The sequence below is a fragment of the Citrobacter sp. CK199 genome, from assembly GCF_030333285.1.
GTDB lineage: Bacteria > Pseudomonadota > Gammaproteobacteria > Enterobacterales > Enterobacteriaceae > Citrobacter_B > Citrobacter_B koseri.
The window spans coordinates 287,543-345,213 of sequence record NZ_JAOWGF010000026.1; the positions used below are offsets into that span (position 1 = coordinate 287,543).

The window sequence follows — 57,671 nt, forward strand, 5'->3', positions numbered from 1 at the left end:
GGGATATCAAGCTGGCTGTGAGCCAGCGAGCCGAGTTTGAGCATTTCGCCGTCGATATATTCCCAGTCAGGATTATCGTCTTTCAGCGCGCAGGCCAGTTTGTCTTCCGGCAGATTTTCCAGCAGGTGCGAAATCCAGATATCCGGATCACGTAAGTTCATAGTGTTACTCTCCTGCCCAGTGGCAGGCGTCGCGCAGCGGCGCGATGGTTTTCGCCAGCCCGTCAATGTTAAAGGTCAGTTTCCCGGCGGCGCTTTCCGTACCGGTGTCGATAGTCAGGGTCTTTGCGCCGAAAAGCTGTTTGATTTCGTCAATGCCGGATAAGCCCCGGCTGGACTCCAGCAGCGTGCCGTTCTCGCGGATAAACCAGTGCGACTGAAAACGTCCGGCGTCGGTGCTCAGCGTGACGGCGATGTCGTCAGGCGTCATGGTATGCGTCAGCGCCACCTGCATCCGGGTGATGTTGTCCACGCAACTGAACATCAGCACCGGACGCGGCGGCACGTTGCCGATGGCGGGCGTGGTGATAATTACCGTTGGCCGCTCTCCACCGCTGCTCTGCGTCATCATCAGTGTGGTGGAATTGTCCGGACGCTGCTTTTCCTGAGTGAAGGCCCGCTTCCAGGCTTCACCTTCATAACGGGCCTTTACCAGCGCGCCATCAAAACCGGATTGCTCCGGTGCCAAGATATGGTCATAGCAGTCGAGACGCTCCAGCGCAGCAGGCTCCCGGCGACAGGCCATCATGGCCCTGAGCGTTGTCTGTGCGTAGGTTTCCGGCACCACAATCCCCGGCAGTACGGCAACCGCCTGTTTCGCAGGTGTTTCCGCCTGTACTGCGCCGGGGAATAATCCCGGCAGCAGCAGCATGATCAAGAGCGTCTGCATTCTGCTCATAGAACGGTTTCGTCCTCTGTTTCCGGTTCTGACTGCATGTTTTCTACAAGGCTGTCATCCGGCGCATCTTCAACGTCAGCGGTAAACGCGCCGTTCGTCACGCCCAGCACGATACGGACAATGGCGACGTTCGCCGCCATTTTCTGCAACAGCAGCAGGGACAGTGGCGGGAGCATCTCGCCATCGATAACCGATTCCAGCATCCGCGCGCCGTTTTCGGCGCGGGTGACACGCTGCATGATTTCGTCGGTCACTTCCGGCTCAATCACCACCTCCGCACTGAAGCGGGTGCGTAGTACGTTGTCCAGCCGCGCCAGCTTCCCGGCAATAATGACGGAGAGCGTTTCACGCGACAGCGGTAGATACGGCACCACTTCCATGCGAGCCAGCAGCGCAGGTTTGAAGAAATCCGCCAGCACCGGGTACAGCGCGTCATGCATGGTTTCCGGGTTATCCGCATGTTCGACAATCACCTGATAACCAAGGTTGGAGGTGAGGAAAAAGACGATGTTTTTACAGTCAATTAGGCGGCCTTCGCCATCGGCCATCTCGCCCTTGTCAAACGCCTGGTAGAACAGGTTGAGTACGTCCGGGTGGGCTTTTTCCACTTCGTCGAGCAGCACCACGGAATACGGTTTCTGACGAATCGCTTCGGTCAGCACGCCCCCCTCCCCGTAGCCAACATAGCCCGGCGGCGAACCAATCAGTCGCGAAACGGTGTGTTTCTCCTGGAACTCCGACATATTGATGGTGGTGAGGTACTGACGACCACCGTAGAGCAGCTCAGCCAATTGCAGCACGGTTTCGGTTTTGCCCACACCGCTGGGACCGGCCAGCAGGAACGCGCCGAGCGGCCGCCCCGGACGGCGCAGATCGGCGCGGGCGGTAAGCAGGTGTTTGTGCAGGTGCCCGATCGCCAGATCCTGGCCCTTGATGGTATCGCCCAGCCACTGAGGTAAGTCAGTAATCACTGACATTTCGTTCTGCGACAGGCGATTAAGCGGCACGCCTGTCCATTCGGCAATGACGGCGGCGATTTGCTTTTTATCAACGTGCGGAGAAACCAGCAGTTGCGTATGGTGCAGAATCTCCAGTTCAGCAGTTAGCTGTGCGAGACGGATGGCAGGAGGAATGCCAGGTGTCGCATCCGTCGGTTCTGCGACGGGTTCATCCGTTGATGCGGCGTTATCGTCAGAGTTCGGTAGCGTGATATCTTCACTACTGCTGGCTTCCGTTTCGTCCAGTAGCTCCTTACGCAGCGCAATAATTTCCTGAACCAGCGCCTGCTGCTGATGCCAGGCAGTGTCCAGTTCATCCAGTTCGCTCAGCGTGTAGTCGTACTGTGCAGTCACCTCAGTCAGCCGTGAGGCGTCTGACCGCAGGCCGATGCGAATCTCGCGCTCAAGCTGGCGCATCTCCGCTTCGCACTGCTGGCACAGGGTAGTCAGCGCGGAAATCTGTTTCGGCGGAGAGGAAAGGTTAATCGCCACCCGCGCGCAGGCGGTATCCAGCACATCGATGGCTTTATCCGGCAACTGACGACCAGAGAGGTAACGTTCGCTCAACGTCGCCGCGGCCTGTAACGCGTCATCGTCAATCAGCACGCCGTGGGACTGCTCATATACCGCCGACAGGCCTCGCAGGATAATGGTCGCCTCCGCCGCAGTCGGCTCACTCACCTTCACAAGCTGGAAACGGCGTGACAGTGCGGCGTCTTTCTCGAAGTATTTTTTGTACTCGCGCCAGGTGGTGGCGGCGATAGTTTTCAGCTCGCCGCGCGCAAGTGCCGGTTTCAGCAGGCCGGAGATATCCAGTCCGCCCTGCTGGTTACCCGCGCCAATCAGGGTGTGCGCCTCATCGATAAACAGAATGATCGGTTTCGGTGACTGACTCACTTCTGCCATCAGCCCCTTAAAGCGTTTTTCAAACTCGCCCTTCACCGATGCCCCTGCCTGCAATGCGCCGAGATCGAGCGTCATAATGTCGGTGTCGCGCAGTTTGTCCGGCACCTGGCCTGCGACAATGCGCAACGCCAGTCCTTCAATTAGCGCACTCTTACCGACACCCGCTTCGCCGACCACGACCGGGTTGTTTTTGCGGCGGCGACAGAGAATGTCGATCATCAGATCAATTTCATGGTCGCGGCACAGCACCGGATCAAGTTTGCCGTTGCAGGCGTCTGCAGTCATGTTTTTGGCATAACGACCAAGCAGACTGTCGCCGGTATCGGCTGTGGTGCCGACGGTCTGCCCGCTAGCGTCCGGTACGACTGACTCCGCCGACTCGCGCGTCCACTCGCCGAAGTCCTGTTGCAGGCGATCGCGGTTGATACCGGTGAGCAACCTGGCGGCGGCAGACGGGACATAGCGCAGCGGCGAATGCAGCAGAGCCAGCAGCAGTGTTCCACCGCGCAGCTCGCTATGCTGCATCTCGGCAGATGCCAGCAGCCAGCCCTCTTTCAGCCACTCGACCAGCATCGGCGAAAATGCCGGATAACTGTCTGTCGCTCGCGCCGTCACGTAATTTTCTACCGTCAGCGCCCGGCGAAGCGCATTTGTGTCGATTTCTGCCCGCTCAGCAATCACCCCCACGTCACTGCGCACCGCTGCCAGCATCTGCAATAGCACATGCGCCACGGTGATTTCCGTTGCCTGCTGGCTCATACACTCTGCCGCCGCCGCCTCCAGCGCCTGCCGGGAAAACGGGTTAAGATGCTTAACCAGAGAGGTCAGATTAATCTGGATCATATGTCGTGTCCTTACCTGGCAAGCAGCCGGTTCAGTTGATGCAGAATATCCTGCGTCTGGCTGTCCAACCGCAGTAGATAAAAGAAATAAAACAGCGCCAGCACGACGATACCGCCAGACAGAACATGCCGGATGGTCAGTCGTTTGATAAGCTGATAGCGTCCACCCTGTGTTTTTTTATCCTGATGCAGCAGTGGAAAAGGCGCATCGCCACGCAGGGTATGCAGAACATGGTGCAGACGGCGGTATATCTGTTCAAATTCACCCTGATCCTGCGCAGCCACCCTGTAGCGTCCGCGAAATCCCAGCGAAAAGCACAGAAATAAAAACTCAAGCAGATCCTGATAGCGCTTTGGCTCGCGGATCAGGCGCTCCAGCAGTATGAATACCTTTTCGCCACCCCAGGCTTCGTTATGGAAATGCACCAGTAACGACTGTTTGATCCATTCGTTTTTGTTCGACCAACCGTTACCCAGCGCGGCCTCATCAATAAAGGTGCAGAGAACATAGCGGAACGAAACAATCACGCCCGGCTCGTAGCCCTGCTCCTGCAATAGTTGCTCCACGGCCTGAACGTCCGTCACCACCTGCGCAAAAAGGTGTTCCGGCATACTCTGACTGTTCATCCCGTCCACGCGCATCACCATCCCCAGCAGTGGCGTGGCAGCGTCAATCATCGGGTTTATGCTGTTACCACGCAGGGCCAGCCGGTACTGGCGACCGGAAAGGTTTTCGTTCGCGACCTGAGGCGCAGTATTGACCTGTCCCGGCGAGTTCCCTGTGGTCAGACAGTCAATGGGCGAAACGAACGGCTCGCTCATGGTATTAACCCCTTATCGCCCACAACTGTATCCCCAGATCCGGGAAGGTGCCGGAGATATGCAGCGCCAGCGCCCCGGCTTTTATCACGTCCTGCCAGGCCGCCGCGCCTTTATCCAGCTCGAAGTAAACAAAGCCATCATGGTACGGTAGCTGGCGCGGAGCGGCGGTTCGCGGCGTCAGCGGTACGCCCGGCACCTGCACGCTAACCATATCGCGGATTTTGTTGGTGGCCGCGATTTTTGACTGCTGGGTAAACTGGTGGATAAGCTGACTGTGCGGCATCCGCGCGCGTACCGCCAGAATGAAGGTGCCGGAACGCAACAGGGTCGGATCGTTAACCGTGGCGACATAAAACCCGTCAGAGAAGAGAAGCGGCAGATTTTGCGCACGCGGCATCAGTACGGTATTGAGCGCCCGGCGCAGTTCCGGGATCACGGTATCAAACGACTGCGTAAGATTGCGGTGGTCGTAAGATTCCACCGGACAGGGCAGACGACTGTCTTCCGTAAAGGTCATCAGCTCACCCAGCAACCGGACCAGATCCAGATAAAACGTTTCCGGGTGCAGAGTGCGCAGGTGAGTACGATGAGTGAAGTGCATCTGGCTGCGGTTAAGCAGCTGTAACATCATAAACTCAGCCACATCCGCAATACCACTCTGTTCCGGCGAACCGATACGCTTTGCCAGATCGCTGGCGCGGTTGCTGAGAAGCCCCTGTACATCACCGGCAAACCCGTTCAGCACCGGGCTGACGCGGATGGCCTGACAGGTCGGGATAAAGCAGTCATCCAGCACCAGCGCGCCACCAGACTGCTGGCTGAGAATACGGCACAGCGGCAGTGTGACCATCGCGCTGAGATCGTCCGCGCCGCTGACGATTTTCGGTGCCAGTTGTCCCAGCGCGATGGGCTGCACGTCACCGTCATCGGAGTGCAAATCGCGAATATCGGCCTGCGTCAGGCGGTAACGCTCCGTTCCCTGTCCCGCGCTCCGGCGTCCTTCGATTTCACAGGTGATATCGCTGATAACAGGCAGCGCCAGGTAAATATCGTTACTGCCGGACCGGGAGAGGTCGAACGGCTGATACGGCAGAGGGAGTTGATCCTGCTCCGGGATGCTGAACACCGTGCCATCCGGCATACAGCCCGTCGCGTAGTCCAGCATCAGTTTCCCCTGGGCAAGCAGCTCGGTATTGATCGACAGCGAGGTGAACCCCCAAGCAAAATCATCCTGCGCACTCATACGCTGGTTCAGCAAATATTCCTGATTACGCTGCTGCTGCTGGAAGTGCTGTGGCAGGGCAAACAGACCTTCCTGCCAGATCACCCTGTTTTTCATGGTCGCCATTATCAGTTGTCCTCTTTCTTCATTTCGATACTGCCCTGTCGTACATGTACCAGCAGGCGGTAGTGATGACCCGTCCCTTCTACCGGTTCGATTTGCTTCCACTCAGTAGCCTGGTCGTCGGAGAAGTACGCCACGACTCCAATAAACTGTGTTTTTTCGTCCAGCCTCACTGGCGGCAACGTTTTTATGGTGTCCGGTAGCAGGTTAAAGTCCTGGTGGTCGATATAATTTTTCCCCAACACTTCCGGCAGCGGCGTGCTGGCAACCGTGTCGTAGTCAGCCGCCTGCAACTTCGAGTCATCGCTCATATAAATAAGCTGCACATCGACCGCTGCCGCCTCACCGTTCGCATTGATATTCGTGTCAGGCTCGGTCAGCAACGTGACCGTCACCTCCGATGACTGATCTGCCAGTTTCCCGACCTGAACATCCGGGTTCTTAATCACCTGGCCGAGCTTTTTCACCGTTTCGCAGCCTGTCAGGGTGAGACTGAAAAGCACAACCACCATGCAGGAACGAAAAAAACGTCCTGTCATGCTTCCGGCTCCCGCTGTTTCTCGCGCAGTACCCGGTCATACACCTGGGCATAAACTTCGTTAAACAGCATTTCAAATCCCTGCTGGCGGCTGGAGGCCAGTTCGTCGTAGTAATCGCAGTACATCTGCCAGGCACCGGCATCATCCAGCGGCTTTCGCAGTTCATGGCTGCGCCGGTACTGTACAAAGCGGCGCATCAGGCTCTGTGGAGAGAAGGCATCCAGCAGCACCCGCAGCGATTCAACAATCGCGGCCCGGTTCGCTTCCTCGTGATGCCGGACGTTACGCAAACTCTCGCCAACGGCAGCGGGTGCCGCCAGGTGTACCGGACTTTTACCTTCGGCAAACATCACGTCCAGCGCGGTGGTGTAGTCCATATTCAAGCGCAGCGGATTATCTTCCAGCGGACGTAAATGCTTGTCCGACAGGCTGTTACGACGCAGCTGTAGTTCAAGCAGCCCTTTTATCGCCGCCTGCAACGTCCGCCCCGCTTCCTCCAGAAAATCGTCGGCATCCTGTGAGTTACGTACGGCAAGCGAGCCGCCCAGCCCGCGCAACAGCGGGGTCACCGCAAGATGAAGCTGTGCGGTGTCTGCCAGGGACGCCGCCGCATCCTGTCCGACCAGGGGATCGGGATACAGTGGCGGCAGATCCATAAACGGAGTGTCGATCACACCATCCCTGTCAGGAACAGAAGATCGCGCAGAGACGATCCCTGAAAGCGGATCGCCCGCCACGGTCAGGCTTTCTGTCCGCAGCGCCTGGAGCGGATCGGCTGAAAAACTGTTGACCACGGTATCTGCAAGCTGGTGCATCCTGGGCATTCCCGGATACGCAGGCTGGCCGTCCGTCGTCAGTAGCGCGTCTGCCAGACGGTCACGGTTGGTGACGATGGTTTCCGGTGCCGCCATCTGCTCGCCGTAGCTGACCAGCTTTCCATTGTGGATAAATACCTTCAGCGCCAGCGACCCCAGAACGACTTCATCGCCCTGACGCAGGCGTACCAGCCCGGTATCCGTGGACACCGGTGCCAGATTAATCATCAGCCCCGGCACCAGGCTTTTCAGACAAAATGTGCCATCATGCATCACCACCTGGCAGGCACGATCGGCGACGGAGCCGGCCCTGTCCTGTACCGGCCAGTGGCAGGCGGGCGCGTGGCCGATATCCCCGCCATCGGCGGTAAACAGACATTTTGCGGCGCGTCCGCTCTCCAGCTCATTGCCGTTCATCACCTGTAGCGTCAGTGAGAGTACGGGAGTGTGCGTTTTTTCCTCAGCCATTTGCGGTTCCATAAAATTAATCCCTGATGTGGAGGGTGACGGATGGCGGCATTTTCGGCTGGCCGATAAACGCCGTGCGTCCGATGCAGGATCGGAAACGATCGCCCAGCCGCATTCCCTTCGCCTGATCCGGCGCAAGATCAAGCTGCAAATCCCAGGCGAACTGATCGCGTAACAGGAAGGAGATAAACATCGTCAGCGCCTGGTGGTTTTCCCCATCCGGTAAAAAAGAGAGGTAGCGGGCCATTGAGAGGTTGCCGAGCCGTAGCAGAAATTTGCCACTGCGATCCGGCACTCTGGCACCGAGGGTAAAATTAACGCCAATCACCGAGCGGCCTGGCACATACCCGGCTGTTTTCCGTTTCGGGTTACGCACGCCCAGCCGGTTCTGCTGTGCAGGATCAAGGGGCACTTTACGCAACTGCCAGTTTTCGATGCTGACATCCGGCAAATCGAAGCAGTGACTGATCAGGTTGCATACCACATCCGGCGAGCGCCCGGGTGTTGCCAGTATCCCGGCGTAGGCCAGCATCTTGCTGTGGTTGATAGCGAGTCTGTCGCGCACGCTCGGGTTACCTAAGCCCACCAGAGCATACATCCGCTGTGAAAAAGTGTCGGTTCCGCCGTTGCGAAAACAGATGTAATAGCGGTACTTGCGCCAGGCGTGATAGGCAAACTGCGTCCAGCGGTGGCTGAACAGATCGAGGAACCCTTTCAGCCCCTCCTCATTCTGCGCGGATTCCCGCGCCATTCGATCCAGGTAGTAGCCGGGCAGCGGTGACTGGCTGCCGGAAAAACCCAGGAATCTTGTCGTCAGGATAAACTGCCCGCTTTCACTGCGTTCAAGCGTGCTCAGGTCGCTACCCGGAAAGGCAATACTGGCATCGGATTTGAACAGCGCCACTTCCTGCTCCGGTTCGGTACGCAGGGATGGCTCGCGATCAGGCTCACCATACCGGCGGTACAGTGACTCCATCAGCACATAAAAATTCGTCCCGCGCACATCCGGGAGCGGTGTCGTTCCCCCTACATCAGGGCGTGCTGACCTGTATGTTGCCATTCCCAGGACTCCTGACTTTCCGTGTTAATAATTTTGAGGCAGTGAAATGAGTTGATGCTGGCGTACAGCGCAAAAAAGTATGACAGCACGGTACCCAGCAGGTAGATCTCGCCTTCACAGACAAAGGGGGCGGGATTAATCCACAGCGTGGTGGACAGACCGCGAACCGGCACCCCCTTAAACAGACGGTCAACCGGGCGGGATTCCATTTTTTCGATGGCATCGAGCTTCTGTGAGGAAAGCCGCGCCTGCTGTGGATGGTGGATACCCGGCATATCGAAGGTACGCAACACCTGGATCAGCGCCTCCCGGTCCAGCAACGAGAGGTAGTTCAGATTCATGCAGGAAATCAGCGACCAGTGCATATCGCCATCCGTCACCGGATACAGCGGACGGGTCGGGCGCGTCACGTTGCTGAACGACGCCACCGCCGGATTTTTGTTAACAGGAACGCAGATATCACCGGTATGCAGTGATGCAGGCAACATCCGGTTAGTGCAGACCAGCGAGGCAGTGAACACTTCACCGCTAAGCCGGGAAGAGTCAGGCTGGCTGCCATCCGCGTGGACAAAGGCAATGGCGTGCTCCAGACCACGATGAAACAGGGAGCTTCTGGTGCGGTGGTGCCAGTAGACGACTTCACGCTGCCGACTGTATTCAATCTGATGCTGAAACCCTTCAAATTCGGGCCAGATATGTATTATTTCACCAGGCTCAGGAGTATCATCCGACGCTGCAACCTTACTGGAAACCGTCTTCACCTGGAAAACATCATAGTGCTCCGGGTTCTGTTGACTGGCCCGTAATGCATATTGCGGTGAACTGTCGTCCGGCCTGACAGGCTCAGAATGGTGGGCGAACAAATTCACCACCGGCGTACAGTACAGGCGCAATGAATCTTTGCGAAGCTTGATATCCACAGGCAATGGCAAATTAAAATGCAAACGCAGTGTAAACGCGCCGACCGGGAAATCTGCCGGTAGCGACGTGCCCCCCTGCAAATGAAAGAAGAAAAAGCTCTCCGGGTAGCAAAAATACTCCTGAAGCACGCGGTAACCGCTATGGACGTTTTTCGGCCACGGCAACAACGCATCTTCCCGTTCAAACCCGGCGGCATTCAGCCACAAATCCGGTAGTGGAATACGCCGCTCTCCAGCCACCAGTTCCGCATCCATTAACCGCTCACTGAACCATAAATAGAGTTGCTGGCGGGTATAGTCATCTCCGTTTCCCAGCCAGAAAGTGAGCTTATTCAGATCCAGTGTGTCGGGAGAGACGCTACCTTCGGTGAAAAAATCAATGTCAATGTATCCTTTTTTCAGCGTGCTGGTGTTACGCACATCGCGAATATGTAACGGTTGCAGCCAAGTATCACGTGCCAGGGTAAAATGGCAGACAGGAGACGGGGTAACATCATCCCCGGCCAGGATCTTACGTCCCGATGACGTCACGCGAATCGGGCCTGAGCAAATCAGTTCATCACGACAAACCTGAACAGGCGCAGAAAACTGTGTCGCAACGGGGTTGTATTCAACCACGGCCATTGAAGGCACCGGACGCAGATAATTGGGCCACAGCATATTGATTAGCCCGTTCGTAAACTCTGGAAACTCATCCTCCAGCTTCTGCCGCAGGCCACCGGAAAGGAAAGCAAATGCCTCCATCAGGCGTTCCACATCGGGGTCGCCCTCTTTCTCAGCCAGAAAACGGGCAAGATGAGGTTTTTCACGACCAAGAAGTTTGCCCAGTTGACGCAGATAATCCAGTTCCTCGCGGTAATAACGCTCTTCGAAGGCCATCAGTCTGACTCCACGCACCAGTGCTGGTGATTATCCAGCAGAATGTCAAACTCCAGAACATCCTGTCTGTCGCTGAAATCCAGATACGCCACAATATGAAAACGCAGTTCCAGTGGCGCATGGTGATCCTCTGTGGCAGCTGTCACCACCACATCCGATATCCGGGGTTCGTAACGCAGAATACAGTTCTGAATCGCCTGAACCATCCATTCCCGGATGTTCTGGCGTTCAGGTGACTCATCGTTAAAATCAGCGATCCCCAGCTCCGGCGAACCATGACAGCTACCGGAACGGGTGTTGAGGATATTGCGCAGGTTATCGCGTACAGAATACAACAACTCCGTTTTTAGGTGCTGGCGTGAAGGCAGTTTTTCCGCCCCCCCGATACGTTCAAACAGACTGCCCCCGAACTCCCGTTCCGTGATCACAACGCTTACTCCTTGTCCAGACGACCGACCAGGGACAGCTCAAATGATGCCCCCATATACTTAAAGTGGGGTCTGACGCTCAGGGCTACCTGGTACCAGCCTGGCTCACCTTCCACATCAGAGACTTCAATCTTCGCCTGACGCAGCGGTTTACGGCTGCGCACGTCAGAAGGCGGGTTCTCCTGGTCAGCCACGTACTGGCGTATCCAGCCGTTCAGCTCACGCTCCAGATCGCCCCTTTCTTTCCATGAGCCAAGCTGTTCGCGTTGCAGCACTTTGATGTAATGGGCCAGTCTGTTGATAATGAAAAGATAAGGAAGCTGCGTACCGAGTTTGTAGTTGGTTTCGGCCTCTTTACCCTCCACAGTGTTGGGGAAAATTTTCGGTTTCTGAACCGAGTTTGCGGAGAAAAATGCTGCATTATCAGAGCCTTTACGCATTGTAAGAGTAATAAAGCCCTGCTCTGCCAGCTCATACTCCCGCCGGTCGGTAATGAGAATTTCAGTGGGAACTTTGGCCTGAAGCTGGCCCATTGCCTCATATAAATGCACCGGCAAATCTTTTACCGCACCACCGCTTTGTGGACCGACGATATTTGGACACCACCTGGTGGACATGAAACTTTCGGCCATGTTCGCCGCCAGAAGAAACGCAGTATTCCCCCACAGATAATGCTCGTGATTTTTGCTGACATCCTCATGGTAGTTAAAGCTCTTAACCGGATTCTCCTCCGGTGCATAAGGATGACGCAGCAGGAAACGCGGCGCCGTCAGGCCGAGATTGCGGGAATCTTCGGACTCGCGCAACGAACGCCATTTGGTGTAGGCCGGGCCTTCAAAAATGGCGGCAACGTCTTTAATGCCAGGAAGTTCGGTAAACGAATCCAGACCAAAGAACTCCGGCGATACGGAAGACAAAAACGGGCAGTGGCTCATCGCGCTGACGGCGCTGATATATTTCAGCAGCTTCATATCCGCGGCGGTGTTCTCAAACGCGTAGTTGCCAATCACTGCGGCAAATGGCTCACCGCCAAACTGACCAAAACCGCTGGAATAGACGTGCCGGTAGAACCCTGACTGGGTAATTTCTGCCGCAAATTCAAAGTCATCCAGCAATTCTTCCTTAGTAGCGTGCATGATGTGAATTTTAATGTTTTCACGCGGATCGGCATGATCAACCAGCAGTTTCAGCGAACGCAGGAATGACTCCAGTTCCTGAAATTCCGGGGCATGGAGGATCAGATCCATCTGGCGTCCCATACGCGTATCAATATCGGCGATCATGCCGTTGACGGCCAGAATATCGACAGACTCTGCCTCATCATCATTCTGCAACAGTGCGGTGATAAAGGCGGTCACACCCTGACGGGCGATATCGTAGCTTTCTGACGCCGGTTTAAAACGGGTCTGCGCCATGATCTCATCCAACAGGCAGGGTGTGGCGACAGGTGATGTAGAAGCGAGCGCTTCCGGTAAGGTGGTCTCTGACATACTGAAATCCTTGTACAAGTTATTTCCGACCCGCGAGGCCCAGCTCCGCAATCAGCTGTTCGCGGCTCTTTTCGTCAGCAAGCAGTGCCTGAAGCTGCGCACGGAAGGCAGGCATATTGCCCATTGGCCCCCGGAGCGCTACCAGCGCTTCGCGCAGTTCTAGCATTTTGCGCATCTCCGGCACCTGGGCGGCAATGTTGTCCGGTGACAGATCGGCCAGCGCTTTCACTTTCAGATTGACGCACATACGTGCATCAGGGGTTTCACTGAGCGCAGAGGGCACCGTAAAATCACGCCCAATACCCGCCTGGTCCAGTACGGCGTTAAAATTGTTACGATTAATAGCAACCGGCTGGCGTTCGTCCAGCGGAATATCATCCGCGCCACCGGTCAGATTGCCAGTCACCAGCAGGTTAAGCGGGAGTTCCACTTCTGCTGTCTGATTTCCCGTTTTCGGTTGAAATTTTATATTTACACGTTCTTTAGGGGCAATACTGCCACTGCTGTCATTTTTTCTGCTGCTCATAAGAATAGTCCATCAGATTGTCGTTCGTGCCATGAACACAGCATGTTTGTCACTACAAAAAAATTACTGATAATGCCGTTTCAGTGGCAGTAAAAGATAAATTTCACACTTTTCTCGCTTCGCATTTTACGCTCAATAAAAGAGATTTTAAAAGATCTTTTTCTTCGAATAAAACAGGGGTATGATTTTGTCATAAAATACGACGACATGAGACTCAACGTAAGCCAGCGGCGTCACACGCAAGGTTAGCAATACTCACGAAATAATTGTAAAATACTGATTTTAAATACATTTAAAGATAAACCATAAACAATTTATATAATAACACCATATGAATTAATTTTATAAATGAGAAAAACTGATAACTTGAGAAATATCCAACAGATTTTCCTTAAAACAAGGAAAACAAGACAAACACAATATATATTTACAATTAATCATTCCTTACCACATAGACAATGAAATACATATAAAACGAATTTACCTGATCACCCACACATATATTTAGCTTAAATTAAAAAGATATTTATAAATATTAAACGTTGCGTACCGGTTTATCCGCAAACCGGATGCAAAAGCATGATGCGACTCCCGGAGTGAGCCGCATTATTATCGGCCTGTCAGGAATTAACGGCAGACCACCGGAAATAGTTGTTAACAACACTCACAAGGAGCACCACAAATGCCAACTCCATGTTACATCTCAATAACAGGCCAGACCCAGGGCAATATCACCGCAGGCGCATTCACCGCAGATTCTGTCGGCAACATCTATGTGCAGGGCCACGAAGATGAAATGCTGGTGCAGGAATTTCTGCATAACGTGACGGTGCCAACCGATCCGCAGTCTGGTCAGCCAGCCGGTCAGCGTGCCCACAAGCCGTTCATTTTTACCGTGGCGCTGAATAAAGCGGTTCCACTGCTGTACAACGCACTGGCGTCCGGTGAAATGCTGCCAAAAGTTGAACTGCACTGGTGGCGTACTTCTGTTGAAGGTAAGCAGGAGCACTACTTCACCACCCGCCTGACAGACGCGACTATTGTGGATATGGACCTGCATATGCCGCACTGCCAGGACCCGGCACAGCGTGAGTTCACTCAGTTGCTAGCCGTTTCACTGGCGTACCGTAAGGTTGAGTGGGAACACATCAAGTCTGGCACTTCCGGTGCCGACGACTGGCGTGCGCCGCTGGAAGCATAAGGAAAGTCCACAGCATCCGGCCCTCACGGGCAGGGTGCTGTTTTTACATTACGCCGCAGGCAATCAATAAAGAAGAAGGTTGTCAGTAAGAGGTTACATTTTTACGGGAGATGGCGGACGCCGGAGACTTCGGCGGTAGCGTGCCTGAATGCAGCGTAACACTGTACTGTTACAGTCGCTGAACAGCGGGATGTCTTTTTTCTTGTCAATATTAGGGAGGTTAATATGTCGTTAAAAGGGTTGAGTTTTACACTGGAAGTGAGATAAATAGCTGTGCCGAATAGTAGAGCAATTAAAGAAAAAGCAGCCCGGATTGTACGATCTAGTTAATCGCTAACACCAACCGGACTGAGCGATGCGGATTATAACACCACTATCCCGTACCAAACGACGTCTTATACCGAAAACTGTTTAGAATACGCAGGATAAAAAATTACGCGCGCAGACCTATGGCTGTGCTGATGTTGCAGTGTGAGCGCATGAGAAGTATATTTCTCGTATAACGATATTTTTTGACGATTTACAATAAAATCAATGTGTTAATTATAGTTATAATTCCATGAGCTTTTAGTCATCAATTACATGCAAACGGTCTTAATATGGAAAACGATTATTATAAAGTAACTAAAGATTTGATTCATACAGGGCTTGATGCAATATCAAAGTCCATAAAAGAATGTGAAAAAAAAGCCAGAGTAAGGGAGTCCATATTTTCTGACTTGCAAGAAACTGGAATAGCTGTCAGAAAACGAAGCGACTGGAAAGCAAAAAAGGCCCCAGGAACTGATGGCGAAGACTGGAACTACCCCGCAATCGTGATACATCATGCTGGAAATAGTTACTCCTGTGATAACGATGGGGAAGTTAAAATGCGTCAGGCTGAAGAAACCGACATTAAAAGTTTTAATCATTTAAGTTATCATTATGCTATAGATTGCACAGGTATAATTTATGAAGCTCTGGATATAAGAGAAAAGGGTGCTCATCTAAAAGGTGCAAATACAGGAAAAATTGGCATAGTTTTTTTATCAGACTTTAGTTTACCAGGTGAAGCATCACAATATGGCCCCTCCCGATGGGGATCATTAAGTGAGTTTGCCGGGCAAGTGAAGGATAACTGGGATTCATCCGTTGATATACCAACCACTAATCAGAAAAAATCTATCGATATTTTAGTTAAGACTCTTATAAAATTTTTCCCGATCACACAATTAGGAGGACATAGAGAGTTTGCCTCTTTAAATGATTTAGGCCGAGCTTGTCCAGGAACTTATGGACTTCAGATTGCAGCTGACCTCAGAACAAAGTTCAAGTTAATGGCCCCTTAAAAACAGTGGGTTAAATGTAAAATAAATATACTTGAGAAAAATATCATATGCGTGTTTCTTCATTACGTAACTTTATTATTTACCTGTTTTTATATTTACTAATTGGAATAGATAAGCAGCCATACTATGAAGAAGGTGATATGCCTTGGGTACCAATTTTTTTCATTAAACACACTATATCATCAAAATTAATCTTTGAAATCCCCGTTTCTCCTGCTGATATATTGAGGGATACATCATTAACTCAGGCCAAATATAATGAATTATACAATTACTGCCAAGTAAGGTATAGAACCGAACTATCCGAATGTAGAAAGGAAATAAAGAAAAAACTTCTTGCCAATGGATTCTACATACCAGACTGAATGATACTACTATCTGATATAATGACCCAGAGAAATCCATAAAACATGCATTTAGACTAAAAAAACAAGCCAACCACAAGATAAGAATTGATATAAGTTGCGACATAAATATTGATGAAAGAATTAAATTTACAGAACATACTTATCCGATTTCCCACTCCTCTACTAAATAATCAAATAAAAATATTTCACCGAAAGAGCGTCATATAAAACCTTAATATATTAGTTCATATTATTGCTCTTTATTTTCAACTTTTTGATAATTTTCAAGAGAATTTGAGGTAAATCCGATGCCAACGGCTGGCTCGCTCCTCCGGGGACATAAGTTCAATTAACGGCATCCGGCCCTTACGGGCATGGGGCCTGAACGCAAGCGTAACACTGTACTGTCACAGCAGCTGACCAGCGAGCTGTTTTTTTTACTGTCACCATTAGGAAGGTAATATGTCGTTAAAAGGGCTGCGTTTCACACTGGCAGTGGGCGGACTGCCGGAAATGACCACTGCGGTGGTCAGTTTTCGACTTACTCAGCATTACTCAAAACCTTTCCAGCTAAAGGTGGATATTGCTAGCGGTCTTTCTGACCTGACAGCAACCGATTTTCTTGAAAAAAACGCCGTACTGACCATCTGGCAAGGAATGGAGCCACAACGCTATATCAGTGGTATTGTCTCTGCCGTAACCCTCAGTGAAAACAACCACTGGCAGATGGGGTACCATATAATTATCTCACCACCACTCTGGAGAAGCGGTTTACGCCAGAATTTCCGCATTTTCCAGCAGCAGGATATCAAGGCAATCTCCTCCACCCTGCTCAATGAAAATGGCATCACCGAGTGGACCCCGGTATTTTATGAGCCGCACCCGGCACGCGAGTTCTGCGTGCAGTACGGTGAGACAGACCTTGCCTTCCTGACCCGCCTGTGGTCAGAAGAAGGTATCTTTTATTTTGACTGGTGCACTCCGGAAGGGACGGAGCAAAAGCTGGTACTGTGCGATGATGTGGCGGGAGTATCGTCACTGGGAGCCATGCCATTTAATCCGAATACGACGGCAGAGGCATCTACCGAGCATATCAGCCAGTTCAGGTATCATGCGCAGATACGGCCTTCATCCGTCGAAACTCAGGACTACACCTTCAAAACGCCCGGCTGGCCGGGTTATTACAGCCGTGCCGGAGAGAATCTGAACGGCCAGCTCACGCAGTATGAAATCTTCGATTATCCCGGACGTTTCAAGGACGAATCCCACGGACAGGCGTTTGCCCGCTACCAGATTGAGGGCCGGAGACATGATGCAGAGATAGCAACAGGTTACAGTAACTCACCAAAAATGTGGCCAGGGAAGCGCTTTACCCTGACAGGACATCCATCAGTATCGCTGAACAGGGAGTGGCAGATTGTGGGTAGCGTACTGGCAGGAGATCAGCCGCAGGCACTGCATGGCAGTCAGGGAACGGGAACAACTCTCAGCAATCGTTTCGAGGTTATCCCGGCAGACAGGACATGGCGCGTTCCGCCCCAAAAGAAACCTTCCGTGGACGGCCCCCAGAGCGCCATCGTCACCGGCCCGGCGGGGGAAGAAATCTTCTGCGATGAGCATGGCCGGGTGCGGGTGCGCTTTCACTGGGACCGCTACTGTCCGGGGAATGAGGACAGCTCCTGCTGGGTACGGGTATCGCAGGCATGGGCGGGCACCGGGTTCGGTAACCTCGCCATACCGCGCGTGGGCCAGGAGGTTATCGTGGACTTCCTCAACGGCGACCCGGACCAGCCGATAATCATGGGCCGCACCTACCACCAGGATAACCGCTCACCGGGCAGTCTGCCGGGCACGAAGACGCAGATGACTATCCGCTCAAAAACCTATAAAGGCGGCGGGTTTAACGAGCTGACGTTCGATGACGCCACCGGGAAGGAGCGGGTGTATATCCATGCGCAGAAGAACATGGATACGGAGGTACTGAATAACCGGACAACGGACGTGAAGGTTGACCACACAGAAACTATCGGCAACAACCAGAAAATCACGGTGGGCGTGGGGCAGACCGTCAATGTGGGCAGTAAAAAGGCAGAGGGTCATGACCAGACGGTCACGGTGGCGAATGATCAGAAAATTACCGTTCAGAATAACCAGACACTGGATGTGACGGAAAAACGGACAAAAACGGTAGGTGGCGATCAGATATCAACTATTACAGGAGACGATATTGAAAAAGTACTAAAAACACAAATTATTGACATTGGCAAACTGTTTTCCCTAACCGCAAAAAATATGATAGTGCTGAAATGTGGTGAAAGTCTGTTCAGTATGGACGAGGGCGGAACTATTACCATCACAGGTAATCTGATTAAAATCAAAGGCAAAGAAGTTGACATTAACTGATATATCTATCGGGACAATATATGGATAAAACCTGTTCAGAATATTAAACGGATGTGTGGATGTGTTATTTTAATGAGGAACATACTATGGATTTAAGTGGAAGTAATTTTGTTTATCAGCCTGATAATTTACAGGATGTTGTCAGATACAGAGTTGAACAAGAAGTATCAATCAAACTTAACAAAATCCCGGTGAACAATACAATAGTCAAAACTGACTATACAGTAAAGCATAATCATAATGAGCCTTTATTCTATTCAGTGTATGTCGATGACCATATATCAAAAACATCACCAGATGCACATCAGACTCTGTTGGATATCGTGAAGGAAATTGACATAATAAAAAGTAATGTGGATTTATTAATTAATGCTGACACAGGCAGGCCTGAAGTACTAAAAAATCATCATGTTATTATTGATGAATGGAATATTTTCAAAGAAAACTTTTTTAAAAAAAATGAATTCATTCGTGCAAAAGAGACCCGACAGGGTATTCAGGATTTCATGTCAGTATTTGACGAACAAATCCATTCCCATGAGCAGTTGATTGCTGGCCTAGGTAGCCAAATTTTCTTTGATACATTTTTTAATTATTATCTTGTCCATACGCAGGGTTTTGAATCTGATTCTGGTATGAATTACCATTCTCAGTTATTTAAAGATATCATAACGCCTCTGGTTGTTAGTCAGAAAATCATTCAGGAAAATCCGAAAACTGTAACCATTCGCAAAACGGGTGTGCCGAAAGGTAATATAAATGTGGCAAAAATAAAAGAACAATATGATGAGAGATATAAACCAGTCATTGACTATCAATTTTCTGAGTATCAGGTTAAGTATGATGCTCAGATTGAATTTAATACAGCGAGAAATCATATAGAGTATGCTGATATCCGAATGAATGAGTGTATCAGAAACAACGTGGAAATGGATATTCACTGTCGCATCTGGAGAATACAGTAATGGCGCGTTCATTTGTCAGACAAGGTGTAAATATTATTTGCAGTAATATGACCATATCGACCCCCAGAAAGCTGGGGCTGAATCCGGCTAAAGAACCAGTTGAGACAGCGGGAATTACAATATATTCAAAAATTCCTGCACCATTGCTCAATATATCAGATAAAAAGCTGGATGCTTGTTTTGAATGTAAAATGCCGCTGAAAGTATGGGGTGGGCTTGCCATGTTTTTTGCAGGCATAGCCGCTGTGGCGGTGGCTGTTCTTGTAGTTGCCACTCTGCCAATATCCGGCCCTATTGCTGCCGCAATAACTGCTGCATCCGCGACCGCTTTAACAATTGGAACAATAGCAACAGTGGGTGAAGTGGCTGCGGCAAGTTATGGCATTTATAAAACACTGCATGAGTGTGACAGGGTTGCTGATTCTCAGTGGCAGGAATATCATAAAACCGTTTTTATTGAAAGAGAAAATGCGCTTCTGGATTCATCGTATATAAAGTGCCCGGTTGGTGGTAAGCTTAACATTATTATAGATGATGCTATTGCACAAAAAGCAGCAAGAATGATATCCGACGCTAACAGTAGTGAGATTTATGCTCATTGGACCAGTAAATTTGTTAATGGCATAATTACTTATATCGCCACGATGGGGTTACCATTTGGGGTATCCGTTCTCTCAGGGTTAGAGATTTACGGTACAGCAACTGATAGCGGTAAGTCAAACCAAGGTCGTGATATTCCAGGTGACATTAAGACAGCGGCAAAAAATCAAGGAATTGGTACCGCAGGTGATGTGGGAAACGCGGCGCTTAAGCATGGAACCACAAATGTGGTAGGTTCCTGGATTCTGGACGGGGTTATCATAGCACAGAGTAAAGGTATGCTAACGGCGGCTCATGGAGACGCAGTCCTGAACTGGCTGGTTAAATACGGGAGTCGTTTTTCCTTTAAAGAGTTTGCTACAGGCAGCCTAGTAGGACTCGGTGGCACTGTGCTGGGTTTTGCTGTGGATGAATATTCTAATGAAAAAGAAAGGAAGTATGAGCAAGAGGCAAATACTGAACTCGACTTATTCAATACAAAAGATGAATCTGAGACATCAAAAAATTCCATCGGTATAATTTCCGTAAGAAACGATTAAAAAGGGGGGGATATGGGTAAATCGCTTGGAACTCTTTTTGGCTCTCTTGTTATCGCTCCGGCCATATTTTTTATCATTAATTCACTGTGCTTTCGTGGTAATCAGGTCACGCAGGAGCAGGTAACCCAATATATCAATGACAGTAAGACCATTGAATTCTTAATTCCTTATGCATACGATGAAAGTGATGAAAAAAAGGTAAGTTTCGAAGTGTATCGCAGAGGCTTACGTGATCTTAAAACAATTCATCGGTTTGCATTCTTCTCCAAAGAATACAACAGATATTTTGTGGTAATGAACTTTGATGGTTTTGATTATAGTGGCGCATTTAACTCTGATCGTAACGGACTTGAGAGAAATCCCGTACTCCATAGAGGTGGGTACTTTATGGTACATGCAAACAATACACAATGGCATGATATAAACTATGGAGCTAAAGAAAATCCAGTACCGATTTTCGCTTTTGAAGTAAGTCCCCGCAGTTATAAAACCAGTTGGGTCCTGGAAGATAAAAAGAAAGAATTTGATGTTTCCGATGATATTAACCGTATATTTGTAGAGCAATACCTTAATTATTTTATATCAGATGAAAATTTCAAGAAATTATTTCACAAACAATAATATCTTTATCATGATAAATGATGCACATCAGACTCTTTTGGATATTGTGAAAGGAATTGACATAATAAAAATCAATTAAGATTATGCCTCCAATCCATACGTAGATTCGCAAAAGGTATCCAATAGCAATGAATTCATTTTCTCCCCGTTTTGTAAACGGGCTGATGATGTACGTAAGCATTATGCTGGATGTGTTAATTACCCGCATCAAAGGACTGGAGGCACAGTCTTATTTTCACCGGAATAAAAAACAAACAACAATTCTGTTACGCCGTAAATAAAAAGGCTGTCGGATGGTGGTGTTAAACGATTAGCTACATTTCATATAAAAAACAATGGTGCCCACACCGACAGACAACCAATAAAATGGTATCTATCCAATCAATTAAATATATCAAGGTTCCTTAAGCTTATATTTATCTTTTTTTATGTATATGCGTGTTTCATGTATCTTATGTATATACCATAATTGACAATCACCACATGTACCAATATTTAATTAATAACTAGTTTTAAATCTTTATTCATTTTGCACGTCAATTTCTATAAATATGCTTAAAACGACTCAGAGATATTATTATGAAAAAATGGTAAAATCGCCCCCCCCCAGAATCAGTAACATATGGTTTTGAATACCAGAAAGAACATTTTTGACGATGCCGTTATACATCCTCAGAGGTAACAATCTTATATTACAAAACATTACTCCCACTAGATGTAAAACCGGTTAGCATTAAACCTGAGCTAATCTCAGGAACCAATAGTTCCTATACTATTTATAGATATTATTCTTAATTCACTTAACAATTATTATTTAAAATATGAAGATAAATTTTATATTGAGAATTAACACCCCCTCCACCGACTGTTATATTAATCATTTAAGTGTATGTTTATACATATAAGTAATCAATACTAGAAATAGAGTGATCTATTTTAATTCTTACGGAGTATTTTTTTAAGTTATTAAATTCGATATACGGTAGCAAAGGGGAATTAAACACAAATCATCCGATATATTATTTTCTACTGTTTGTGCCGTCATCGCAGGTGCTGATGAGTAGCAGGAGATAGAATATTTTGGTCATGTTCATCTGTACTGGTTAAAAAGTTACGGGGATTTTGAAAATGGTATTCCGGTTCATGATACCGTTGCCAGAGTTGTATCCTGCATAAGCCCTAAAAAATTCCATGAATGTTTCATTAACTGGATGCGTGATTGTCACGCTTCAGATGATGGAGATATTATTGCTATTGACGGGAAAACACTTCGCCATTCAATACTTTTCATTCCGACCGGGAGTTATCACGCGTTTTTGCTATCCACGAACCAGCCTCTGGCTGTACTGTTTCCAAGAAGCACGCCAGTATCAGTATGTAAAACTCTTACCCGGCAGGGAAAACACCAGCAAATAGAAAACAATTCATTAGCCCAAAGGATTACACCAAGTCCGGGTACCACTTCTTCAGAGCCTATTCGTTAAGAAGTGAGATCCTTAACGGGCAAGACAAGTCCCGACCCCATATTGTGCAAAAGTGAACATCGTTCATTTTCTATCAGATCGTTCAGGGATTCAGAATCCGGATGGTGTTTATGACATCGTCCGGATTTTTTTCGTCCCTACCCTTTCCATTTCATCCCGTTACAGATCTTACCCTGCCTGCGCGCCACAGGAGCATACCTCTGCCAGGATGACCACCTGAGTCATCGCGATATAAATCCATCTCCCGTCTCGTTTAGGCTATTATCGTTAGTATATATTGTATTCAGAATGACAACTTTCAGGATGAATATGAGTAAGTTACGCACTGCAATTATCGTGGATGATCATCCCCTCGCGCGTCTGGCTATCCGTGGAGTGCTGGAGAAACAGCGCATTACTGTAATCAACGAATATGAAGACGGGACGACTGCGCTGGAAGCGTTAACAAAAACGGCTGCGGATATTGTTGTCGTGGATGTCGAGATCCCCGGAGTGAATGGCGTCGAACTGGTAGAAAAGCTCAGAGCACGGCAGTTCACCGGCGTGCTGATCGTCGTGTCCGCGAAAAACGATCGTTACTACAGCAAACGTTGCGCTCAGGTGGGCGCTAACGCTTTCATCAGTAAAAAACAGGATATGGAAAACATTCTGGCCGCCATTAACGCAGCGCAAAATGGTTATAGCTATTTTCCTTTTTTCCTTGAAGCCCCCTCAGTTGCGTTAACCGATGCACAACGCCTGGAATCCCTCTCGGCACAGGAGATGAAGGTGATGGGCTATATGCTTAATGGTCTTGATAATTCACAAATTGGCGATGCAATGCATATCAGCAGCAAAACGGTCAGCACCTATAAAACACGGTTAATGGAAAAGTTAGGCTGCAAATCATTAATTGAACTGCTCTCATTTGCCCACCAAAATAAGCTGACCTGATGATGAATAAATGGCTCATATTCGTGCTCATTGTTTTATCGATTACCGGGCGTGGCATTCATGCCCAGGATGAGCTACCCGTTGAGCTGGAGTTGTCGGGCTACAATTACATTACGCCGGTTCCTGTTTATCTGAGTGAGGATGATAAGCGCTGGCTGAAGCAGAAAAAAACGCTTAAGGTTGCGGTTTATCAACCAGAGCAATCGCCCCTCGTGCAGACCACGCTTACAGGACGTTACCGTGGGATGAATGCCGATTATCTTGCGCTGATTCAGCATTCACTCAACACCCACATCAGCGTGACGGCCTGGAAAAATCAGGTATCGGCAATTCATGCGCTGAAGGCGGGCGAAGTCGATATGGTCTTGACCGGTCTGGAGAGTCGCCCTTTCACCGAAGAAGGCATTCTGTCCTCGCAGCCGCTGGTACATTCCTGGCCAAATTTAGTGACGTCGTTAGCCAATGTCATGGTTCCCTTGCAGAGTGCGCAAAGCACCCGTGTCGCTACTGTGAATCACTATCCTGATGAGGGGTTTATTCAGCAGTCATTTCCTAACGCAGAGATCATTAATTACCCCACCTATCAGGAAGCGCTCAGCTCCGTCGCGCATGGGCAAAGCGCCTGGTTTGTTGGCGACTCACTGACAACCAGCACCTGGCTATCGCAGGAATTTAGCCTCGCGTTGACGACGGTGAAATACTGGCCTGAACCACAGAAAAAAAGCGCCTTTTTATTTTTGCCAACGCAGGAACGTCTGCTGACAATTGTGAATAACACGCTCAGCGCCATCGATGAAAATGTGCATGGGCAAATAGCCCAGTCAATGATCGATAAAGGCAATCTGTCCTTTCTGTTAGAGCCGCTTAACCTGACCAACCGAGAGAAACAGTGGCTGAAAAGTCATAACACACTGCGTGTCATCATTAACCCGTGGTTTGCGCCTTACACTATGGTCGACAGTAACCAGGAAACGCGGGGCGTGGTGGGGGATATCCTGAATCTGATCGGTCTGCAAACCGGTATGCAGTTTGAAACCATTGTCGTCAAATCGAATGAAGAAATGGTTTCTGAAATGAAGAAAAACAACTGGCATATTGTGCAGGCCGCAACCTACGATTTAAGCCGTGAAAACGCGCTCTCCTTTACCCATCCCTTTATTACCACCCAATTCGTCACCGTTGTCAGAAAAGAGAATACGCAGGAGACCACGCTACGGGCGGGGATGAGTGTGGCGATCGGCGCCGACCACGCGTTACTGGCAAAGCTTAAAGCCCAACACCCCGGCATCCAATGGAAAGAGGTGGAAAACTCCAGCGTAGCCTTGAATCTCGTGGCGACGGGAAAGGTGGACGCGGCCATTTCAAATCAGCTGACGGCCCGCTATATGAGCGAGCATTATTATCCCGATCAGCTCGCCTGGCTCCCGATTGCCGGTGAAGCGCCGGCGGCAATCAGTTTTGCCGTTCCCCGTTCCGAACCGGAACTTCGGCAGATCCTGGACAAAGCCCTGGATGATATCCCGCAAAAAGAGATTTTCCAGATCGTCAGTAAATGGATACGCCTGCCGGACGTCAAAATTGATACCTGGGAGTTGTATAACAGACCGTTTTATCTGGTGGCGATACTGGCGACGTTGCTGGTGGTGAGCAGCTTGCTGTGGGCCGTTTACCTGTCGCGGAAAGTCCGCCAAAGGAAACGTTCTCAACGCTTACTGGAGGCGGAACGAAACAAGGCACAGCAAGCCAATGAAGAGAAGCGGGAATTTCTTTCCCATATGAGCCACGAGATCCGAACGCCGGTCAGTGCAATTATGGGATTTCTGGAACTCTTGCAGCTCTCCCCCGCTCGCTTCAGCCCTGAGGATAAAGCATCGGTGGATCAGGCTGCCCAGGCCTCGCGATCATTGTTAAAACTGATTGGCGAGATCCTTGATCTGGAAAAGATTGAATCAGGACTCTTAGACACCGTTCCGCAGTGGGTAAATGTTGATGCTCTGATAAAAGAAAAAATGACGCTGTTTAGCGCACTGGCGGCCCAAAAAGGGATCGACCTGCGTTATGACTCGCAGCTGGACCCGCAAGAGGCGATGCATCTGGACCCCCAGTTACTGGGGCAGGTACTCACCAACCTCATTGGCAACGCGGTTAAATTTACGCAGCAAGGGTATGTCAGGATTTCGGCGACAAAGTCCAACGCGATGCTGGCGCTCTCGGTGAGCGACTCCGGTCCGGGTATTAGCACTGAAGAACAGAACCGTTTATTCACCGCCTTTAGTCAGGGGAAAGCGGGTAAGCATCATCGCGGTTCGGGCCTGGGGTTAGCGATCAGCCGGGCATTGATGACGCAAATGGGGGGAACCATCGCGCTGCAAAGCGAAATAAACCGTGGAACCACCCTGACGCTGAACCTGCCCGTGCAAACCTCGCGTGATATCACGCCGGTATCTATTGACGCGCCCCCGCCCCCTCCCGTTATTCAGGGGACGCTGCGGGTATTAATCGTTGACGATCATCCCTCCAGTCGACTGCTCCTGAAACGCCAGCTTGCAACGTCAGGTATTGTTGCGGATGAAGCCGAAAACGGCGAAGAGGCCTTACGACACCTTCAGCAACAGCATTATGATTTGCTTATTACCGATCTCAATATGCCCACAATGGACGGCATTGAACTTACCCGTCAGGTACGGAAATTTAATCGCGACCTCACCATCTGGGGGTTGACCGCCTCAGCGCAAGAACATGAACGCGAACGCTGTCTTGCGGCAGGCATGAATGCCTGTATTTTCAAGCCGATTACGTTATCGCAAATCTCGCACTTCCTTTCAGGAATGTGTGAGGCAGCCAATACGATGTTTGATATCGAAATGCTGGGTATGCTGGCGCAAGGCAACCGGGCGCTCATGCTTACAGCGTTAAAAGATGCACAGCAGGAGAACCGCCGTGATTTAGTCGCCGCCCGACAAGCGGCGCATACTGAAGATTATCTGACCGTGAAGCGTCATATTCATCGCATTAACGGGACTGCCCAACTGCTGGGCGTTAAGGCATTGATGAAGGTAGCGCAGTCGCTGGAAGACAAACTACCTGACGCCATTTCCGCCGCAGACCTTGCCACAGACCTTGATCGCATCGACGCCTTACTTGATGAATTAGATCAGGCTATCGCAACATTCATTCCATAACCTTCCTACACGCGTAGGCGGCGCCTGACAGAAAAATAAGGTGCCGCTGATGTTGTCCCGTTGTTAACCAGGTAAAATTAGCCTTGTTCTGACGGAATATATTTCGTTAATTAAACCTGGGATATTTCCTAAGAAAAATCCATTTTTACCGTCATTTCAAGTTTCAACTATCAAATGACATCAAACCATTAAACCACACCTATCAATAGTGATAGTGTTAAATTTCATCTTTATGGCACATAAATAGTTTTTTATTTCAATAAAGACGGCAATCAGTGGATCGTTGTTCTTTTGAAAGGGAACAAATAGAAGAAACGATCGTTTTTATGATTATATTCGAAATCCATTATTTTTGTGGTGTCATCTGATTTTATTTTCTGTAAATTTCACAAAGAAACATGAGGTGAATTTCTGGCGTTAAATAACCAAAGAGGGCATGCCAAAAAGGGAAGTTTTATGGATTTGTCAAACTCCGTTTTTTCTGATGATTATTTTTTTATCGTCGGTATCAGTACGCTGTTAACATCGGAGTTGATTGATGAAAATTACTACATAGTAGATGTTGAGACAACAAACCTCCTGCAGGTTAAAGAGCATTTTTTTGCAGACAGGAAGATTATTGCGTTTATAAGCAATGATCTTGACTACTATGCATTAAAACATCTACGGAGTATTACGTTTGTTGATAAGCGAAGCCGACTTAATGAAATTCTGTCCTGCCTGTTTGTCAATGATTCCCGATATATTTATCGGGTGAAGTACACGCTTTCAATGCGAGAAAGCGAAGTGCTCTCATGTATGCAAAAAGGGCTTGATGCGAATGAGATTGGTAAACAATTAGGTATGACGGTTAAGACATTTTATGCCCACCGGCGCAGTTTGGTTTTTAAACTTCAGGTCGGCAATCGTATATCTTTGTACCGAACTATCGCACGAGTAGAAAGTTATAAGCAGGACACCTGCGAACACAGTATTTCGTTAATCAGACAATGTCATTCGTCAGATAAGTATTTCACTGGAGGGAATTAGCACATTATTAATTAACATTTAAAGTATCAATATATTATTTCTTAAATATTAACTTAACTAACTGGATCTTATATGAAAAAGATTGCACTGATTTCCGCGATTTTATCGCTCTCTGTATTTCAGGCGGCAAATGCTGCTGACGGCGTAATTAGTTTTACTGGCAGCATCACCGGTACGGCCTGTGTGGTGGATACCTCTGCGATTGCGCAGCCTGTCAACCTGGGGACTGTCGCGACAACCGCATTCTCAGGCGGTAGCGGAGCAACGGCGGCGGCGAAGCGTTTTAATATTGTGCTGAAATCCTGCCCGGCCAGCATTTCCAACGCCAGTATTCGTTTTGATGGCATCACCGACACGATTAACCCTTCTATTTTAGCGCTGAGCAATGGGCAGACAGCGTCGAATGTTGGTGTCGCGATTTATGAGCAGGACAACTCAACGCTGATCCCTGTGGGTTCCGCATCCTCCAGCGTAGCGCTGGAAGAAGATGTTGATAACACACTGACTTACTTTGCCAAATATATGGCAACCGGCTCTGTTGGCGCGGGTACGGCAAACTCTTCAACCGCGTTTACCGTTATTTACCAGTAAAAGCAGGGCCCTTCGCGGCCCTGAGTAATTCACTCAGGATCTCTTCATGTTTCAGAAAGTCTATAAAAAGATTGCCGTTGGTCTTTTGTTTATCTCCGCAACGGCAATAAGCGGTGTGGAAATAGGCGGCACCCGGCTTATTTATAACGGCAGTGGCAATCAGGCGGCAATCAGCGTTAACAATCCAGATAACAAGCCGTATTTAATTCAGTCATGGGTAAGCAAAAGTGAAAATGGCGACGACAGTGACAATGCATTCATCACCACGCCGCCTTTGTTCAAATTAAATTCGCAGGCGCAGAATTCAGTACGCGTTATGTTATCAGGCGACACGCTCCCTACGGACAGAGAAAGTGTTTACTGGTTGAATATTAAAGCAATCCCTTCGTCATCACCGGATGCTAAAAATGAATTATTGATTGCGGTCAAAAGTAAAATGAAGCTGTTTTATCGTCCGGCAGGATTAAAAGGCGACCCTTCGCTTGCGTATCAGCAGCTAACGTTTTCAAGCGTGGGTGGAAAGTTAAGTGTGCATAACCCCTCGCCGTATAGCGTGTCGCTATACGACATCAAGGTGAATGGGAAACAACTAGCAAAACCTCCAATGGTTTTACCATTTCAAACGGTATCGCTACCTCAGTCGGCGGTAACGGGTGGTGAAGTATCGTGGCGTGCGATTAATGACTTCGGAGGCATTACGGCTGAACATAAATTTAAAATGTAGGTTACAAAGCCATGTTTCATGTCAATGCAGTTTCGGGTTTTGCTAAATTAACTCGGTTATCCACACTTATTTATCTGTGTACGCATACTCCTGCTGTACTGGCTGGCGATTATTTCTCTCCAGATTTTATTGAAACCCGTGGAAATATCCCGCGTGATATTGATATTTCTCGTTTTAATGAAACTGACGGGCAGGTGCCTGGCGTCTATCACGTTGATGTCTATGTAAATGGAAATTATCTGGCATCACAGGATATTTCATTTATTGACAGTAAGAGTGGGTTAATACCGGTGTTGACTCGTGCAGATCTGGTGCAATGGGGCGTTAAGCGCAATGCACAACCTGAATGGATGCATATGGCAGATACCGCGAACGTTGAACACCTCAGCAAACTGCTTCCCGGCAGCCAGCTTATTTTCCAGTTTGACGGGATGCGCCTGGATCTCTCCGTGCCGCAGGAGTATCTACAGCGCGATCCCCGGGGGTCGGTATCGCCTGAGCGGTGGGATGATGGACTGAATATGCTGTTCCTGAACTACAACTTCTCAGGCGCTAACACGCATGGCAGCGGCAAGTCGAGTAACGACAGCTATTTGAACCTGCGTAGCGGTATTAACGTTGGGCCCTGGCGATTGCGTCATTACGCCACTTATAACAACAACGATGGCGCTGGTCACTGGAACACCCTTGGCACATCGCTGGAGCGTGACATTAAGGCTCTGAAAAGTCAGTTCAGCATAGGCGATAGTTATACGCAGGCCGGTGTGTTCGACAGCGTGAATTTTCGCGGCGCGCAGCTTTATTCAGATGACAGCATGATGCCGGAAAGCGTCCGTGGTTTTGCTCCCGTGGTACGCGGTATTGCACAGACCAACGCGCAGGTCACCATTCGTCAGGGTGGCAACGTTATCTGGCAATCTTATGTGCCGCCAGGCCCGTTCGCGATTGACGATCTGTACCCGACCACCGCCAGCGGCGATCTGGAAGTGGCGGTACGTGAGGCGGATGGATCGGTGCATCAGTTTATTCAGCCATTTTCCGCGGTGCCGGTGATGCAACGCGAAGGTCAGTTCAAATATGCGCTGGCAGCAGGGAAATATCGCGCGGCAAACAGCAAAGATAAAGAGCCGGAATTTCTACAGGGCACGCTGAGCTACGGTTTACCCTGGGATAGCACGATATATGGCGGCACGCTGGCATCCGCAGATTATTGGGCCGGAGCACTGGGGATCGGAAAAGGGTTCGGTGAATTCGGCTCGCTCTCTTTTGACGCCACTTTCGCCCGTACGCAACTGCCCGGTAAGACAGAAGAAGGCGTGTCGCTACGCGCGCAATACGCCAAAGACTTTGCTTCGACAGGCACCTCATTCAGTTTGATGGGCTATCGCTATTCCTCATCAGGTTTTCGTGATTTCCAGGAAGCGAACGGGGACGTGAATACCTTTCGAATGGGGAGCGACACAATACGTGAAGGCAACAACTGGCGCTATGAACGGAACAAACGCAGCAAGGCGCAGGTGACGCTGAACCAGCGACTTGGCGACTGGGGAAATATAAACCTCTCCGCCTGGCAACAGGATTACTGGGGCGGCGACACCGAGCGCAGCGTTAACGTGGGTTACAACACCAGCATAAACAATATCAACTACGGCCTGAACTACAGCTATTCACGCGGCCCCTGGCACAATGAAAACGATCATATCGTCTCTCTGACGATGCAGATTCAGCTCTCACGTTTCCTGCCAGACAGCTGGATGACGGTATCCGGGAACAGCAACAAAAAAGGCGATACGACTTCGCAGGTGGGGTTATCCGGTTCAGCGCTGGAAGATAAAAACCTGAGCTGGAACGTACAGCAGGGCTACAACAGCAAAGGCTCGGATGCGATGGGAAGCGCTTCCGTCAATTACAAAGGCCGTCATGGCGAGTATCAGCTTGGTTACAACTACTCTCGCGATAACCGCCAGATGTCGGTTGGAGCGATGGGCGGCATTGTGGTTCACCCTTACGGCGTCTCGGCCACGCAGCCTCTTGGCGAAACTATGGCGCTGGTGAAAGCGGACAACGCAGCGGATGTAAAAGTGGCGAATAACAGCGGGATTTACACCGACAGCAGAGGTTTTGCCGTGGTGCCGTATGTCACGCCGTATCGGCAGAACAGTCTGTCATTGGATACCGCATCGCTGAACCCGCATACCGATGTGCTGAATGACACCTACACCGTTGTACCGACCAAAGGCGCGCTGGCGCTGGCTGATTACCCTACCGTCACCGGTTATAAGGTCATGCTTCAGTTCACCGGGAAAGAGATTCCGTTTGGCGCGACGACCCGTATTAAAAATCACGACAACATTCCAGAAGGAATGGTTGACGATCGCAAACGCGTCTGGCTCAACGGCGTACCGGAAAAAGGAAGCGTGATCGTTAACTGGGCCGAGGGAAGTTGTCAGGCAACGTATCAGATAACGCAGATCGCTGACAAACCGCAAACAGTCATCGCGCAATGCCACTGATCTGGAGAGAAAGAAAAATGTATCGAATTTTAATCAGCTTAATTTTTACCTCGCTGGGATTATTTTCACACACCGCCCTGGCGTGGAACTGCACTACGGTTACGTCAACAACAACGATCTCACCGCAGAATGTAACTATCTCGCGGGATCTCCCTGTGGGCTCAATAATAGGAACACAGGTTATTACACCGACAATTAATGCCTTTAACTGTTGGGACTCCGCTGAGGGCGTTATCTCCAGGCAGATTTTTGGTATCAGAGCCATTGGCACATTCGATTCGTCACTCAACGGGCGTCAGATATACAAAACGAACATTAGCGGCGTGGGGTATTCCCTGTCCGCCGCAACGACAAAATGTGCCGCAGGCATCGTGACCGTTACGGGAAGCAATACCATACGGGGAGACATAAATACCGCTAAGCTCTGTGAAAATATGGCGGGGATGGTGAACAGCAATTTGGATGGCGTGGTTATCGTGACGTTTTATAAGACGGCAGCCGAAACCGGGTCTGGAACCATAACGGCAAGAACCGTGGGATCGCTGGTTATGTTAAATAACGCGCTGCTGTGGCATTCACCCGAATCTTCCGTCAATATCAACGCGTTCACGGTTACCACGCCAGCCTGTAATCTACAAACGACGTTTATCCCCGTTAATATGCAGGACGTGGATAAACAAGCCTTTAATGGCAAAGGCACCACGCCGGGAGACGCACACACGCAGTCTTTCGATCTGCCGATGGTTTGTAATGCCGGAACAAAGGTCAGCGTTAAGATGGAAGGCGATATTTTTGATGCGAGCAAAGGCGTGCTGAAAACCATTGGCGGAAATAATGCCGCCACGGGCGTGGGAATCCAATTACTTTATAACAATCAGCCGATGGCGCTGGGTTCAGATGTCGCCGTTGGCACCTCATCCTCCGGCGGCGGATTCACGGTACCGCTGAAAGCGCGTTATTACCAGACCGGAGACACCATCACGACCGGTGCAGCGAATGGCGTTTTGTCATTTACCATGACATACCAATAAGACAGTGAGGGGGCGGCAAGACCGAAGCTGAACCACGTCCCCTCGCCATTTATTTTACCGGTTTTCCGTGGCGGTCGCCGGATTACGCAATTGCCCTATCAGCCGCTGCATGTTGTCCTCACAGGAAATCCCGTCAGGCCGGTTTGCAATACTGGCGATCAGACTCAGCAACTCGCTCTTGCTCTCTTCAAGCTGCTTCTGCATGAGTTCGATCTCCGCGATACGCTTCTCCAGGGATTGTATCAGCCCCTCGTGATCCCACTTTTTCTGCTCCTGCGGTAAAAAGCAGCGGATCTGCCCAAGTGAAAAACCGGCACGCTGAGCGTTATCAATAATCTTCAGCAGATTCGCCACCTCCGCCGAATAATTACGATACCCGTTGCTCTGACGCTGTGGAGGGCTGATCAGCCCTTCTGCTTCGTAAAACCGAATACGGGAGGGCGTAAGCCCCGTTACTTTTGCCAGTTCACCAATCTTCATACCGTTTACAGACCTCCCTTGACCTTAAAGTTAACTTTAAACTTATACTCTCTAAACGGTCAACAGAAGATCGTTGCCGGACGCGCGCGCAGGCCCTGACGTTTCTCCTTTTTCCGGGAGCCAACGTTCTGGCGCTACGCGCAAGACAAGTCTCTCCCTTTAACAACTTACTGAACCGGAGAAACGATATGGGTTACGTAACAACCAGCGATGGCGTTGACATTTTCTATAAGGACTGGGGGCCGAAAGAGGGAAAAGTGATCTTCTTCCACCACGGCTGGCCGCTCTCCAGCGACGACTGGGATGCTCAGATGCTGTTTTTCGTGGACAAGGGGTTCAGGGTCGTCGCGCACGACAGGCGTGGTCATGGACGTTCCAGCCAGGTGTGGGACGGTCATGACATGGATCATTATGCCGATGACGTTGCCGCAGTCGTTAAGCATTTAGGCGTCCAGGGCGCAATGCACGTCGGGCATTCAACCGGCGGTGGCGAGGTCGTGCGCTATATCGTGCGTCACGGCGAGGATAACGTCTCCAGGGCCGTGCTGATCAGCGCAGTTCCGCCATTGATGGTAAAAACCGACAGCAATCCGCAGGGTACGCCCCTGTCGGTGTTTGACGACTTCCAGGCACAGCTGGCCGCCAGTCGGGCGCAGTTCTATTACGATATCCCTGCGGGTCCTTTCTATGGCTACAACCGTCCGGGTTCCAGTCCGTCTGAGGCGGTCATCTGGAACTGGTGGCGTCAGGGAATGATGGGGGGAGCCAAAGCGCACTACGACGGTATCGTCGCGTTCTCGCAGACGGATTTCACGGAAGATCTCAAGCGCATCACTATCCCGGTTCTGGTTATCCACGGCGATGACGATCAGGTCGTTCCCTACCATGATTCCGGCGTACTTTCAGCCGGGCTGCTCAAAAACGGTACGCTGAATACGTACAAGGGAGCCCCGCACGGCATCCCCACCACGCATGCAGATCGGGTTAACGCCGATCTGCTGGCCTTTGTGAATAGCTGATATACCAACCACGACGGATGGGCTGGCAAGTCAATTAGCAAAAAAAGGAGTCGCGGGCGGCTGCATTCCAGTTTAAAACATACGAACCTATGTTGAGGAGTCTGACCATGCTGGATCACCGCCCGAACTCACAGGATGATCGCCTGCGGCAGGACACCGCATCGCTGCGCCACGAAATTACCGCAAAAGTCAGAACATATACCGAACATCAGGAACGGGTCGTCTGCCCGTTCCCCGGTCTGAGCGTTGCTGAACTCCACGGCCCAATGCCGCCGCTTTCTTATATTTACCAGCCCAGCGTGTCGCTGATCCTCCAGGGAGAAAAGCGCGTCACGTTAGGCGATACGGCCTATGTGTACAACGAATCCCGTTTTCTTCTGACGGCGGTCAATCTGCCAACCGTCGCCGAAGTGATGCAGGCCAGCGCCGAGCGTCCTTTTATATCGCTGTTGCTGGAACTGGATTTATCTGTTGCGCGCGAAGTATTGGTTGATATGGAACAGCACGGCAATGACGTGGGATTCGCAGGCGAAGGACTCTCGCTCAGCCATGCCGACCGCTTTTTGTTTGACGCCATACTGCGCTACATCACGCTCGCAGAACGCCCGCAGGATAAAGGGTATATCGGCAACCTGATTCAGCGGGAAATTCTGTATCGCATTTTAACCAGCCCGGCAGGTATGACGCTGCGGGAAACCGTACTGACGGGATCGAGCAGCCAGAGGATATCTTCCGCAATCAACTGGTTACGCACGCACTATTCCCAACCGTTAAAAATGGAGGATCTGGCCGGGATTGCAGGAATGGGCGTTTCGACGCTGCATCACCACTTTCGTCGCATGACCAACATGAGCCCGTTGCAGTATCAGAAGCAGTTACGGCTCCATGAAGCCAGACGCCTGTTGTTGTCAGATAATGTGGATGCCTCGACAGCGGCCATCAGAGTGGGTTATGAAAGCGTCAGTCAGTTTCACAGGGAGTACAAACGCCTGTTCGGCATCACGCCAATCGGCGATAAAGTGCAGTCGCTGAAAGGCGCAGAACGCGTCCGGGAAGCGGGAACGCTGACCGGGATACCGCGCTGATACACGCATATCGGACCGCAAAACAGCCGATCCGATATGCGTTGCTTACCGTCAGTTCGACAGTGAAGCCATATCAATCACAAAGCGGTATTTCACATCACCCCGCTCCATACGCTCAAAAGCCTGATTAATCTGCTGGATATCGATGATCTCACATTCCGGGTACACACCTTTACGGGCGCAGAAATCCAGCATCTCCTGCGTTTGTGCAATCCCGCCAGACGGTGAACCCGTGATGCGACGACGCCCCAAAATCAGCGGCAAGGTGCTGAACCCTTCCATATTCCCCAGATTACCGACAATAACCAGCGCCCCTTCCACATCAAGTAGCTGAACGTAGGGCGAAACATCATGGCGCGTCGGGATGGTGTCAATAATTACATCAAAAGAGGACGCCGCGTTATTCATCGCCTCTGCGGAAGTCGAGAGCAGAACGTGTTCGGCGCCCAGCTCATGCGCCTCTTTCGCTTTTGACTCACTGCGGGTGATAACCGTCACCTCTGCGCCCAAAGCGGCCGCCAGACGAACCGCAAGGTGCCCCAGGCCACCGATGCCAATCACCCCAACGCGCGAGCCGGGGCCAACGTTCCAGGTCCGCAGCGGCGAGTAAACGGTGATGCCCGCGCAGAGCAACGGCGCCGCTCTGACCGGATCAAGGCCTTCCGGCAGATTCAGGACAAACTCCTCGCGAACCACGATATGTTTCGAGTAACCGCCGTAAGTGACGTCTCCTGAGATGCGGTCACGCCCGTTATAGGTCACCGTCGGAAACTCACGGCACATTTGCTCTTCGTGCCTGCGGCACTGATCGCACTCCTGACAGCTATCGACAAGGGTTCCGACCGCCACCTGTTGCCCGACCTGATAACGCGTCACTTTACTGCCGACATCAATCACCCGGCCAATAATTTCGTGTCCGGGAATACAGGGGTAAATCGTCGCGCCCCACTCTTTCCAGTCGTCACGGGTTTGATGCAGATCGCTGTGACAGACGCCTGACCACAGGATTTCGATCGCCACATCATTGGCACGCAATGCGCGTCGTTCAAACGTAAAAGGGGCCAGTGGCGTAGTCGCGTTTAATGCAGCATAACCGATGGTTTTCATAGCAGCTCCAGTTGTTTGTTTTCCACCTGAAACTGTAGCGGTTTGATGAATGGCAGAGTGAGCCTAATTCTGCCGGATGATTGCCTGATACTCCCGACAGAACGTCTATTACGAATCCCCTGGCATTGAATGGCCAGGGCGGACGCTGGCGCATCACGCCCCAGGCTCTTTTTCAGAAGAGGCTATTCCCCTTTTTCCACAATTAACGGCTCGATATCGCTCTCTTTTTTGATAACCAGCGAATCATCACCACGCAGACACGTACCGCCATAGTTGCCGCCAACGGTGAAAGTGCAGACCTGAATATACTTCCCGGCCACGTTTGGCAGACACCACAACTGCTGATAAATGTTTTTCTGCGCGGCAAATTTCCCACTGGTTTTATCGAGTAACTCTTCCTGATGGCTCACCAGATCGATATTGCTGCCGCAGCGCCCGGCGATCGGTTTCACCGCATAACCGGTGCGCGCCAGTTCGTCATTAACCGTGAAATCGGTATCCAGCAAATAGCGGTGATGCGGGAAGAGCGACCACAGGATAGGCAAAATAGCCTTATTGCCGGGGATCACCGTCCACAGCGGTTCAAACACCAGCACTTCCGGTCGCAATAGCACATCAATCAACCGCACTTCATTTTCAGGATGGCCGGTACGAATCGGCACGGCGGCGTATTCCGTCTCGCTGACTTCACGCACCTGTTCAATTGCGGTTTCCCACGCCCAAGTTTTCCAGACGCAGTTCACCAGGCGGCCATCGCCGTCAATCAGCTGACCGGTATCGTCCCAACGCAGCGCATCCAGTCCCCGGAGAATTTTGCTTTCAAACCCGGCCTGGCGCAGCGCCTGCTGCATAAACTGGGCGTGATAGTTCTCCTCAATGTCCTTATCCTGCATGATGTGGACGAAAGGACGCGCGAGGCTGTGTTTCCATGCACCCGCCAGTTCGTTGATCAACCCTTCCGCCGGATTATGCCCCTTCCCGGTGTAGCCCTTTTCGGCCCAGCGTTCGAGGATCAGCCCCGCTTCGGTATGGCATGATGCGGAATCGGCGTTGTACTCGTACACCTTCAGGCCGCGTTCATCCATACAGAAATCCATACGACCGGTGATCATATGGTGGCGACGACGCTGCCAGGAGAGGCGCAAACGCGGCCAGAGGATTTTCGGAATGTCGAACAGCGCCAGCAGGTTATCGTCTTTCAGCACCTTGTCAGTGGCATGCAGGTACATCAGATGCAGCTCGTTGGTGGCTTTAATCAGCTCCTGCTCGGCGCTTTCCGTAATGGTGAAATACTGATGCGGGTCCTGATTAATCACATGCCCGTTCGCCAGCACATAGGCTTTTTGCAGCGGGTCCCGCTCATCCAGCCATTTGCCGTCAAACTGCCCTTTCTCTTCCAGCCGCGCGCCGCGAATCTTCAGTGAATCGTTGGCGATGTCTGGTTGAGGCAGGCTGTACTGCGTGTCCTCGGTCTGAATCATCCAGCCCAGGATCGTGGTGTCGTCAAAGGTATCGCGCAGGGTATAGCAGCCGTTTTCCACCACCATATCCAGCTCGCGGGTCCACTGTTGCCCTGGGGGCAGCGGCGTGTGGATCACATTCTGTTCGGCGATACGGATCTTATTGTCCAGCAACTGGGTAATGATCGCCACATGGCCGGTATCTTTAAACTCGCCGCCGTTTTGCCAGATAAGCAGCGCGCCAGCGACCGGCGCGCGGGGCGAACCATTGGGGAACGCCTGTAACGGCAGGATGTTGTCGTTCACCACTTCGCGCAGGAAACGCAGCGAGAAGATCTCCCACGCCATGCCGACATCCGTGAACACAACCCCATAATTGAGAAAGAGAAAGCGGCGGGCGAACTCAACGCACTGCCATTTATGGCCCATATACTCGTTGCCGATGTAGCTGCGAAACGCGGCATCATCGCTGTATTCCCGTGGGTCGAGGGAGCTGTAATCTGAAGAGTAGATTGCTACGCCACCGGGGGCGTAGCCCAATAATGTCCCGAATGGGGCATCCTGACGGGTCGTTCCTTTGCTCATGCACCTTACCTCAAAACAATACAGCCTGAGCAGTATGGCGTGAATTTTTCGCTCTGCTTGCCTGCTCAATAACACTAACCGGACAGAGGTCGATTCATCATACACCTCTACCCGGCCAGACGGCGCACAGAGACAAAAAATTCATAGCGGGAACGATGTTATGTTTTATTGATAACCACCGGTACGCTTTTATAGGCTGGCGTCAGGCTTTCGCTATCGACCGCATCCAGAGACAACAGCACATTCGCTTCCGGTAGATAGGCGCCAATCGATCCTGCCGCCATGTTGTAGATCACGACCGTCAGCCCGCGCATCGCGCGATCCTCACAAGGGCGGCCATGATCGTCCAGCGCCTGAATGGTCACCACATCGCCCTGCGTCAGCCCGCGCGCCCTGGCTTCCGCCGCATTTAAAAACACGACGTCACGGCGGCCGGTAATGCCACGATAACGGTCATTCAGGCCATAAATGGTGGTGTTGTACTGATCGTGGCTACGCAGCGTTGCCAGCACCAGCGCATCAGCGGGTTGCTGCTGACGCTCAACGGCGCGCTGCTGGCTAACGACAAAGTTGGCTTTGCCATTCCCGGTATGCCACTCACGGCGCGAGGCAGGCGTGTCCATGCGAAATCCGCCCGGCGCGGCAATGCGGGCATTGTAGTCATGAAACGCCGGAATAACGGCTTCAATAGCGTCGCGGATCAGAGCATAGTTTCCCACCATCTCTTCCCAGTTCACCGGCGAGCGCGCAAGCGTGGCGCGTGCCATTCCCGCCACAATCGCAGGTTCCGATTTCAGCCACGGCGAAGCCGGTTTCAGAGAGCCGCAGGAGGCGTGCACCATCGACATCGAATCCTCGACGGTGACGGACTGAATCCCCGTCGCCTGAAGGTCGCGCTCCGTTCTGCCCAACGCGGGCAGCAGATAGTTATGCTTCGCCAGCAGCAGGTGCGAGCGGTTCAGTTTGGTTGCCACATGCACCTGCATATCCAGCTTTTGCATCGCCGCAAACGTCCGCTGCGGCTGCGGCATCGCCACGGCCAGATTGCCGCCCATGCAGATTAACGCCTTAGCCTCGCCCCGCTCTATCGCCCGAATGCTCTCCACGCTGGCGCGGCCATGTTGACGAGGAACGGTAATGGCAAAACGCGCTTCAAGGCGTTGCAGGAAGGCGTCCGACGCCGCTTCGTTAATCCCAACCGAACGGTCGCCCTGCACATTGGAATGCCCACGCAACGGGCAGATACCCGCGCCCGGCTTTCCGATATTGCCTTTCAGCAACAGCAGGTTAACCAGCTGCTGCACATTCCCGGTGCCGTTTTTATGCTGGGTGATCCCCAGGCCGTAGCAAATGATGGTGGCGCGCGATTTATTGTAGCTGTGCGCTAAATCTTCCATCTGGCTGCGCGTCAGACCTGAATCCGCTTCCAGTTCCGCCCAGTGGCACTGGCGCAGGTCATCATACAGCGCCTGATAACCGGCGGTATGCGCAGCAATAAACTCATGATCGAGGCAAGGCTGCTGGTTTAGCAGCACCCGCGCCTCATCCATTTCAATCAGCGCCTTCATCATGCCTTTGAGCAGCGACGCATCGCCGCCCATTTTCACCTGGTAGTAGCTGCTGCTGAGTTCGGTCGCCTGGCCGGTAAGCATCTCTTTAGGGCTTTGCGGGAAGCTAAAGCGTTCAAGTCCTCGCTCCGCCAGCGGATTGATAGCGATAATTTTGGCGCCGCGCTTTGCCACATCGCGCAGCGTGGTCAGCATACGAGGATGGTTGGTTCCCGGATTATGCCCGATGCAAATCACCAGATCGCAGTGGTCAAAATCCGCCAGTTCAACGGTGCCTTTCCCCAGACCAATAGCGCGCGTCAGCCCTGCGCTGGTCGGGCCGTGGCACATATTGGAACAGTCCGGGAAGTTGTTGCTGCCGTATTCGCGGGCAAACAGCTGATACAGGAACGCCGCTTCATTCGAGGTTCTGCCGGAGGTATAAAACTCTACCTGTTCCGGGGAATCGTAGCTGCGCAGGCGTTCGCCGATTTCCTGAAACGCGATGTCCCATTCCACGGCTTGCCAGGTATCGGTTACGGCATCATATTTCATCGGGTGCGTCAGGCGGCCAATATTTTCCAGCTCGTAATCACTGTACTGCCATAAAGTGGACACCGGATGACGACGGAAAAACGCCGGTGAGGCTTTCTTGCTGGTGGTTTCCCAGGAGACCGCTTTGACGCCATTCTCACAAAGTTCCATCGGCGCCCGATGGCCAGGGTCAGGCCATGCGCAGCCAGGGCAGTCAAAGCCTTTGACCTGATTCATTTTGAACATCGCGATAATATCGCGCGTGACGGCCTTTTGGGAAAACACCGACGCAGAGACCGCTTTCACAGCTCCCCAGCCGCCCGCCGGGCCCTGATAACCGCTTACTCCTGGAACACCATTTTTCATTGTTACTGCTTATTCACTGCCAATTTTTAATGGCGAGTACGGTAACAATTTCCGTCTGATATTGATTTCCTCTTGATGGAGTACAGGCGGGCTACAATTAACGAGTTATATTGTGTTCCCCTTCCAGCGAAAAAACCGGCGCTTAATGTCCCAATCTGTTAAACCGCATGGCCTCCGACTGCTACACTGCTTCAACACACCAACCCAGAAGGCAGGTCAACATGTCAGAGAATACTTATCAACCCGCGAAAGTATGGACGTGGGATAAATCCGCAGGCGGCGGCGCATTCGCCAATATCAACCGTCCCGTTTCTGGCCCGACTCACGACAAGACGTTGCCCGTCGGCAAGCATCCGCTACAGCTCTACTCCCTGGGAACGCCAAACGGCCAGAAAGTGACCATCATGCTGGAGGAGTTGCTGGCGCAGGGCGTGACGGGCGCAGAGTATGACGCCTGGCTGATTCGCATTGGCGACGGCGATCAGTTCTCCAGCGGTTTTGTCGATGTGAACCCAAACTCAAAAATCCCGGCGCTGCGCGACCACTCGCAGAACCCGCCGCTGCGTGTCTTTGAGTCCGGCGCAATTCTGCTCTACCTGGCGGAAAAATTTGGTTATTTCCTGCCGCAGGATCTCGCTAAACGTACCGAAACCCTGAACTGGTTATTCTGGCTCCAGGGGGCGGCGCCGTTCCTCGGCGGCGGCTTTGGTCACTTCTACAACTACGCGCCGGTGAAAATAGAGTACGCGATCAACCGTTTTACGATGGAAGCCAAGCGTCTGCTGGACGTGCTGGATAAGCAGCTGGCGCGTCATCCGTATGTGGCGGGCGATGAGTACACCATTGCCGATATGGCTGTCTGGCCGTGGTTTGGCAGTGTCGTGCTCGGCAACGTGTATGACGCCGCAGAATTTCTGGATGCGGGAAGTTATAAGCACGTACAGCGCTGGGCGAAAGAGATTGCGGAACGTCCGGCGGTCAAACGCGGGCGCATTGTGAACCGCACCAACGGGCCGCTCAACGAGCAGCTTCATGAGCGTCACGACGCCAGCGACTTCGACACACAAACCGAAGATAAGCGTCAGAGCTAAACCGTGACGCCGGATGAGATTTTAACGTCGCCATCAGGCGTTATATTGCCTGATGGCGCTTCGCTTATCAGGCCCACGGGTTTGTGATAGTCGGCGTTTAATTAAACCCATGTTGCATGAGAATCAGTCCTGCCGGAGTGGAAAGCAGAAATTCGGCAAGCGGTTTTCCGCGCGCCGTCAGACAGGCAAACGCATACTCAGCGATCGGATTATACGGTTCAGGAATATCAACCACGCGCAGGGTACTGATTTGCCGCAGTCTGGGGGCATAGCTGGCATAACCAATAAAAACATCCGTGTGATCGTGGTCGATTAACCATTGCGCCGCCAGCGCTCCGGCGGGAAGCGGCAAAGAATCGCGGCCGCCGACCAGCGCCACAGCACGCGAGCGGATCGCCTCGCCGACGGCTCCCATTCGCGAAAAAAGCTGTTGCGTGTAATCACCGGAAGGATCGCAGCCCGGCGTTGATGTGCCAATTCGCAGATCCTCGCGCATCAGCAGCGATCGCCAGTCGTCGCCCTCCCGCATAGCGTCAGCACGCACGGTCAGGCAGAGGCGATTCAGCGCAAAGGACGAAACCGACAGCGCCCGCCCGCTCGCCAGCAGCGCCTGCGGATGCGCCACATTAGCCGAGGCGAAAAAGTCGCACGGCTCACCGGCTTCAATCCGTTCACGCAGCAATCCCGCCGGGCCGAAATCACAGCGGATCGTCTCTGCCTGAAAACAGGCCATTAGCGGTTGCCAGACGGCACGCAGACTGCCTGCGGCAAGGATTTTCATCAGTCAACGCCCTGATAGTCAGTGCGATAAAAACGCTGATACCAGTCATTGGCGACCTTGCGCATATCAATATCCTGGAATTTCTGCGGATAGAGTTTTTTCGCCATCCACAGCTCGCCAATGCCCATCGCTTCCGGCATCGGATAGCCCCAGGCCTTCGCGTAGTCCGGCATCAGATAGACGCGATGATTTTTCACCGCATCAATCACCTGCCACTGCGGGCTTTGCAGGATCTCATCCACCACTTTCGGATAGCGATCCTGAACAAAAATCACCTGCGGATTCCAGGCGATAACCTGCTCCATTGCGACCTGCTTAAAGCCTTTAATGGTCGATGCCGCCACATTCAACGCCCCCGCGTGCGCCATCATCAGGCCAGTATATTTACCGGAGCCGTAAGTGGTCAGTTCCGGGTTCGCCATATAGGCGCGAACGCGTTGATCTTCCGGGATGTCTTTCAGGCGATCGCTCACCATCTTGCGCCCCTTATCCGTTGCGGCAATCAGCGCTTTTGCTTCGTCAGGTTTATTGACGATATCGCCGATCAGCGTGATCCCTTCACGCAACCCTTGATCGTAAGCCTGCTCTTCATCCGTCATTGTCGGGTTCATTTTAGCCTGTTCGCCCGCCGCATCATGGCGCAGAGAAATCGCCACCACCGAAATACCCAGGCTGCTGATTTTGTCGATCATTTCCTGCGGCGCATAGTTAGTGACAAACACCACCTGTGGATGCAGCGCGACCAGTTTTTCCGCATCAACGTGGGTTAAATCACCCAACGCGGCTTTCGTTGTCAGCTCCGGCGCCAGGCGGGCATAACCGTCTCCAAGCTGTTGTTTCCAGTTCGCCATCACGCCAACAATTTTGTCGGTGGCGTTCATCTGCACCAGCAAATTCAGCGTCTGATGCTGGAGTACCACCACGCGATCCACCGTATCCGGGACGGTAACCTGGCGACCAATCTGATCGGTAAACGTACGCTCGGCCTGAGCCATAAACGGCAGGGAAAAAAGCAACGCCAGCAGGGAGAGCTGGCGTAAGGATTTAAACATGGGAGATGTCCTCACAATCGATATATATATTAGTATACAACGATTGCAAGGCCGCTTGATAGATTGCCTTCAGGGATTATCAGGCGCTGGTAACGTCATACTCCATTCGGCGTAGCGCGTCTAATGTGGCTTTGGCTTCTTCTTCATCAATGATGCTCATGGCAAATCCCACATGCACCAGCACCCACTGCCCCACCAGCGTTGCAGGGCTGTCTTCGCAGATCAGGGCAATATTCACATCACGCTTGATGCCGCACACTTCAACCTGCGCAAGCTGGTGAATATCTTCACCAACGGACAGAACCTGCCCCGGGACTCCAATACACATAGTTAACCACCTGGACGTTATTCCACTTCAATACTTTTCACTTTCAGCGAGTCGCCGGTATCCACCCGCAGGCGATCGCCCTGACAGTGTGGACACTGCGCGTCATGCTGCGTGATTTCAACCGCCTGGCTGCAATCCCAGCACCACGCCTGAGCGGGTTTATAGTCGATGTGCAACGCACACCCCTGCGCGAGCGTACCCTGGCAAACGATATCAAAGCTGAAGCGCACGGCGCTCTCTTCAACGCACGAGAGCGCGCCAATTTCCAGCCATACGCCAGTGACTCGCGTCACGCCATGCTGTTCCGCCTGCTGCTGGATAATCTCAACCGCGCTCTGGCACAGGGACAGCTCATGCATGCTCGCCGCTCCGGCGTCCAAACAGCAACGCACGACGCCCTGCCAGCTGCGGCGCATCGGGATCGCTGACCGGCAGCGACAGCAGCATCCGCGCGCAGTCGTCCGCCAGACGCATCCCCTCTTGCGTCGACATACCGTGGTTGAGCGGCGACATCAGCGAGCAGGAGAGGTATTGCGAAACCCCGTCCAGTTCGCCAACGGTAAAGGTCATCGCGCCATACGGCAGACGTAATCCGAGTTTTTCACTGACTTTGCGTACCGGCCAGAGCTGATAGGGGCCGGGGAAAATCAGCGCGCTCAGCATCCACGGCGCGATCACGCAGCCCGTCCACTGCCCTTCAAACAGGGTGAAGTCAGAGACATACACCGGCATATTCGGGTGCAAAAACGAGAGATCGTGCATTGAGCGTCGGGCAATCTCTTCAAACGCCGCCTGAACCTGCATTCTCGGGGAGGACGGGAACCCTGAAATCTCCTCAGACATGCGCAGCCTCCCGTGGAATAGCCTCAACGCCTGACTCGCGCAGCGCGGCAAGAACCTGCGCCATAGCAGGTTCAATCATCGCTTCAACCGTTGGCGTCAGGCCGATATGCGGCTCCAGCGATTCCGGGATCACGCCGATCAGCGTCAGCTTTTTCGGAAACTCGCCAGTGAAGCGCAGGGCCGACAGAACGTCGGCCAGGCCAAGCTGATGCGGTGAGATTTTGTTGGTGAACAGCGCAGGCACCTCATCATCACGCAGGATCATAAGGGTTCCCGGCGTGTTCTTTCTCGACACAATGGCGTCCGCGATGATCAGGTGATCTCTGTCCGCCATATCGCCGAGAAGCTCCATTCCCGCCGTGCCGCCATCAAGGATCTCCACGAAATCCGGCAGGATGTACCGCTGTTCTAACGCTTCAACGATACGCACCCCGATGGCTTCATCGGTCAGCAAAATATTGCCGACCCCTAACACTAAAATCCGCATTACAGAACCTTAACTGAGACGACTTCGTTCCCGTCAGCGTCCACTACGTGCACCGCGCACGCCATGCAAGGGTCGAAGGAGTGAATGGTACGCACCACTTCCAGCGGTTTTTCTGGATCGGCGATCGGCGTCCCCACCAGCGACTGCTCGTACGGCCCCACTTCATCGTTAAAGTTACGCGGACCGGAGTTCCAGGTGGACGGAACCACCGCCTGGTAGTTGCTGATAATGCCGTCTTTAATAACCATCCAGTGAGAGAGCATACCGCGCGGCGCCTCAAGGAAGCCCACCCCTTTAAACTCACCCGTCGCCGGGATATCCGGTTTGACGAACGTGGTGTGGTCGCCTTTCCCGATATTGGCGATCAGCGCGCTGTACTGGTTTTGCAGAATACCCTGCAATTCGCAGCAGTGAACGGTGCGGCCAATAATACGCCCCAGCGTGGAGTGCAGTTGCGCTACTTCCAGCGTTTTACCGGTCAGTTTCTGGTAGATCGCGATAATTTCATTCAGTTTGGCCTTCGTGGACTCGCGTCCCGCCGCCAGTTTAACCAGCATATTGGCCAGCGGCCCCACTTCAACGGTTTTGCCGTAGAAGGTCGGGGACTTAACCCACGAGTATTTACCGTCATCAGACCAACCGGTGTATTCCGGGACGGTAGTCCCTTCCCACGGTTCCTGCGGCGCTTCGTCTTTGTACCAGGCGTGCTTCGCGCTCTCCTGAATCCCTTTAATCAGGTATTCATCGGAATGCGAGGCGATCGGGCGATACGTCGACAGATCCGCATTCTGGATATAGCCGCCAGGGAACAGGAAGCTGCCGTTTTTACCGTCGGTCGGAAATTCCGGCGCGCTCAGGTAGTTAACCGCGCCTTTTCCGCGCTCCAGCCATTCTGGATAGAACGCCGCGATTACCGCCGTATCCACCTTGTAAACCTGCTCAACAAAGTCGCTCAGCTTGTCGATGAAGGACTTGATGTACATCAGGCGTTCAAGGTTCAGCACGCCGAGACCGTCGAGGTTGATCGGGTTCGCCACCCCGCCCACCGCCAGGTTCTGGATGTGCGGCGTTTTACCGCCCAGCAGCGCCACCACGCGGTTGGCGTCACGCTGGCATTCCAGCGCTTGCAGATAGTGCGCGACCGCAATCAGGTTCACTTCCGGCGGCAGTTTCATCGCCGGGTGTCCCCAGTAGCCGTTAGCGAAAATCCCTAACTGGCCGCTGGCAACGAGGTCTTTGATCTTGTTCTGCACCTTCGTGAACTCTTCCGCGCTATTCAGGTGCCAGCTCGACACGCCGTTCAACAGCGCCGACGCTTTCGCCGGATCGGCTTTCAGCGCAGAGGTGATATCCACCCAGTCCAGCGCAGAAAGCTGGTAGAAGTGCACAATATGGTCATGGGTAGTATGCGCCGCCAGAATGATGTTACGGATGTACTGCGCATTGACCGGAACGTCAATCTTCAGCGCGCTCTCCGCCGCACGAACGGAAGAGATCGCGTGGGTCGTGGTGCATACACCACAGATACGCTGCACAATCATCCAGGCATCGCGCGGATCGCGATTCTTCACGATCTCTTCCATGCCGCGCCACATGGTGCCGGATGCCCATGCTTTTGACACCACACCGTTTTCGATTTCGCAGTCGATGCGTAAATGACCCTCAATACGGGTTACCGGATCAATAGTAATTCTCTGGCTCATGCTTTGCTCGCCTCATGACGATTGTGATCGTTTTGTTTTAATGGAGGAAGTATCGGCAGTAGACGAATGAGTAAGATGTATGCACAAATCTCAATAGCCACAAAACCAATAGAAATCAGCAGTTCTTCCCAGGTGGGGAAGTAGTGGTAGCCGCCGCCGGGATTGAACGCCACCAGCGAGTAGGACATACGCCACGTTGCGCAGCCCAGCAGCATACTGAGGGCGGACAGATACAACATCCGCGAGTCGCCGCGCAGTTTCGGCAGACGGAGCACCACCAGCGGGAAGACCATCAGCAGGACTTCAACCCAGAACAGCAAGGAGTAGTAGTCACCGGCAAACGCATAAGAGAGCTTGTCGCGGTAAATCAGTTCACCAAAACGGCACACGAGGAACAGCGCGATGAAAACGCTGATAGTACCAGTCAGCTTGATAAACAAACTTTTCTCATCCGGGCCGTTGCCTTTTAAGCCGCTCTGCACCAGAGAGCCTTCAAAAATAACGATGGAAAAGCCCATGATGAAAGCGGTGAACAATGAGAACAACGGCAGCATTTCATAGCTCTGCCACAGCGGATGTACTTTAATACCGGCGGCAATCATCAACGATCCCATTGACGACTGGTGCATGGTCGGCAGCAACGCCCCGAGAGCGATAACAAAGAACATCACTTTGTTCAGACGCTTAAGCGAGACTTTCCAGCCCAGGCGTTCAAACAACGCGGGGGCAAACTCCAGCGCCATCACGCCGATGTAGATGGTCATACAGACCGCCGTTTCAAACAGCACCGAGTTCACATTGAAGTGCCCTGGGATGTAGAAATACGGCAGGTTCCAGTAACGACCAACGTCAATGGTGATCGACAGCCCGCCCAAAGAGTAACCGAACAGGCTTGCCAGCAGCGCCGGGCGCACCAGTGGATGGTATTGCCCCCGGTTGAAGACATACACCGCCCACGCCAGCGCCCAACCGCCGCACGCGAAACCGGTGCCGATCAGCAGGTCAAAAGCGATCCACACGCCCCAGGGGAAGCCGCCGTTCAGATCGGAGACCGATCCCAGCCCGAAGACCAGACGTTTCACAATGAGAAGCATGCACAGGACGACAAGCGGCCCGAAGATGATGATCGGTTTACTGATTATTTTCCCGCCCAGCGGTTTAGGATCATGACTCATGATCGTCTCCTCCGTCGTGATGCTCGTTTTTCGTATTACGACGAACCATCACGGTTAAGCCCGCCAGCACAGCCAGTGGCAGCATCATGCCTTTATACAGGGTGTGTTGAATGTGTTCAGAACGCGCGCCAGTTGACAGATCGGCCAGTTGAGGGAGATCCAGATTCTGGTAAGGAACGCCAGTCAGCACCAGCACCTGCGTGCCGCCGCCCTCTTTTTCACCGTACAGATGCGGGTAATACTTCGGTACGGTATGCAGATACGTATCGCCAGTCTGCAACGTCTGGCGCGGATAGTGGTATTCGCTGCCAGGCTTCAGCGCCAGGCGTTTTTGCGCCTCCGCCATTAGCTCTTCTCGCGTACCAAAAATCACCGCGCCCGCCGGACATACCTCAACGCACCCCGGCAGACCGCCTTTGTCCAGACGTTCAACGCCCTTCTGGTTGCACAGTTCACACTTGTGCAGCGCGCCAAACGGGTTGTTGTAGTCGTATTTCGGCACGTTGTACGGACAGGCGACCATGCAGTAGCGACAGCCGGTACAGACGTCTTTGTTGTAATGAACGATGCCGGTTTTCGGGTCTTTCTTCAGCGCGGATACCGGGCAAACGGAGACGCAGTTAGGGTCAACGCAGTGCATACACTGTTTCTTAATGTACGCGTAGCCGTTCTCTGTCTGATCTTTATTGACGCCACTTCCGCTATGCCACACCTGAATGATGTTATTGGTGTAAGGCGACAGCTTGTCGTTATTCGACCAGGTTTGCGCCCCTTCCGGGTTACGCGCCGGGAAGTTGATATCCTGGCATTTGGTCACACACGCCTGACAGCCCACGCACAGCGTCGAGTCATACAGCATCCCCAGGGAACCCGGGATAGGCGGGCGGTTTTCCGCAGCCGCATGGCTGATGGACGGCGACGCGCCCAGCAGCAATGCCCCGCCAGAGGCTGCTTTAATAAAGTTACGTCTGTTCACGGTTATTCTCCCCGTGAGTCAGCGTTATCTTTCTTCTGCTGACGCCCCAGTTCACGTACCGCCATCACGCTGACACCGGCAACCAGCCCAACCACGCCGCCAAGCAGCCCAACGGCGCCTGTGGAAATGTGGCCGCCCTCTTTCAGGTTGACATCCGGCTTCTCGGAACGCGGGGTTTGATTTTCCACATGGGCGAGTTGGTGGATGCCTTTATGAAAGCCAACGCCTTCCTCGTTACAGCCGTAGCAGGGGTGCCCAATCGCCACCGGCCACACGCCGCCGACATCGCAGAACTGCAACGTCGAACAGTTGCCGTAGGTTTCAGGCCCTTTACAGCCCAGATGGTAGAGGCACCAGCCTTCACGGTGGCCTTCATCGCCGAACTCTTTGGCGAAGCGACCGGCGTCAAAATGCGGGCGGCGTTCGCAGTGTTCGTGAATCAGACGGCCATAGGCGAAGGTTGGACGGTTTTTGGCATCCAGCTTCGGCGGTTTACCGTAAGTGATGATGTGGGCAACCGTTGCCAGGAAGTTATGCGGGTTCGGCGGGCAGCCCGGGATATTGATAACGGTTTTGCCCGGCAGGACTTCCTGCAACCCGACGGCGCCGGTCGGATTCACGCCAGCGGCAGCGACGCCGCCCCACGCGGAACAGGAGCCGATCGCGATAATCGCCGCTGCGCCTTCCGCCGCCTTGCGGATGTGATCCACAATCGGCTCTCCGGCAACCATGCAGTAAATACCGTTATCTTTTAATGGGATGGAACCATCGACAACCAACACATACTGCCCTTTATACTTCTCCAGAGCGTTATGCTTGTTCTCTTCAACCTGATGGCCGAAGGCGGCGGAGAGGACCTCGTGGTACTCCAGAGAGATCGTTTCCAGAACGAGGTTTTCTACCGTTGGGTGGGTCGCGCGAAGGAGCGATTCGGTACATCCCGTACATTCCTGAGCGCCGATCCAGACGACGGGCGGGCGCTGCGGACGGGAAACCGATTCGGCCATTTCTGCGGCGGCTTTGCTACTGAGCCCCATGGTTGCGGCCAGTGCTGCACAAAGCTTCATGAAATCACGACGATTAACGCCGTGAGAAGTGATGAGAGTATTATCTCCAGTCATTTTATTGTTATTCCGTTGCAAAGACCTGGCTCTATTTTGCACCGTTCACAAATAACTTATTGCGATCGGCGCGCCATTTACCACACTTTCTTTATGGTTATTGAACCATGATACTTTGACGGAACAACAAAACGAAGGAGTAAGACAATAGTGTAATTAATTAAACCGGGGTAATACCCCCTTCGGATCAATTTTCGAGACGATAACCCGCCATAAAGAACCGGATAGTCGTATTCGATTGATTCTCCCGAAAGAAGTCCATCACCATATCTTTGTCCAGGCCATAACGGCGCGTCAGAATTCCCGCTTCCCAAGCGCTTAATTGTCGATCGCCGGTTTTTTCAAACATGCGATGCGAAAATCCTAATACGAATCCGCGCTTATAATCAGAACAAAAACCCGCCACGTTACGCGCGCTATCGGCACACGTTGCGTTTAATCCGGCCATCAGGCCCTTACCAAAATGATTGTCCATGATACCTCCAATCGCTATATAACAAATTATATAGCGATTTTTTAAGCGAACGCCAGAGGTATCACATACTTTTTTTTACCGGATCAGAAGGCGACCCATTCATCGCCTGACTTCTCGGCAGACGCCCCGCGCGGACTGGCTGGAGGGACCGTTTTCGCCGGGCTGATTTGCGCGTCATTATGAGAAAGTCGGAACTGTTGCACAGAGCGTTGCAGCTCTTCCGTTTGCCGTTCCAGCGCCGCCGCTGCCGCAGAAACTTGCTCCACCAGCGCGGCGTTTTGTTGGGTCACGCTGTCCATCTGGGTTATCGCCACGCCAACCTGAGAGATCCCTTTGCTTTGTTCCTCGGAAGCGGCGGCGATCTGCTTCATGATGGTGGTGACTTCGGTTACTCCGCGCAGAATGGCCTCCATTGTCGCGCCCGTCTCCTGCACCAGCTGCGCACCCTGCTCGACGCGACGCACGGATTCAGCGATCAGCGTTTCAATCTCTTTGGCAGCCCCGGCGCTACGGCTGGCCAGATTACGCACTTCACCGGCGACGACCGCAAACCCACGCCCCTGTTCACCGGCTCTGGCGGCTTCAACGGCGGCGTTCAGCGCCAGAATATTGGTCTGGAAGGCAATACTGTTGATGACATTCGTAATTTCGGCGATCTGTCTGGAGCTGGCTGAAATACCGTCCATCGTCTCAACCACTTCAGAAACCAGCGTGCCGCCTTTTCCGGCCGTCGCGGAAGCGGCATCAGCAAGCTGACTGGCCTGGCGCGCATTATCCGCATTCAATTTCACCGTCGCGGTGAGCTGTTCCATGCTTGCAGCTGTCTCTTCCAGCGCCGCTGCCTGCTCTTCCGTACGGGAAGAGAGATCGTTGTTACCGCTGGAGATCTCTGTCGCGCCGCGCCAGATATTGTCACTGCCTGAACGAATCGAACTGACCGCTTCTCGCAGACTATCCTGCATCGCGCTCAGTAGCGGCACCAGACGACCGACACAGTTACGGCCAAACTCTTCAATCGGCTGGCTCAGATCGCCTTGCGCAATCTGGCGGAACTGTTGGCGAATGCGCGCCAGCGGTTTCACTAACATCGTGACCAGGTAACGGTCGGTAAAGAAGAGAATCACAATTCCCAGAATAACGGCAGTGATAATCAGGGTGCGGATAATTGACGTTTTGCCGTCCACCATCACGCGGGTGCTGTCCAGTATCGTGCCGGCCGCGCTGTTAAAACGTTCTGCGCTGGCGCCGAAGGCGCGGCTCAGGGCGGGAGTGACATTATTCGCCTGTTCTGCAAATTCGGTGAGCGTACCCTGCTGCGCCAGTTGCATCTGCGGCGCGACGCCCTTATCAAGCAACGCCTGCCAGTTTGCCAATACCGCAGCGGCGATCTCCGGGTCCATCGGCCCTGGAGAGAGCGTTTTCATCTCTTCCAGCTTTTTGCTCATATTGTCCAGCGCCTGCTGTACTGGTACAAAATCGGGCGTACCGCCGCCGATTTTAACGTCCATCGCACGGCTTAAACGCGTGACAAAACGAAAATACTGATCGTTCCCCTGACTTAGCACCGTCATCTGACGCACAATATGACGATCGATATCATTCCCTTCCGCCACTTTAGATAATGCATGGACGCTGAATAAACCAACGCCCGACCAAAGAAGACAGAAGAGCCCCAATATTGTCAGCATGACAATACGAATAGTGAAGTTTTGCAGCAAACGCATAAGAATTTCCTTGCCATACTTGAGGGATTCGCCATCAGGCGACACTTATCCTCGTTATCGGCAGAGAATGCAGAATATATACTTTCTTTATTGTTTTTTTACTTAACTAAGTATACGAATCATCGTCAGCACGCTATTCCTGTGAATGCTTATAAAGCATAACGGCATTATTATGCCGCAAAGCAATATGCCGCACCTGAAATAATCATTTGTTTTTCATTGTAAATATTTCTCAAACCAGGCCAGAGTGCGCGCCCAGGCCAGATCCGCTGCGGCCTTATCATAGCGGGGAGTCGAATCATTATGAAAACCATGATTCACCCCAGGATAGATATACGCCTCATAGACTTTATTATTCGCCTTCAGCGCCGTTTCGTAGGCAGGCCAGCCTTCATTAATTGAGGTATCTAACTCAGCGTAATGTAATAATAAAGGCGCATTAATTTTAGGTACATCTGACGCCGGAGCCTGACGACCATAAAAAGGAACGGCGCACGCCAGTTCTGGATAGGCCACCGCCGCCGCATTTGATACGCCGCCGCCATAGCAGAATCCCGTAATAGCCACTTTTCCGCTGGCCGCCGGATGACGCTGCATAAACTCAATCGCGGCAAAGAAATCATTCATTAATTTTGTGGGATCAACCTGCTGCTGTAATTCCCGCCCCTTATCGTCATTACCGGGGTATCCACCTACTGAGCTTAATCCATCAGGCGCCAGCGCAATATAACCCGCTTTCGCCACGCGTCGTGCGACATCCTCAATATAGGGATTCAGCCCCCTGTTCTCGTGTACGACCACGACCGCAGGCGTTTTACCCGTCGCCTTCGCTGGTTTCACCAGATAGCCGCGCACCTCGCCATGCCCGTTCGGTGACGGATACGTAATGTATTCCGGCAAAATGTCCGGGTCGGTAAATTCCACCTGCACCGCCAGCGCGTAATTCGGCTTCAGGAGATTAAACAGCGCAAGCGCGGTCACGCCGCCGACGGCATACTTTGCCGCGAGGTTAAGAAACTCGCGTTTAGAGATTTTTCCATGTGCATAGTAGTCATAGTAATCGAGCAACTCCTGCGGAAAGTCTTTGGCAGTCAGACGCGGCATAGTTTCACTCCTGAATTGATGTTTTTTTAAGCAAAGCATAACGACGTGTTTTTGCCCAATTTTTCGCATCAATGTGACCTGACGAACGGGATAAACCCCGCTGAGCCGCTAGAATAGAAACGTTGTTTTGAAATTCACTTTCTCTAAGGAGATGACATGGCCTGGTTAGCCAACCCCGAACGTTATGAGCAGATGCTTTATCGCTACTGCGGTAAAAGCGGTTTGCGTTTACCCGCGCTATCGCTGGGTTTGTGGCACAGTTTCGGCCACGTTCAGGCGCTGGATTCACAGCGTGCGCTGCTGCGTAAAGCCTTTGATTCAGGCATCACCCATTTTGATTTAGCCAATAACTACGGCCCGCCGCCGGGAAGCGCAGAAGAGAACTTTGGCCGTTTGCTGCGGGAAGATTTTGCGCCGTATCGCGATGAGCTGATCGTTTCCACCAAAGCGGGTTATGACATGTGGCCTGGGCCATACGGCTCCGGCGGGTCGCGTAAGTACCTGCTCGCCAGCCTCGATCAGAGCCTGAAGCGGATGGGGCTGGACTATGTCGATATCTTCTATTCCCACCGTGTCGATGAAAACACGCCGATGGAAGAGACCGCATCCGCGCTGGCGCAGGCGGTACAAAGCGGTAAGGCGCTTTACGTCGGCATCTCCTCCTATTCGCCTGAGCGAACTCAACGAATGGCGGAACTGCTGCGCGAATGGAAAATCCCGCTGCTGATTCATCAGCCTTCCTACAACCTGCTCAACCGCTGGGTGGATAAAAGCGGCCTGCTGGATACGCTGGCGGCCAACGGCATGGGTTGCATTGCGTTCACACCGCTGGCTCAGGGATTGTTAACCGGAAAATACTTAAACGGTATCCCGGAAGGTTCACGTATGCAGCGTGAAGGGAAAAAAGTTCGCGGTCTGACGGAGAATATGCTGACGGAAGCGAATCTGAACAGCCTGCGTTTACTCAATGAGATGGCGCAACGTCGCGGCCAGTCAATGGCGCAGATGGCGCTTAGCTGGCTGTTGAAAGATAATCGCGTGACGTCGGTGCTGATCGGCGCCAGTCGACCAGAGCAGCTGGAAGAAAATGTGCAGGCGTTGTCGAACCTGACATTCAGCGCTGACGAGTTAGCGCAAATCGATAAACATGTCGCGGACGGCGAGCTGAACCTCTGGCAAGCCTCATCGGATAAATAACGCTTTCGGGCACGCGCGCCGGGTGGCGGTTTCGCCTTACCCGGCCAACGTCAGGCACATTTATTAAACCTCTTCCGGTTTGATTAGCGGCCGCTGATATTCAGGCCACACCAGAGCAACCAGGGAGGGATACGCCTCCAGGCTAAATTCCCGGAAACATTGCCGCAAGTTAAGCACATCCAGATCGGAATGCGGAACCTTTTCCCCGTTCAGACAACGCTTTTTAATGTTGTCATAATATTTATAGACCGCAGAGTTGAGATCGCTGCAACGGCGCTGCGCATCAAATAACCCCGGCGTTCCATTTAGCTCCGCCATCGTCATCCGCTTTATCGTTGCGTGAAGAAAATCAATATATTCGTGATTGACTCGCCAGTACCATACCGGTGTAATAGTATTCATGAGCGACGAAAAATGATCTTCGCCCTCCTCTTTGGACAAGGGTTCCGCTTGATTTACTGGATTAGACGCCTCAGCAGAGCGCTGTTTATTAAATTCGTGCATCAAGAAAAGCACGCCGCCAGTGAGTAATAGCAGAGTGATAATAGAATAAAAAATGCTGTTCATATGCCGACTCCATTTTTTTTGATTTTAAAATTACACCATGCTATTGTCAACGAGACCTGCCTTATAAAAAACAATATACTATTGATAGTAAAGGACATTCCAACATGCTTCCCGAGCATCTTGTGCCGACTCGTTTTCATTTATCTGCCTCGCCAGGCGATGCTGAGACCGTAGAAAATAGTGAAAATTTGACTCAGGGAAAGAAAACGCTGAGCGATTACGAGCCAGATATTTTAATTAGCGCCGCACCGACTGGTCAATCTAAAAACATGTTACTTGAAGAACGTGACCGTCATTTAAAAGACCGGCTTTATCGCGTAGCTAAAATTGAGACGTTTGCTCGTCTTATTAATAGCCTACAGGCGGAAGGCGATGTTGATGCTCAGGCATTAAGTAAAATTCTGGCAGATGCCACAACAAAAATAAACGATCACGGCAATGAAATTTGGCTTAATCTCATAACCAGAGAGAAAAACTCTCCCGTTTTTTATTCTCTGGAAGAGAAATAATATGAAAGACGTTGAAGATAATAATGTTTATTTAGCTTTAGATAATAATAAAAGCGATGAATTTATCTTAAAGCAAAATCTTAAAGCGCTTATCGCCAATAAAAACGCGACCCTCGAACAGGTGGCGCAGGAGATCGTGTCGATTCCCGCCGCGTTAGTACGGCTGAAATGGCAAAATCGCCGTGAAATCTATGCGCTCCAGGTCAAAGAAGAGATCTACGGTTCGGTTATCAATACGATTATTGAGCAACATCCCGAGATGCGGGACAAAATCATGGCGCGCCTGGAGAGCACATATCAGCACTTACTGGCGCGAGAAACGGCGACCCTGCGCCTGACCCGTAAGCTATCCGATGGCGATTACCGAACGACCAATATCACCACCGTCGCGCTGAATGAAAAACGGTTCTCCACGACGAAGTAATCTGGTGAGTCAGCAATCCAGCGATACCACATCAGGCAATAAAAAAGCCGGGTACGGCTTGCGCCCTACCCGGCCTGTCTGTCTGCCCATCAGCAACAACGATTACTTCGCTTTCGCGACCTCTTCACCCACGAGACCAATTTTCAGGTAACCCGCCTGGTGCAGCGTATCCATCACTTTCATCATTGTTTCATAATCAACGGTTTTATCCGCACGGAAGAAGATCGTCGTGTCTTTCTTCCCTTCGGTTAACGCGTTCAGCTCGCCGATCATGGTTTCATCCGTTACCTGATCGTTGCCGATAAACATGCTGTTGTCGGCCTTCACGGACAGATAAACCGGTTTTTCCGGGCGCGGCTGCGGGGTGCTGGTGGACGCAGGAAGATTCACCTTCACGTCCACCGTTGCCAGCGGCGCGGCCACCATAAAGATAATCAGCAGAACCAGCATGACGTCGATAAACGGCGTCACGTTGATTTCATGCATTTCACCGTTATCGTCCAGATTTTCATTAAGACGCATTGCCATGGAACATTATCCTACACGTAATTTCTGCGCGGTACGTACCGGCTGAGCGGAAGCGCTCGCGTTCAGATCCAGATCGCGGCTTTGTAGCAACAGAATCTGTGCCGCCACGTCGCCCAGCGTCGCTTTGTAGCTGCCGATCTGACGTGCGAAAATGTTGTAAATCACAACCGCAGGAATTGCCGCGACCAGGCCGATCGCCGTAGCCAGCAACGCTTCCGCGATACCCGGCGCGACAACCGCGAGGTTGGTGGTCTGGGTTTGCGCGATGCCGATGAAGCTGTTCATGATGCCCCATACCGTACCAAACAGACCGACAAACGGAGAGATGGCGCCGATGGTCGCCAGGTAGCCATTGCCGCGTCCCATATGACGGCCAACCGCCGCTACGCGACGCTCCAGGCGGAACCCGGTACGCTCTTTAATACCTTCGTTGTCTTCACTGCCTTCCGACAGTTCCAGCTCGTTCTGCGCTTCATAGAGCAACTGTGAGCTTAAACTTTTCGCCGCGAATGCGGAGGCAATATTGCTGGCCTGGTCTAAAGAACGCGCTTCAGCCAGCTGCTGTTGTTCACGCTTGAGCCGACGCTTCTGCGTAAAGAACTCAAGACTCTTACTGAAGAAGATAGCCCAGGTGACTACTGACGCCAGAATCAGACCAATCATCACGCACTTAACCACGATGTCGGCGTGCTGATACATACCCCAGACGGAGAGATCCGTCTGCATCAAATTATTACCCACTCTGTATCTCCAGGACGCAAATCACAAATTCTGAGCGTAATAATATCAAAACGACGTCGAATTGATAGTCGTTCTCATTACTATTTACATAGTGCCGCACCTTTGGTTTCTTTTCCTTGCGCTTACGCAGTAAAAAAGTCACCAGATGTCATTTTGAGAAAATTTTCTGCTTTATGCCGATTCTTCAGGATGCGTCACTCATCATTCATGATAGTTTAGACATCCAGACGTATAAA

At 51.8% G+C, this 57,671-nt stretch carries 51 protein-coding genes and 1 pseudogene (1 of these 52 cut by a window edge); 20 read left to right on the forward strand and 32 right to left on the reverse strand.

What is annotated here, in order from left to right; all coding sequences use genetic code 11:
- The 12 genes in view from tssA to tssB are tightly spaced (at most 23 nt apart) and all read right to left on the reverse strand, a layout consistent with a single transcriptional unit that may run on beyond the window.
- Positions 1-161, reverse strand: the beginning of a protein-coding gene (gene tssA / locus OGX75_RS12470; RefSeq protein WP_286451124.1) for a type VI secretion system protein TssA. 1,213 nt of this gene lie to the left of the window's left edge; the window shows 161 of its 1,374 coding nt (coding positions 1-161); the start codon lies at positions 159-161; its stop codon lies beyond the left edge, outside the window.
- A 4-nt stretch (positions 162-165) separates the two neighbouring features.
- Complete coding sequence (gene vasI, locus OGX75_RS12475) at positions 166-897, reverse strand: type VI secretion system-associated protein VasI (protein ID WP_286451123.1); 732 nt, start codon at positions 895-897, stop codon at positions 166-168.
- Positions 894-3,644 carry a type VI secretion system ATPase TssH gene (gene tssH / locus OGX75_RS12480; protein ID WP_134769067.1) on the reverse strand — a complete coding sequence of 917 codons (2,751 nt, stop codon included), beginning with the start codon at positions 3,642-3,644 and terminating at the stop codon, positions 894-896. Before tssH ends, vasI begins: the two co-directional genes overlap by 4 nt.
- 11 nt (positions 3,645-3,655) lie before the next feature.
- On the reverse strand, positions 3,656-4,465 hold the full coding sequence (icmH, locus tag OGX75_RS12485) for a type IVB secretion system protein IcmH/DotU (protein WP_233594045.1): 810 nt from the start codon (positions 4,463-4,465) through the stop codon (positions 3,656-3,658).
- Between the two features lie 4 nt (positions 4,466-4,469).
- A complete protein-coding gene (gene tssK, locus OGX75_RS12490) occupies positions 4,470-5,813 on the reverse strand; it encodes a type VI secretion system baseplate subunit TssK (protein WP_134769066.1) in 1,344 nt (447 codons plus the stop codon).
- 2 nt (positions 5,814-5,815) lie between these two features.
- Positions 5,816-6,322, reverse strand: a complete 507-nt coding sequence (gene tssJ, locus OGX75_RS12495; RefSeq protein WP_372376932.1) for a type VI secretion system lipoprotein TssJ — start codon at positions 6,320-6,322, stop codon at positions 5,816-5,818.
- A 23-nt stretch (positions 6,323-6,345) separates the two neighbouring features.
- Positions 6,346-7,632 carry a type VI secretion system-associated FHA domain protein TagH gene (tagH, locus tag OGX75_RS12500; RefSeq protein ID WP_134769064.1) on the reverse strand — a complete coding sequence of 429 codons (1,287 nt, stop codon included), beginning with the start codon at positions 7,630-7,632 and terminating at the stop codon, positions 6,346-6,348.
- A gap of 16 nt (positions 7,633-7,648) precedes the next feature.
- Positions 7,649-8,692 carry a type VI secretion system baseplate subunit TssG gene (gene tssG, locus OGX75_RS12505; RefSeq protein ID WP_286451122.1) on the reverse strand — a complete coding sequence of 348 codons (1,044 nt, stop codon included), beginning with the start codon at positions 8,690-8,692 and terminating at the stop codon, positions 7,649-7,651.
- Positions 8,659-10,491 carry a type VI secretion system baseplate subunit TssF gene (gene tssF, locus OGX75_RS12510; protein WP_200026891.1) on the reverse strand — a complete coding sequence of 611 codons (1,833 nt, stop codon included), beginning with the start codon at positions 10,489-10,491 and terminating at the stop codon, positions 8,659-8,661. Before tssF ends, tssG begins: the two co-directional genes overlap by 34 nt.
- On the reverse strand, positions 10,491-10,916 hold the full coding sequence (gene tssE, locus OGX75_RS12515) for a type VI secretion system baseplate subunit TssE (RefSeq protein WP_125337101.1): 426 nt from the start codon (positions 10,914-10,916) through the stop codon (positions 10,491-10,493). The genes tssF and tssE overlap by 1 nt, the downstream gene beginning before the upstream one ends.
- 8 nt (positions 10,917-10,924) lie before the next feature.
- Positions 10,925-12,409, reverse strand: coding sequence for a type VI secretion system contractile sheath large subunit (gene tssC / locus OGX75_RS12520; protein WP_134769062.1), 1,485 nt, complete (start codon positions 12,407-12,409; stop codon positions 10,925-10,927).
- Between the two features lie 19 nt (positions 12,410-12,428).
- Positions 12,429-12,935 carry a type VI secretion system contractile sheath small subunit gene (tssB, locus tag OGX75_RS12525; protein ID WP_058668096.1) on the reverse strand — a complete coding sequence of 169 codons (507 nt, stop codon included), beginning with the start codon at positions 12,933-12,935 and terminating at the stop codon, positions 12,429-12,431.
- A 682-nt stretch (positions 12,936-13,617) separates the two neighbouring features.
- Here tssB and OGX75_RS12530 point away from each other — a divergent pair.
- From OGX75_RS12530 to OGX75_RS12595, 14 genes and pseudogenes are all read left to right on the forward strand, one after another.
- Positions 13,618-14,136, forward strand: coding sequence for an Hcp family type VI secretion system effector (locus tag OGX75_RS12530; RefSeq protein ID WP_058668097.1), 519 nt, complete (start codon positions 13,618-13,620; stop codon positions 14,134-14,136).
- A 599-nt stretch (positions 14,137-14,735) separates the two neighbouring features.
- Positions 14,736-15,464, forward strand: a complete 729-nt coding sequence (locus tag OGX75_RS12535) for a peptidoglycan recognition protein family protein (protein ID WP_286451121.1) — start codon at positions 14,736-14,738, stop codon at positions 15,462-15,464.
- Positions 15,465-16,273: 809 nt separating this feature from the next.
- The gene (locus OGX75_RS12540) at positions 16,274-18,214 is read left to right on the forward strand and encodes a type VI secretion system Vgr family protein (RefSeq protein ID WP_058668099.1); all 1,941 of its coding nucleotides are present in this window, start codon (positions 16,274-16,276) and stop codon (positions 18,212-18,214) included.
- Positions 18,215-18,300: 86 nt separating this feature from the next.
- Positions 18,301-19,179, forward strand: a complete 879-nt coding sequence (locus OGX75_RS12545; RefSeq protein WP_200026890.1) for a hypothetical protein — start codon at positions 18,301-18,303, stop codon at positions 19,177-19,179.
- Positions 19,179-20,318 carry a PAAR-like protein gene (locus OGX75_RS12550; protein ID WP_134769058.1) on the forward strand — a complete coding sequence of 380 codons (1,140 nt, stop codon included), beginning with the start codon at positions 19,179-19,181 and terminating at the stop codon, positions 20,316-20,318. The genes OGX75_RS12545 and OGX75_RS12550 overlap by 1 nt, the downstream gene beginning before the upstream one ends.
- A gap of 12 nt (positions 20,319-20,330) precedes the next feature.
- On the forward strand, positions 20,331-20,939 hold the full coding sequence (locus tag OGX75_RS12555; protein WP_134769057.1) for a DUF8188 family protein: 609 nt from the start codon (positions 20,331-20,333) through the stop codon (positions 20,937-20,939).
- Between the two features lie 995 nt (positions 20,940-21,934).
- Positions 21,935-22,219 (forward strand): annotated as a pseudogene (locus tag OGX75_RS12560) (ISAs1 family transposase); the annotation flags it as partial.
- A gap of 513 nt (positions 22,220-22,732) precedes the next feature.
- Positions 22,733-23,356, forward strand: coding sequence for an acid-sensing system DNA-binding response regulator EvgA (gene evgA, locus OGX75_RS12565; RefSeq protein ID WP_369701093.1), 624 nt, complete (start codon positions 22,733-22,735; stop codon positions 23,354-23,356).
- Positions 23,356-26,538 (forward strand): response regulator, encoded by a 3,183-nt coding sequence (locus OGX75_RS12570; protein ID WP_286451120.1) that lies wholly within the window; start codon positions 23,356-23,358, stop codon positions 26,536-26,538. The genes evgA and OGX75_RS12570 overlap by 1 nt, the downstream gene beginning before the upstream one ends.
- Positions 26,539-26,994: 456 nt before the next feature.
- Complete coding sequence (locus OGX75_RS12575; protein WP_012135108.1) at positions 26,995-27,567, forward strand: helix-turn-helix transcriptional regulator; 573 nt, start codon at positions 26,995-26,997, stop codon at positions 27,565-27,567.
- 72 nt (positions 27,568-27,639) lie between these two features.
- Entirely contained in the window at positions 27,640-28,158 is a 519-nt protein-coding gene (locus OGX75_RS12580; RefSeq protein WP_286451119.1) for a fimbrial protein, read from the forward strand.
- Between the two features lie 46 nt (positions 28,159-28,204).
- Entirely contained in the window at positions 28,205-28,882 is a 678-nt protein-coding gene (locus tag OGX75_RS12585; protein WP_012135110.1) for a fimbrial biogenesis chaperone, read from the forward strand.
- 11 nt (positions 28,883-28,893) lie between these two features.
- A complete protein-coding gene (locus OGX75_RS12590; RefSeq protein ID WP_286451118.1) occupies positions 28,894-31,395 on the forward strand; it encodes a fimbria/pilus outer membrane usher protein in 2,502 nt (833 codons plus the stop codon).
- Positions 31,386-32,426: a fimbrial protein gene (locus tag OGX75_RS12595; RefSeq protein WP_223849107.1), complete on the forward strand. Its 1,041-nt coding sequence runs from the start codon at positions 31,386-31,388 to the stop codon at positions 32,424-32,426. The genes OGX75_RS12590 and OGX75_RS12595 overlap by 10 nt, the downstream gene beginning before the upstream one ends.
- 54 nt (positions 32,427-32,480) lie before the next feature.
- Here the strand turns inward: OGX75_RS12595 and OGX75_RS12600 are convergent, their stop codons facing one another.
- A complete protein-coding gene (locus tag OGX75_RS12600; RefSeq protein ID WP_047461225.1) occupies positions 32,481-32,906 on the reverse strand; it encodes a MerR family transcriptional regulator in 426 nt (141 codons plus the stop codon).
- A 188-nt stretch (positions 32,907-33,094) separates the two neighbouring features.
- On the opposite strand from OGX75_RS12600, the gene OGX75_RS12605 reads away from it, so the two are divergent.
- Together OGX75_RS12605 and OGX75_RS12610 are read left to right on the forward strand one after the other, a co-directional pair.
- Entirely contained in the window at positions 33,095-33,925 is an 831-nt protein-coding gene (locus OGX75_RS12605) for an alpha/beta fold hydrolase (protein WP_275055533.1), read from the forward strand.
- Positions 33,926-34,032: 107 nt separating this feature from the next.
- On the forward strand, positions 34,033-35,010 hold the full coding sequence (locus tag OGX75_RS12610; protein ID WP_225622014.1) for an AraC family transcriptional regulator: 978 nt from the start codon (positions 34,033-34,035) through the stop codon (positions 35,008-35,010).
- A gap of 51 nt (positions 35,011-35,061) precedes the next feature.
- Here the strand turns inward: OGX75_RS12610 and OGX75_RS12615 are convergent, their stop codons facing one another.
- From OGX75_RS12615 to OGX75_RS12625, 3 genes are all read right to left on the reverse strand, one after another.
- A complete protein-coding gene (locus OGX75_RS12615) occupies positions 35,062-36,117 on the reverse strand; it encodes an NAD(P)-dependent alcohol dehydrogenase (protein ID WP_134769055.1) in 1,056 nt (351 codons plus the stop codon).
- A 182-nt stretch (positions 36,118-36,299) separates the two neighbouring features.
- Complete coding sequence (gene gss / locus OGX75_RS12620) at positions 36,300-38,162, reverse strand: bifunctional glutathionylspermidine amidase/synthase (RefSeq protein WP_286451117.1); 1,863 nt, start codon at positions 38,160-38,162, stop codon at positions 36,300-36,302.
- Between the two features lie 158 nt (positions 38,163-38,320).
- Positions 38,321-40,609, reverse strand: coding sequence for an FdhF/YdeP family oxidoreductase (locus OGX75_RS12625; protein ID WP_286451116.1), 2,289 nt, complete (start codon positions 40,607-40,609; stop codon positions 38,321-38,323).
- A gap of 221 nt (positions 40,610-40,830) precedes the next feature.
- Between OGX75_RS12625 and yghU the strand changes: the two genes are divergently transcribed.
- Positions 40,831-41,700 carry a glutathione-dependent disulfide-bond oxidoreductase gene (gene yghU / locus OGX75_RS12630; RefSeq protein WP_012135120.1) on the forward strand — a complete coding sequence of 290 codons (870 nt, stop codon included), beginning with the start codon at positions 40,831-40,833 and terminating at the stop codon, positions 41,698-41,700.
- A gap of 97 nt (positions 41,701-41,797) precedes the next feature.
- On the opposite strand, the gene OGX75_RS12635 is transcribed toward yghU, so the two are convergent.
- From OGX75_RS12635 to yghX, 13 genes are all read right to left on the reverse strand, one after another.
- Complete coding sequence (locus tag OGX75_RS12635; protein ID WP_115625914.1) at positions 41,798-42,481, reverse strand: molybdate ABC transporter substrate-binding protein; 684 nt, start codon at positions 42,479-42,481, stop codon at positions 41,798-41,800.
- Positions 42,481-43,533 (reverse strand): ABC transporter substrate-binding protein, encoded by a 1,053-nt coding sequence (locus OGX75_RS12640; RefSeq protein ID WP_104868186.1) that lies wholly within the window; start codon positions 43,531-43,533, stop codon positions 42,481-42,483. The genes OGX75_RS12635 and OGX75_RS12640 overlap by 1 nt, the downstream gene beginning before the upstream one ends.
- A gap of 79 nt (positions 43,534-43,612) precedes the next feature.
- Positions 43,613-43,861, reverse strand: coding sequence for a hydrogenase maturation factor HybG (gene hybG / locus OGX75_RS12645; protein ID WP_012135123.1), 249 nt, complete (start codon positions 43,859-43,861; stop codon positions 43,613-43,615).
- A 17-nt stretch (positions 43,862-43,878) separates the two neighbouring features.
- Positions 43,879-44,220, reverse strand: a complete 342-nt coding sequence (hypA, locus tag OGX75_RS12650; RefSeq protein ID WP_012135124.1) for a hydrogenase maturation nickel metallochaperone HypA — start codon at positions 44,218-44,220, stop codon at positions 43,879-43,881.
- Positions 44,213-44,704 carry a hydrogenase-2 assembly chaperone gene (gene hybE / locus OGX75_RS12655; protein ID WP_286451115.1) on the reverse strand — a complete coding sequence of 164 codons (492 nt, stop codon included), beginning with the start codon at positions 44,702-44,704 and terminating at the stop codon, positions 44,213-44,215. The genes hypA and hybE overlap by 8 nt, the downstream gene beginning before the upstream one ends.
- Complete coding sequence (locus tag OGX75_RS12660) at positions 44,697-45,191, reverse strand: HyaD/HybD family hydrogenase maturation endopeptidase (RefSeq protein ID WP_012135126.1); 495 nt, start codon at positions 45,189-45,191, stop codon at positions 44,697-44,699. The genes hybE and OGX75_RS12660 overlap by 8 nt, the downstream gene beginning before the upstream one ends.
- Positions 45,191-46,894 carry a hydrogenase 2 large subunit gene (gene hybC, locus OGX75_RS12665; protein WP_012135127.1) on the reverse strand — a complete coding sequence of 568 codons (1,704 nt, stop codon included), beginning with the start codon at positions 46,892-46,894 and terminating at the stop codon, positions 45,191-45,193. Before hybC ends, OGX75_RS12660 begins: the two co-directional genes overlap by 1 nt.
- Positions 46,891-48,069, reverse strand: a complete 1,179-nt coding sequence (hybB, locus tag OGX75_RS12670; protein WP_012135128.1) for a Ni/Fe-hydrogenase cytochrome b subunit — start codon at positions 48,067-48,069, stop codon at positions 46,891-46,893. The genes hybC and hybB overlap by 4 nt, the downstream gene beginning before the upstream one ends.
- Positions 48,059-49,045 carry a hydrogenase 2 operon protein HybA gene (gene hybA, locus OGX75_RS12675; protein WP_024130950.1) on the reverse strand — a complete coding sequence of 329 codons (987 nt, stop codon included), beginning with the start codon at positions 49,043-49,045 and terminating at the stop codon, positions 48,059-48,061. The genes hybB and hybA overlap by 11 nt, the downstream gene beginning before the upstream one ends.
- Positions 49,046-49,047: 2 nt before the next feature.
- Positions 49,048-50,166, reverse strand: a complete 1,119-nt coding sequence (gene hybO, locus OGX75_RS12680) for a hydrogenase 2 small subunit (protein ID WP_047461202.1) — start codon at positions 50,164-50,166, stop codon at positions 49,048-49,050.
- 187 nt (positions 50,167-50,353) lie between these two features.
- On the reverse strand, positions 50,354-50,641 hold the full coding sequence (locus OGX75_RS12685; protein WP_012135131.1) for a DUF2623 family protein: 288 nt from the start codon (positions 50,639-50,641) through the stop codon (positions 50,354-50,356).
- Positions 50,642-50,724: 83 nt separating this feature from the next.
- Positions 50,725-52,365 carry a methyl-accepting chemotaxis protein gene (locus OGX75_RS12690; protein ID WP_286451114.1) on the reverse strand — a complete coding sequence of 547 codons (1,641 nt, stop codon included), beginning with the start codon at positions 52,363-52,365 and terminating at the stop codon, positions 50,725-50,727.
- 216 nt (positions 52,366-52,581) lie between these two features.
- Positions 52,582-53,469, reverse strand: coding sequence for a YghX family hydrolase (gene yghX / locus OGX75_RS12695; protein ID WP_047461196.1), 888 nt, complete (start codon positions 53,467-53,469; stop codon positions 52,582-52,584).
- Between the two features lie 156 nt (positions 53,470-53,625).
- On the opposite strand from yghX, the gene OGX75_RS12700 reads away from it, so the two are divergent.
- Positions 53,626-54,666, forward strand: coding sequence for an aldo/keto reductase (locus OGX75_RS12700; protein ID WP_047461193.1), 1,041 nt, complete (start codon positions 53,626-53,628; stop codon positions 54,664-54,666).
- Positions 54,667-54,729: 63 nt separating this feature from the next.
- Here the strand turns inward: OGX75_RS12700 and OGX75_RS12705 are convergent, their stop codons facing one another.
- Complete coding sequence (locus OGX75_RS12705; protein WP_012135136.1) at positions 54,730-55,233, reverse strand: ESA_00282 family adhesion-associated protein; 504 nt, start codon at positions 55,231-55,233, stop codon at positions 54,730-54,732.
- A 104-nt stretch (positions 55,234-55,337) separates the two neighbouring features.
- On the opposite strand from OGX75_RS12705, the gene OGX75_RS12710 reads away from it, so the two are divergent.
- Positions 55,338-55,742, forward strand: coding sequence for a hypothetical protein (locus OGX75_RS12710; protein ID WP_286451113.1), 405 nt, complete (start codon positions 55,338-55,340; stop codon positions 55,740-55,742).
- Between the two features lies 1 nt (position 55,743).
- On the forward strand, positions 55,744-56,166 hold the full coding sequence (locus OGX75_RS12715) for a hypothetical protein (RefSeq protein ID WP_012135138.1): 423 nt from the start codon (positions 55,744-55,746) through the stop codon (positions 56,164-56,166).
- 102 nt (positions 56,167-56,268) lie between these two features.
- Here the strand turns inward: OGX75_RS12715 and exbD are convergent, their stop codons facing one another.
- On the reverse strand, positions 56,269-56,694 hold the full coding sequence (gene exbD / locus OGX75_RS12720; RefSeq protein ID WP_012135139.1) for a TonB system transport protein ExbD: 426 nt from the start codon (positions 56,692-56,694) through the stop codon (positions 56,269-56,271).
- Between the two features lie 6 nt (positions 56,695-56,700).
- Complete coding sequence (exbB, locus tag OGX75_RS12725) at positions 56,701-57,435, reverse strand: tol-pal system-associated acyl-CoA thioesterase (RefSeq protein WP_024130953.1); 735 nt, start codon at positions 57,433-57,435, stop codon at positions 56,701-56,703.
- Between the last annotated feature and the right edge of the window lie 236 nt (positions 57,436-57,671).

Bases quoted from the DNA above. Each gene is read 5' to 3' on its own strand.
- vasI (WP_286451123.1), bottom strand. From the start codon at position 897: ATGAGCAGAATGCAGACGCTCTTGATCATGCTGCTGCTGCCGGGATTA.
- tssH (WP_134769067.1), bottom strand. From the start codon at position 3,644: ATGATCCAGATTAATCTGACCTCTCTGGTTAAGCATCTTAACCCGTTT.
- icmH (WP_233594045.1), bottom strand. From the start codon at position 4,465: ATGAGCGAGCCGTTCGTTTCGCCCATTGACTGTCTGACCACAGGGAAC.
- tssK (WP_134769066.1), bottom strand. From the start codon at position 5,813: ATGGCGACCATGAAAAACAGGGTGATCTGGCAGGAAGGTCTGTTTGCC.
- tssJ (WP_372376932.1), bottom strand. From the start codon at position 6,322: ATGGTGGTTGTGCTTTTCAGTCTCACCCTGACAGGCTGCGAAACGGTG.
- tagH (WP_134769064.1), bottom strand. From the start codon at position 7,632: ATGGCTGAGGAAAAAACGCACACTCCCGTACTCTCACTGACGCTACAG.
- tssG (WP_286451122.1), bottom strand. From the start codon at position 8,692: ATGGCAACATACAGGTCAGCACGCCCTGATGTAGGGGGAACGACACCG.
- tssF (WP_200026891.1), bottom strand. From the start codon at position 10,491: ATGGCCTTCGAAGAGCGTTATTACCGCGAGGAACTGGATTATCTGCGT.
- tssC (WP_134769062.1), bottom strand. From the start codon at position 12,409: ATGTCAGAGACCACCTTACCGGAAGCGCTCGCTTCTACATCACCTGTC.
- tssB (WP_058668096.1), bottom strand. From the start codon at position 12,935: ATGAGCAGCAGAAAAAATGACAGCAGTGGCAGTATTGCCCCTAAAGAA.
- OGX75_RS12530 (WP_058668097.1), top strand. From the start codon at position 13,618: ATGCCAACTCCATGTTACATCTCAATAACAGGCCAGACCCAGGGCAAT.
- OGX75_RS12535 (WP_286451121.1), top strand. From the start codon at position 14,736: ATGGAAAACGATTATTATAAAGTAACTAAAGATTTGATTCATACAGGG.
- OGX75_RS12540 (WP_058668099.1), top strand. From the start codon at position 16,274: ATGTCGTTAAAAGGGCTGCGTTTCACACTGGCAGTGGGCGGACTGCCG.
- OGX75_RS12545 (WP_200026890.1), top strand. From the start codon at position 18,301: ATGGATTTAAGTGGAAGTAATTTTGTTTATCAGCCTGATAATTTACAG.
- OGX75_RS12550 (WP_134769058.1), top strand. From the start codon at position 19,179: ATGGCGCGTTCATTTGTCAGACAAGGTGTAAATATTATTTGCAGTAAT.
- OGX75_RS12555 (WP_134769057.1), top strand. From the start codon at position 20,331: ATGGGTAAATCGCTTGGAACTCTTTTTGGCTCTCTTGTTATCGCTCCG.
- evgA (WP_369701093.1), top strand. From the start codon at position 22,733: ATGAGTAAGTTACGCACTGCAATTATCGTGGATGATCATCCCCTCGCG.
- OGX75_RS12570 (WP_286451120.1), top strand. From the start codon at position 23,356: ATGATGAATAAATGGCTCATATTCGTGCTCATTGTTTTATCGATTACC.
- OGX75_RS12575 (WP_012135108.1), top strand. From the start codon at position 26,995: ATGGATTTGTCAAACTCCGTTTTTTCTGATGATTATTTTTTTATCGTC.
- OGX75_RS12580 (WP_286451119.1), top strand. From the start codon at position 27,640: ATGAAAAAGATTGCACTGATTTCCGCGATTTTATCGCTCTCTGTATTT.
- OGX75_RS12585 (WP_012135110.1), top strand. From the start codon at position 28,205: ATGTTTCAGAAAGTCTATAAAAAGATTGCCGTTGGTCTTTTGTTTATC.
- OGX75_RS12590 (WP_286451118.1), top strand. From the start codon at position 28,894: ATGTTTCATGTCAATGCAGTTTCGGGTTTTGCTAAATTAACTCGGTTA.
- OGX75_RS12595 (WP_223849107.1), top strand. From the start codon at position 31,386: ATGCCACTGATCTGGAGAGAAAGAAAAATGTATCGAATTTTAATCAGC.
- OGX75_RS12600 (WP_047461225.1), bottom strand. From the start codon at position 32,906: ATGAAGATTGGTGAACTGGCAAAAGTAACGGGGCTTACGCCCTCCCGT.
- OGX75_RS12605 (WP_275055533.1), top strand. From the start codon at position 33,095: ATGGGTTACGTAACAACCAGCGATGGCGTTGACATTTTCTATAAGGAC.
- OGX75_RS12610 (WP_225622014.1), top strand. From the start codon at position 34,033: ATGCTGGATCACCGCCCGAACTCACAGGATGATCGCCTGCGGCAGGAC.
- OGX75_RS12615 (WP_134769055.1), bottom strand. From the start codon at position 36,117: ATGAAAACCATCGGTTATGCTGCATTAAACGCGACTACGCCACTGGCC.
- gss (WP_286451117.1), bottom strand. From the start codon at position 38,162: ATGAGCAAAGGAACGACCCGTCAGGATGCCCCATTCGGGACATTATTG.
- OGX75_RS12625 (WP_286451116.1), bottom strand. From the start codon at position 40,609: ATGAAAAATGGTGTTCCAGGAGTAAGCGGTTATCAGGGCCCGGCGGGC.
- yghU (WP_012135120.1), top strand. From the start codon at position 40,831: ATGTCAGAGAATACTTATCAACCCGCGAAAGTATGGACGTGGGATAAA.
- OGX75_RS12635 (WP_115625914.1), bottom strand. From the start codon at position 42,481: ATGAAAATCCTTGCCGCAGGCAGTCTGCGTGCCGTCTGGCAACCGCTA.
- OGX75_RS12640 (WP_104868186.1), bottom strand. From the start codon at position 43,533: ATGTTTAAATCCTTACGCCAGCTCTCCCTGCTGGCGTTGCTTTTTTCC.
- hybG (WP_012135123.1), bottom strand. From the start codon at position 43,861: ATGTGTATTGGAGTCCCGGGGCAGGTTCTGTCCGTTGGTGAAGATATT.
- hypA (WP_012135124.1), bottom strand. From the start codon at position 44,220: ATGCATGAGCTGTCCCTGTGCCAGAGCGCGGTTGAGATTATCCAGCAG.
- hybE (WP_286451115.1), bottom strand. From the start codon at position 44,704: ATGTCTGAGGAGATTTCAGGGTTCCCGTCCTCCCCGAGAATGCAGGTT.
- OGX75_RS12660 (WP_012135126.1), bottom strand. From the start codon at position 45,191: ATGCGGATTTTAGTGTTAGGGGTCGGCAATATTTTGCTGACCGATGAA.
- hybC (WP_012135127.1), bottom strand. From the start codon at position 46,894: ATGAGCCAGAGAATTACTATTGATCCGGTAACCCGTATTGAGGGTCAT.
- hybB (WP_012135128.1), bottom strand. From the start codon at position 48,069: ATGAGTCATGATCCTAAACCGCTGGGCGGGAAAATAATCAGTAAACCG.
- hybO (WP_047461202.1), bottom strand. From the start codon at position 50,166: ATGACTGGAGATAATACTCTCATCACTTCTCACGGCGTTAATCGTCGT.
- OGX75_RS12685 (WP_012135131.1), bottom strand. From the start codon at position 50,641: ATGGACAATCATTTTGGTAAGGGCCTGATGGCCGGATTAAACGCAACG.
- OGX75_RS12690 (WP_286451114.1), bottom strand. From the start codon at position 52,365: ATGCGTTTGCTGCAAAACTTCACTATTCGTATTGTCATGCTGACAATA.
- yghX (WP_047461196.1), bottom strand. From the start codon at position 53,469: ATGCCGCGTCTGACTGCCAAAGACTTTCCGCAGGAGTTGCTCGATTAC.
- OGX75_RS12700 (WP_047461193.1), top strand. From the start codon at position 53,626: ATGGCCTGGTTAGCCAACCCCGAACGTTATGAGCAGATGCTTTATCGC.
- OGX75_RS12705 (WP_012135136.1), bottom strand. From the start codon at position 55,233: ATGAACAGCATTTTTTATTCTATTATCACTCTGCTATTACTCACTGGC.
- OGX75_RS12710 (WP_286451113.1), top strand. From the start codon at position 55,338: ATGCTTCCCGAGCATCTTGTGCCGACTCGTTTTCATTTATCTGCCTCG.
- OGX75_RS12715 (WP_012135138.1), top strand. From the start codon at position 55,744: ATGAAAGACGTTGAAGATAATAATGTTTATTTAGCTTTAGATAATAAT.
- exbD (WP_012135139.1), bottom strand. From the start codon at position 56,694: ATGGCAATGCGTCTTAATGAAAATCTGGACGATAACGGTGAAATGCAT.